This window comes from Absicoccus intestinalis (assembly GCF_033971885.1).
GTDB classification, from domain to species: Bacteria; Bacillota_I; Bacilli_A; order Erysipelotrichales; family Erysipelotrichaceae; genus Absicoccus; species Absicoccus intestinalis.
Map to the genome: position 1 here is coordinate 1 of NZ_JALBUS010000012.1, position 57671 is coordinate 57671.

Consider the following 57671-nt stretch of genomic DNA (forward strand, 5'->3'; position numbering starts at 1 on the left):
AATTTAGACTCCAATCTAGAATTTTTTAAAGTTCTTGGAGCAGCTCCAAAAACTCTAATTGAATTCACTAAAATTATCGGAGATTTATTGATGAATTGGAATCCACTGTTTTATCTGACGCTTACCAGAGAAGCTTATTTCAGATCCCCTGAAAACAAAAAAGTTGTATAATTATTCTAAAGAATCGGAGGACTTTTATGGTAGTCTTAAGAAATCTAAAAAGAAAGGATAATATTGTTGAATATGATTACTTTCCAGAAGATGCTGGTGATCGCGGCCATGTTGTTTATGACATAGATAAAAAAGAGGTAATATCTAAAAAATTAGCTAAACGGGATACTGTGTATGATGGCTATACTAGATATTTCTTTTATTCGGTTCTTTGTTTAGAACGAGCTATTGAAACAAAAGACTATGTTAATGGTGGCTTTAAAGAAGAATATATAGCCATGTGGTCCTAAGGGTGATTAACTATGTCTGAGAGCATCAAACTGATCTATAGAGTACTCAATATCTTAGAGAAATCCATGGATTATTCAGAGATTGACGTTGATAGATTAAGTCCAGAAGCACTAAGGGCAAACTTAAATCGAAGAAATGCAATTTTGGAGATGCTACTTAAAAAAGGATATATCAGTTTTCAGAGGGGCTTATTTCAGACCCTCTGAAAGCCTAGTGAAGACATGAAAAAAATGGTACTTAACGCACCCCAAAGATCTGTAATAGCTCTTCACAATCATGCATCTAGCTCGGTGCCTAGTATGGCGGATATTAAGTCCGCCAGAAAGTATAAATACGGACTTATAATATGTCATAATGGTAGAATTTTTAAATATACAGTATCTCCTGATTTTAATTCTAGAGTGTCCGATGATTGCGATTTTTTATTTGCAAATTTAGAAAAATATCTTTATGATGCAAGCGGAAAAGATATGACAATTCTTATTAATGAGAAGCTATATATGTTAAAGAAAAAAGGCATTGATTTTGAGGTGTTAAAATGATTACATTAGAAAGCATTACAAAAAAATTAGGGTTCGATCCATCAAATGAAAAAGAAGCAAGAGAGTATTTGCATAAGCATTGTCCTATGTCTACTGATGCAAATCCTAGCCCCTGGAAAAAATTAGATCTTGATGAATTTGATTGGCTGAAAAAGCATCATATGGTTGATTGGATTGGAAAATAAAGTAAGAAAATACCCAAGTTCGTAAAGTTTTCAGAGGGGCTTATTTCAGACCCCCTGAAAGCGGCAATATGATGTTGCTCCATTACTCTCAATTATATTAGCGACATTGCAAAACACATTGAACTGGAATTTGTGTGGGGCACAATATCCTATCGACCTGCCTTAGCTTGCTTATATAGCAAAACGCCTTTGATAAGCAATAACAGGAACGTTACTGTTATCGCATACGGCTCTCTCGTCATCGTCAAAAACAAAACAGCAATTATACTGAGTCCTACAGAGATGAATGTAACCGCTTTTTTGTCCTTTTCAAATTTGAAATAGACCATTAGTATTTTCACAATTCCGGTAATCGTCAAGCCGATAAACAATGCCCAAATGATTCTGATTATGAAAGCATTGCCATCTACATACCCAAAGAGATTTACCGAATAAATATGTCCATTGACCGGTTTGGGATACATCGGAAGAAATATCAGCATCAGCGAAAACAAGTCAACAAACCCCAATAACAAATCACATACACGATTGAGATTTGATTTGTTCTCTTTTTCTGCTATGAAAATCAATTGTTCTCCAGATAACAAATCATCAATTGATACAGAAAAATAGCTGGATATTAGCTTTAAGCTGGGTGCCAGGATGATGTTAGAGGTTATGGAAAAATAACAAAATATAGGGTACACGATCAGCCGGGCAGTTTTTAATTGCTCGGCTGATTTTCTGCCAAAACAACACTATCTTCTTTACTCAGAAAGTCATAGAATTTTTCCAACTCATCAATTACCAATTGGCCAATTGAATGTCCTAAGAAATTGCTCTCATTAATATTATGTACGGTTAGAGTGCTGATCAGCTTTTCATTAAAGTTATACATCCGGTTCTTTTTTAAAAACTCTTCTAAGCAAACCTCTCCAAGCCTATCCTTATCACAAAGATGATGAACAGCAAAAGCCACACTCATTTTGAATCGAAGTAATGTTATTTGCTCTATATCTGACATACTTTCCGACAACAAAGAAATATAATGAAGCGAAACAGGATATCTAATATATGGAATACACCCATATTCTACGCATGACACAATAACATCTATCGCTTGTTGTATACATCCAAATACAAGTATAAAGAAATTATACGAGTCTGATTTATTCGCATCAATCATGTATTGTGTCTGTGATGATGCTATTCTAAATCGCTCTTCCAACGGAAGTGTGGAATCATCATCTTCGGAAAACATTATCAATCTTCCAATGTCTTCACGAGCAAAGCGAACAATATCTTCGATACTGTTACACTTTACAAAATAGTCATTTAGACTATTGATTCCATTAAAAAGACTTATGAATGCTTGTTCACCAGCCTTATAGAGTGAATTATGGTCATTTGACTGGTTAAGAAGCCTCAATGGCAATATGAGAATTTCTTCACGAATATTTTCTAACAGCTTCAGATTATCTTCCGCCGTCACTCCAATTTGCTTATACAGAAATTCTGCATCTTTTCCTTCTGGCATTTTGGTTTGCATTGTTGAATATCTGATCAATGGATCATCAAGAACATGCTTTTCTCCAATTATCAAAAAGGGTAAATGCTCATTATCATCAAAATCCATATAGGTTGCGGCCGTAAATACATAACTGTTTTTACCCGGAAACCAAGACTTTAGATATAGTTGTACTTCCTCAATATGACGAAGCCAAAACAGATTGATTTCATCTAACGCTTCCGGAGCATGGTGGCTTTTTAATTTCGGCAACAAAGCTGCGAGTAGTGTCTTATATTCAGATTGGATCAATTGAATTTTATTCAATAATAGGTTTGATTTCAAAATTTACTACCTCATTTAACAACTGTTCTGGGATACCATAAAGCTCGTTCAAAAAAGATATGGTTTTGTTCATAACCATAACACAATCTGGTAAAACTGTTTTCAACCTTGTTTGATCATCAATATCCGGGACACAATGATATTTGTGCGCCGGATTGTTACATTTCAACAGGGAAGATTCACGAATGGCTCCCCACAATCCATGTTCAAAAGAAGAATCGTAGTCATAATATAGGCCATAAAGATTTTTTTCATCAACACTTTCTGCCTTGATCCTTATGTTTTGCTTATCGAAGTATTTGGTGTCCATATCAATGAATTCTTCATCTTTGAATTCATTAACTAACGCTTCGACAAATTTTTCATCAAAGTGCGATTCGTCTGAAACGCCACTTTCTCTATGCCTTGCTAAAACCAACTTATACAAGCCAATGCCGTACAGCTGGTAATCACGCCATATATTATCGTGAGACGTTTCGTTTTTAACGAGATATTTCATCATAATATAGTCTTCTATCAGGACACGTACACAACTTCTACCCGAGATAGAATTAAACAATTGATGCTCATAAATCTCTTTTAGCCGCTTATACGAATATGTAGCAATGCCAAGTAAAACACTCATTTTTTCGTCAAGCGGATTAGTTGTTATAAATAATTCTGAAAGATACGCAAAAACTTCATACAGTTTTTCCATATATGCAGTAATATTTCTTTTTTCCTCTGGAAATTCAATAGCAAATACACTGCAATCTGTCATTTCGCTTACACACCTCCAAAATTCCTTTAAATATATAGAGTCAACTTTCTCAAAAGTCAAAATCATCATCTCAAGAGAACGTACCGAGGGACGAGCCATTCGCATTATTTCATCAGTGTGTTGAGATGTTGGATAAACAGCCAACAAATCCACCTGCTCTTTTAGAAGATGCACTTTTCCCGAAAGCAAATTGAAATAGAGGGCCACAAACCTAATATCAGTTGATTCATCGGATTGATGATCCATTATGTCACGCATTGTTTGAATTAGCGATTCGCACCTATCCTCAACGCTCTGATCGGAACAGTAAAAACACTCAGCAAAAATAGGTGCCTTGCTTGCCGTAAGGAAAATAGTTAATGGTACAAGTGCTTCTTTAGCCCCGATGTCAATGATGTAATCAAAAAATCTCTTTTGAATATCTATGTTAAGTTTTAGTATCTGAGACAATCGTGCGGTATATAGATTGGGAGCCAATTTATGTAATGTAGAAATAATTCCATAAGACTTTTTCAGTCCTTCATCTCGTCCGTAATATTTCAAAATTAAGCCAATCCAAAGATACTCTGGCATACGACCATAGGTCCATGACTTCTCGTCTTCAAGTTCATGCATCAATGGCAATGTATTTATTGGAGCTATAAATTTTCCCTTTTTAAAGGTATGCTCAGATAATTTGCTATGTCTCATTGCCTTTTACCTTTCATCTTGACTGCTACCGATTTTTACATCGGTTGTCCTAAAAATTAGCGGAAGCACCTCAAAGAAAAGCGCTACCCCTTCCGGTCTGAAATCCAGCTGAATCTCCCAGAATTCAACGCCTGCCTTCGCAGCATTCCTGAAGGTTTGTGACACCTCCTCATAGTGCGTTGACCTCAGACATTCCTTCTTTTCTGTTATACGATACTGGAAAACCTGCAGAAAAACAGCCTTCTCATGATCCTTAAGTGATCCAGCAAGATCGTTAAGGTGCTTTACCATCCTGTCAGTTGATGAAAACGGCTTGGCACGAGTCAACGAAATAGATAATCATTCCCTGCGCCTGTTCACATAAACGCGGTCAGGAACATATCCATTGCCTCGTTATCTATTCCTGTACTACCGTTCCGTTCCTGACTGCATTGGCAAAGGCTAAGATGCTTTCTGATTTCATGATAGCAAGTCCTTGTCTTTCATCGCCAAGTACCACCAACTGATCTCCAGGTGAAATCTCAAATATCTTTCTTGCTTTAGCAGGAATCACAATCTGCCCTTTATCACCTACAGTTACCATTCCGAAGAGATGTTTCCCTTTTGGTGGAAGCGGCATACCCATGCTATCCTCCGATTTATAATTGGCCAGATCATCAAGCGACACTTCAAATATTTCCGCAAGTTTTTTACACTTGTCCAAATCAGGAACAGTTTCTCCGGTTTCCCACTTTGCTACAGACTGCCGGGAAACGCCAACTATATCAGCTATATCTTCCTGCGTCATGTTTTTCATTTTTCTAAGTGTTATCAGATTGTCATGAAACATCGTTTTTTCTCTCTTTCTTTATTCCGAGCACCGCCCATCTGAAGAATGGTATTCTGGAGATTACGGCATTCAAGGCATATGCCACCACAAAGCCTGCAATCAAGCTGATAATATAAATCATAGTTGTCGGAAGATTACCTGGTTTTCCAAGAAGCAGGGCTGTTGTTGATATCCCAAGGTAATGAAATACATATAACCCAAAATTGTTTTTACTCATCCATATCGTAAAAGCGTTTTGCTTATCAGCACACTTTGCTGCACCGCTAAGAATCGCCATGCTTGCCAACCATCCGAAAACTGTAAACAGGATCGATCTGTTGATAGGGGCTTCCGCATAGTTGTCACCAAAGTACATGATGCAGAAGGCTGTTCCAACACCTACACCAAGAACAAGCAGCAATACAAAATATTTTTTCAGTGTCGCAATTACCTCATCATGTGAAAACACAAAGTAGCCAAGCAAGAAAGCAGCTCCGTAATATCCAAACCGATAAACCACAACAACCGGCGTGTTAAGAATCTGCGCTACTCCCCATATTACAAGAGCCATCAAAAATATCGCTATGAGGTTAGCCTTTCCACCCAATTTCCACAGCCTGTCCTTATCTATTTTTCTGACGAGAAGAAGAACCATCGAAAATAGCCAAAGCAGCTGTATGTACCACAGAACTCCCGTTCCGCTTAACACCATAATGAAATACTTGATTACGGCAGGTACTTCGTGCATGGAATCAAAAGCGTCGCTTATTGACATGCTGACATATCCCTGGATGAACTGAAACGCAAATAGTCCTACGGTAGAGGGAATAAGCAGCTTCCTTGTCCTGTTTTTCGCAAATTCCTTTGCGGTGTGACTGTCCAGATAATATCTGGAGCATATTCCCGATACAAGGAATAACAGAAGCATAAACCATGGATAGACCGCATATAGGAAAATGTCATAATACTGCATATCAAGAGAAGTAATCTTTCCAACTCCTCCGAGAATGCCTTCGCCATTATACATGTAAATCACATGATAAATGACAACCAAAACTACAGTTACCCATCTGATATTGTCTAAGTAGTATTTTCTCATGTATTTCTCACCTTTGCAATTTATTTTAACATTATTTTAATTGCAAGGCATACCCATGTCTATCAACCAAACCGAACATATATATCTCTGAAATGTTAAAACTGGTTGCGAAATCTAAAATTTCTTCAGCACAAAGCTCACCTCCCACAACCTCCCTTAGCTTGTATCCCTGACCAGCTTCACTTGATATCCGTCAATATATTTCCGCAGATATTCTTGATGCCGTTCAACATGGCATTGAACGCATCACTCCGCTGCCGCCGCTTTCTTTCTCTTCATCAATAAACTCATAGTCTCGACCAACCCCAAATAGTAAAATCGTTGACTCGTTTTCTGAAATAGTAAAATCGTAGCCACGCCACTGCTCCTGACCAGTTCCCTCAGACATAAAAAGAGGGCTTCCATCACACCGAGCACGTTCTGCTCCCGGTGACGGAAACCCCAGTAAATCAGGCTTTTTCAGCCCTTTTTCTTCAAGAATGTGTTAGTAGACAGACGGTCTCGATGTGCCTGGAGACACCGATATGAATGTCGGGGCTCCGTCTGAAATTGTCCGTTATTTTGATTCCAACTAAAATTATCGACCAGATTACAGGCTTATTCTATCACAAAGGGAACGCCACTGCCTCCAGATACAAACCCTTTAGCACCTCAATAAATTCATTCACTCCGTCTCTCGCATCATTCTTATGTGTGCACAAAACACAGGAAAAACTTTCTCTGCAGTCGAACGGTGTCCAAGCAAACTGCCCACTATGATCAGTTTTCAGAGGGGCTTATTTCAGGACCCCTGAAAACCAAAAGTATTATCATATTTGATCGTGATATGTATCATGTTCAATTCCTTTCTTGTACTAAAAAAGCACGATATCAATCGTGCTTCCTTGCTTTGCTTTTTTTGTACTGTTCCGGGAATGTATAATAGTTATATTTGTCCATAGCATTCTTTAAGTCGTTCGGACAATCCTTTGTAGGAATATACATTTCTCCAATTTCATGAGTATAAAATTCATCGTGACCAACAAATTTCATATAATTGCGATCAATCCTCATAATTTAACACCTGCCTCATCAATAATATACTTCACAAAGTTTGAATTCGTACCGTTTTCAGAGGGGCTTATTTCAGGACCCCTGAAAACCATAATTTCTATTGCATTTTGAACTGTTGTATATTTATTATCGATTTTACATTCCATATATAAAGTTTCCATCAATATTTTTCTTTCTTCTCTCGTTAATCGTATCTGATTGGATTGAATGCGTGTGCTATTTAAATCAACAAAAGCTCGAAACGGTTCAATCATATCATCTACATGATTAAGTGCATTCAATGAACTTTCGTGATGAATTCCTTTTGATAGTAAAAAGCCATGAGCAGCCAGAGATTTTGCCACACAACCTCGAACTATAGAATAGCCATAATTCAATCGACTATTCACTGCGCTTTCACATCTTCTATTCAATCCAGGATAATAATATTGAAAATACTTATGAGCTGCCAAAGCTTCTACATTTTCTCTATCTCCATAATGAATTTGTTTTGAATAGGAAACAATCTCCTGGACACCTGTTTTCTCTAATAATCGCAAAACACTGGCTTGATTGTATATTTTGCAGGAAATAATCTGATTCCAAAGGATATTTCGTTTCCTTTTTGATAGTAGCAACTGTTTTTCCATTGTTATGGATTGTCTTGAATTGTTGATAAAAGAAAGGGTCATCGTACTTGGTAAATATTTTTGATTTAACGTTAAGAAGAGAACATGATTCTCTGCCAATATGGAAAGGTCATTGGTTGATAATCGGATATTCTGTCCCTGCGCAATTATTATGGACAGTTCATGAATCGGAACAAAGAAAATTTGATCTTCTTGTATAATTTTTAATTGGTAATTCTGGATATGTAGTTCACAAGGATTCGTTATTTCAAGTATTCGCTGGTGCATAAAAAATTATATATGTATCCTATAACCTACATATAAGTTTGCTACCTTTTTTATTTATATCATGAAACAAGAGATCTATTTATTCAATGGTAAACGCCTATTTTAACACATATTTTATTTAGTCTGACGCTATAAAAGAGACGGCATAGTCCACATTGAATCGTGTTTCTATCCATGTCTTTGATAATGGAATCATATTCTGGCTGATATCATTAACTCGATTGCATAAACAATCATCAGGTGGAATAGGTAGAGATGTTATCTTTTTCTGAGATACGCCCTCTCCTTTATGAACAGATAATATAAAATCGGAAACATTTTGACCAATACGTAGTCAGAAAGTTGCAGTTCTTTTTTCATTTATTATGACTGTTACAAAGATGTTTCTTTGAAAATAAAGTAATGTTCTGCAGTACATATCATCTTTCCATGCAACTGTTTCTGTTTATTCGTAGATGCAGACGTTTGATTTGATTCTGCGTTTTTCATCACGATGAAAATTTGTTTGAATGCTCATTTACCATTACATGCAAACGGAATCATCCCAATTTTCATCAACCATTTCTCCCTTCTTAGATTTCCTTAAGAGAAACAGGGTAAGCCCGACTAAAGTAACAAGGGACGGCAAAATGCTTAGGATAGAGGTTCTGCATTCATGTTCCCACACCATTTTGTCCTGAGTCCCGATTTATACGATGCATCCCAAATGCTAGTGCCGATAGAGTGAGCACTACCCAGATGGTCTTGGCACTCTTTTTTCAAAAGCATTCTGAAAAGCGTTCAGCACCACATCTCAAAACAAGATTTCCTCAAAAATACCAGTCAGCACATAAGTAATAATTGTGGATACAAGCTGTACAGTATAAGAAAAATACCCAGGATCAGCTCGGATTCCACTAAGTACCAACTGGGCAATCGCAATAGTTATAATGGACAAACCAATGAAAAAATCATGTACAAAACTTTTCCCATCCGGGGTTGCCAAAATTACGACAATAAGGAGGACAAGCCGAAAAGCTTCCCTAGAATTTCCTACAGATTTCCGGTAATGTTTGCGTGCTTATCAATTTTCAACATAATAAAATCGCTATGACCAAAATTCCAAATAAAAAATATTGATGGGCCTTTTCTACTTCTATATACATGAAGTTTCCTTTCTGCACAACGTGTTAGATATTTAGAAAGTACGATTATTATCGTTGCCATTGAATTTAAATAAAATCATTCCTATTGGGTGTTTCTGTAAACCTTTTAACCAAATAACGAAAAGTTTATGATCCGTTCTCCTGTACTGAGGCATGAGCACCTTCTCTTCCACTTTCAAATAAACGTATTTCAGAGGCCTTAAAAGTATTGTACCCTCTGAAAACACTCAGCATGTCCTTCATTTTTATATCCACTGAGTCTATATCTATTTGCTACTTTTCTTATAAATAGCATGAAACAAGAGTTTGTTATATTCAATGTCATAAAAAAAGTTAGAAAATCATCATACAGACTTCCTAACTTTCTTATCTTTTCCTGTTGTCACAAAAAGAATACCGCCACTGACAAATAATAAAGCGACCCATGTGGTCCATGCAAAGGCCTGAGCATATTCATGTAATAAGAAGGCAGAAATAAATACGCCTAAAACAGGAATCAAACTGTTAAAAATACTGATCGTGCTGACGGGATTTGACTGCAATAAAAGGCTCCATAATGTATAGGCAAGAGCCGATAAACATGCCAAATAAAGCAGCACAAGCCAGCCACTTATTGGGCCATGGGGAAAATGACCACCTTGTAACAATCCCATGCCTATAAGCAATAAACCACCCACTAAAAATTGTGAACCACTCAATTGCACAGGATCTTCTTTTTGGGTAAAGCGATTGATCAAACAAGAGGAAATGGCGGCACTGACCTGAGACAATAAGACCAAGATCGTTCCGAGTTCCAATCCGAAGGAGAAGTGATTCATGACCAGGATCCCAAAAAAGCCACATATGACACCAATCAATTTATTGCTTGTCATCTTTTCCGTTCGAAACACATAACACGCAAATAATAAAGAGAATAAAGCACCGGTTCCATTCACGATTGCGGCTCGTACACCACTGGTATGTGCCAATCCCAGATAGTAAAAAATATATTGAGCACCTGTCTGAAAAATGGCCAACCACAATATGGAAGGAATATGTACCCGCCATTTTTTATGGGGATGTAAAAGTCGATCCACCAATAAGACCAAGATGCCGGCTAATGCAAATCGTGATCCTGCAAAAACCAAAATAGAAGCGGTATCTTGTGGATCCATCGCAAATAAAGCATATCCCTTTTTAATGAATGGACCGGCTGATCCCCACAAAGAACAACAAAAAATGGCAATCAAAGTCACAAACCAAGACTTCTTCCAAATCGTCATTTCATGGCCTCTTTCTTTTCTTCCAATTCCATCCAACGTTCGGTTGCGGCTTCTAGCTTCTTATCCAGTTCATCTCGTTGTTTTGATAAAGGTTGCAACTTTAAATAATCCGTTCCTGCTTCTTGCATCCATTGATCCAATTCCTTGATTTTATTTTCATAGGTTTCCATCAAAGCCGGCAATTGTTCCAATTCCTTTTTCTCGGCATACGGCATCGTCTTGCGCTTTGGTATTGTTCCTCTTTTTATTGTTTCTTTTTTGATGGGTTGGAGCTTTGCTTTATAATCCGAATAACCACCCAAATACATCTTCCATGTATGATCTTTTTGATAAACAAAGACTGAATCACAAACACGATCTAAAAAATAACGATCATGACTCACCGTAATGATGGCGCCACTAAAGGCATCCAAATAATCTTCCAATACTTCCAATGTCATGATATCTAGATCATTGGTTGGTTCATCCAACAATAAAATATTAGGTGCCTGCATCAATACCCGACACAAATACAATCGTCTTCTTTCACCACCGGATAATCGTGCCAATGGCATATAGTGCATCTTCTTGTCAAAAAGAAACCGTTCCATCATCTGTGAAGCCGTTAATGATTCTTTTCCATAAGAGATCACATGGGCTACTTCTTCAATATAATCAATGGCACGCATAGAAAGATCCACTTGATCATCCCCTTGACGAAAATAACCAATACGTACGGTCTGCCCATATGAAATCGACCCTTGCGTGGGTTGTAAATCTTGATCAAGAATATTTAAAAAAGTGCTCTTTCCACATCCATTGGGACCAATGATACCAATGCGATCATTTCGCTTTAAGCGATACGAAAAATCATGAAATAACTCGTGTTGACCATATTGAAAGCCCATATGCTCCCATTCAATAGTTTCTTTACCCAAACGAGAAGAGACCGATGTCAGTTGCAAGTTTTTTTCATTGATCATAAACCGTTCTTTTCGCAAATCCTCAAAACGATGCAACCGTGCTTGTTGCTTGGTGGATCGTGCTTGTACACCTGCACGCACCCACGCCAATTCTTTTTTATACAATTGATAAGCTTTATGTGCCTGTGCTTGCTCTCGTTCTTTTCGTTGGGCTTTCGCCTCTAAAAAGGCTTCATAATTGCCCGAATATGTATAGAAACGTCCTTGATCGATTTCCACAATCTTGGTGCATACAGACTCTAAAAAATAACGATCATGCGTGACCATAAACAATGCACAACGCAAATGTTGCAGATAGTTCTCTAACCATTCCACCATATCTTCATCCAAATGATTGGTTGGTTCATCCAACAATAAGACATCACAAGGTTGCAACAAAACAATGGCCAACGCCAATCGCTTTTTTTGTCCACCCGATAAAGTTTCGATCTTTAAAGAAAAATCACTGAAACCCAATTTGGTTAAAATGGATTTCACTTCAAAATCCTCTTTGTCTTTGCGATATTGATGAATTTCATCCCAAATGGACTCTTGTTGAAAGACAGGATTTTGCGGCAAATACGCAATTTTAAGTCCCTTCTTACAAAGAATCTCGCCCCGATCTTGACCCGATTGCGTAGCTAAGATCTTTAATAATGTGCTCTTTCCTGTACCATTGGTACCAACCAACGCCACTTTATCCTGATTTTCTAAAGTTAGATCGACATCCGTAAACAAGGTGCGATCATTAATGGTCTTTTTCAGACCATGAACACTGATCCATACCATAAATACCTCCACTTAAAAAAAGTGAAGTAGAAAGATCTACTTCACCAATTCAACGATGGCCATTGGCGCTGCATCGCCACGACGAATTCTCGTTTTGACAACGCGTGTGTATCCACCATTACGATCTGCATACGCAGGTCCAATTTCGTTAAACAATTTTTGTAAAGCGGTTGTTCCATTGTCATCCACTTCGACATCGCGAACATAAGCTGCGGCTCTACGACGAGCAGCCAAATCATTTTGTTTCGCTAATGTGATCAAGTGATCCATGACAGCAGATAATTCTTTCGCTTTCATTTCTGTCGTTTCTAATTGTTCTGCTTCGATCAAAGAAGTAGCCATGTTGCGCAACAAAGCCTTACGATGATCCGCAGTACGACCCAATTTACGATTCTGCATCGTGATCCTCCTTATTCATACGATTTAAAGAACAAACCAAGCTGGTACATTTTGTCCTTTACTTCTTTTAATGACTTTTTACCTAAATTCTTGACATGCATCATTTCATCTTCTGTTTTTTGTGTCAATTCATCTACTGTCTGAATGCCAGCTCGTTTCAAACAGTTATAGGAGCGAACCGATAAATCTAAGTCCTCGATCATCATCGTATTGACTTTCGTTGTTTCTTCTTCGACTGGTTCTTGTACTAAGAAGCTCTCTTCCAATTCTAGATCAGCCACAGGAAGGATTGCATCCAAATAATCAATCACAATTCCAGCTGCTTCACTGATCGCATCCAATGGTGTGATCGATCCATCGGTCGTTACGGAAATATGAACTTTATCATACTTTTTATCAAAACCAATACGAGCTGGTTCTGATAAATAATCAGCTTTTTCAATCGGTGTAAACTTCACATCCAAAGGATGATACGTTTCTGGCAACTCATAATCGAATTGAATTTCTTGTGCGCTTTTATATCCAGTTCCCTTCGCAATTAAGATATCCATTTCCAAATGGGAACCTTTTTCTAAATTACAGATGATTTGTTCCGGATCAACAATGGATACACCTTCTGGACAAATCAAATCTGCACTTTGGACCAGCGCAGGCCCTTGTTTTGAAATATGCAACGTGACGGGACCGTCAACTTCACTTGTTAATTTGATAGATTTTAAATTCAAACCCACCATGGTCGTATCTTCCGATACACCTTCAATGGTCAAAGCATTGGCATCGGTTCCCTGCACCTGGAAACCAATCACACGACAACCAGGCAAATCCGACATCATCGCACTGCAAATCGTGTGGCCAATCGTTGTTCCAAAGCCTCTTTCTAATGGTTCAAAAATATAGGAACCAGAAGTATTTTCATCATTACAAGACTCTAGATGAAAAATGGCTCTTTCAAATTCCTGCATTCTAGTCCTCCTTTACTATCCACGAGGTCGTTTTGGTGGACGACATCCATTGTGTGGAATTGGTGTAACATCATTGATCATCTTGATCTCAAGTCCAGCAACTTGCAATGCTCGCACAGCCGCTTCTCGTCCTGGACCTGGTCCTTTGATCTCTACACTCACCGTCTTCATACCATGATCAGCTGCTGCTTTACCAGCGGCTTCACCAGCCAACTGAGCAGCATATGGTGTGCTCTTGCGGCTGCCTTTGAATCCTAAGGCTCCTGCACTGGACCATGATACCGCATTTCCTTGTTCATCTGTGATCGTTACGATCGTGTTATTGAAAGTTGAGTGGATATGTGCAACTCCACGCGCAACATTCTTTTTTGCACGACGTTTTGCTTTGGTTTTCTTCTGTGCCATACTCTACGCAACCTCCCTATTTCTTCTTGTTTGCCACTGTCTTGGCTTTTCCTTTACGCGTACGCGCATTGGTCTTTGTTCTCTGTCCTCGTACAGGCAATCCTTTTCTATGTCGGATACCACGATAACAACCAATCTCCATCAATCGTTTGATGTTCAATTGAACTTCGCGTCGAAGATCTCCTTCGACTTTAATGTTGTCGATTTCTTTACGAATCGCATTCATCTGCTCATCGCTCAGATCTTTTACACGAATATCTTCACTGACTTTTGCGTTTTCCAATACTTTCTTCGCTGTACTGTTTCCAATGCCATAAATATAGGTCAATGAAACAACGACGCGCTTATTGTTTGGAATATCTACACCTGCAATACGTGCCATTTCTTCCTCCTGTTAGTTTCCTTGTCTCTGTTTGTGCTTAGGGTTCTCACAGATTACCATGACTCTTCCCTTACGTCGAATGACTCGACATTTATCGCACATTGGTTTTACGGATGGTCTTACTTTCATATAAATAACCTCCTACTTTCTTCTAAATGTAATACGCCCACGTGTTAAATCATAGGGTGAAATTTCTACGGTTACACGATCACCTGGTAAAATGCGAATGTGGTGCATACGGATTTTACCAGAAACGTGAGCCATGATTTCGTGTCCGTTTTCCAATTTCACTTTAAAAGCCGCACTTGGTAAAGTATCTACAACGATACCATCTAATTCGATCACATCTTGTTTAGCCATGAACCTTGACTCCTCCTTTTCTGATGAAATGATAGGCATAAAAAGCCAATTACCATTATACTAAACTTTAAACACCTTGCCAAGTAAAAAAAAACAGGCCAAGCCTGTTTCAAACCCTTGGTGACCTGTAGGCGATTCGAACGCCTGACCCTTTGATTAAAAGTCAAATGCTCTACCAGCTGAGCTAACAGGTCAAAAAAAAAGTGGTGCCGACTAAAGGAATTGAACCCTCAACCTACTGATTACAAGTCAGTTGCTCTACCAATTGAGCTAAGTCGGCAAAAAAAATGGAGCAGGTGATGAGAATCGAACTCACGTAGTCAGCTTGGAAGGCTGAAGTTCTACCATTGAACTACACCTGCATAAAAAAATGGTGACCCGTAGGCGATTCGAACGCCTGACCCTTTGATTAAAAGTCAAATGCTCTACCAGCTGAGCTAACGGGTCACGATGGTGCCGACTAAAGGAATTGAACCCTCAACCTACTGATTACAAGTCAGTTGCTCTACCAATTGAGCTAAGTCGGCAAATATCAAATGGTGGAGGTTAACGGGCTCGAACCGCTGACCCTCTGCTTGTAAGGCAGATGCTCTCCCAACTGAGCTAAACCTCCAAATGGAGCAGGTGATGAGAATCGAACTCACGTAGTCAGCTTGGAAGGCTGAAGTTCTACCATTGAACTACACCTGCATAAAAAAGTGGCTGGGGTAGCTGGATTCGAACCAACGAGTGCAGGAGTCAAAGTCCTGTGCCTTACCGCTTGGCTATACCCCAATAAATGGTGGAGGAGGACAGATTCGAACTGTCGAACCCGAAGGAACTGAGTTACAGTCAGCCGCGTTTAGCCACTTCGCTACCCCTCCAAAACTATTTAAATGGTGGAGGTTAACGGGCTCGAACCGCTGACCCTCTGCTTGTAAGGCAGATGCTCTCCCAACTGAGCTAAACCTCCGTCATTGCTTGGCGCTTTTATATATTACCAAGAGACGTACTCTTTGTCAAATCATTTTCTGTACTTTTTTTAATAATTCTTGATATCGTTTTTTCAAAGCACAAGTACAAGCCGAACGCATTGCCTTTTCGTTTACCCGATGATTGATGTGTACCACATTTTGATCTTGCATGACCACGATCGTACCTTGAATGCATTCTCTTGGTTTTCCATAAATACTTTTGATACGAATGGCACCAAAACGACGACACAGACTCAGGTCCACATCCGAATGCATTTGAAAATAAGGAATGGAATACAACACCGTATCGGATGGTGAAACAATATAAGCGGGCACCCCCATTTCTTCCAACAAAGGCTGCCATTCCATACAAAGACGCAATGCACGCACACTTTTCGGCTTATCCAATGCATCCAATACAAATATCATATACGTTCCTTGTGTATGTCTCAGTAATTCTTTCATTTGTAAATGTATTGTAGCATTCTTTTTTCAATAGTAAAATAGATGTATGGAATACATTGGATTAGATATTGGTACCCACACCATACGTTACATCAAAGAAAATACTATTTTATTTGATCAAGCGTCCCTATTGGCTTTTGATACCAATAAAAAAACAATTGCGATTGGCACCGAAGCTAGTCAACTGCGCGGTACACGACATGTCCGTAACTATCGCCGTCTATCTGAACTTTATAGCTATTTGGATGAAATCTTTAATCGCTATGAAAGTTTTCGTTTGTTTCACAAAACAACTGTCTTCTTTACCACTCCTTCTACCTTTGATAAAAAACAATGTGAAAAAATACGTCATCATATTCTCGAACAAGGTGCGACACAAGTTATCTATGATAAAGAACTTTGGTGTGCAGCCATTGGCGCCAAACTGCAAATTAACACATCCATCTCCGCATGTATGTTATATATGGGACATGCCTCTTGTGATATTGCCTGTTTTTCAAATGGCATCATTCAAAAAGAAAGTCATTCACCATATGGTGGTGCCCAAATTCTACAAACTTTCTATCGATGGATCCAAAAAAAATACAATCTTCAAGTCAGTCAACCCTTTATCGAACAGATATTGTTCCAATTTGGTCAAAGTCGTGAACCCATCCTGATCCACGGCACCGATATACGAACCCAACAAAATCGCAGCATTTCCATTTCTCAAGATCAAATTGGTCAAATTTTATCACGCATCGTGTACACATGGAGCCAATGGATCTATACCTTCTTGACCACTTTATCCAATCAACAACAAGGTGACCTGGCAAAACGAGGCATTGTCTGTTGCGGTGGTCTCATGGAAATTCCTCAAATCGATACCATTTTACGTCAACAACTTCATATTCCCTTTTTTATCAGTCCCAATCCGCAATATACCATTGCTTATGGCATCATGACCATCTTAGACCGTTTAAAAGAAGAAGATGAACAAAAAAAATAGAAGCTATCGATTTTCGATAACTTCTACTTTTACTACATTATCTGGTTCAAGATCATATGTAACTTTCGCAAATTCCTCTAAGTGATTTTCCAACATATCATGGACCATTGAATAAACAGCTTCTTTATCTTCATCACTCTTGCATTTATACTCAATCGTTGTATCAATTCGCTTTGGAAGATTTGCATGTTTCAATTCTTTTAAAATATGTGACATTGCCCTAACCTCTGTTCTCAGTCTATGATAAAAGTCCCTTTTTGTCAAACCTCATAATATGCCAATAAATCCGCTGGCTTCAATGCCGCTTTTTCCTTGGCATTAAAATCCTTACGAATCCTACCATCATGAAAAACCAATAAACGATTGCCATTTTCCAATGCATCTTTCATATTGTGCGTGATCATTAAAGCCGTAATATGCTCTTCCTTGATCAAAGCATTCGTTATCTCCAAAATTTTCTTAGCACTATTGGGATCCAATGCCGCAGTATGTTCATCCAGCAACAAGACTTCCGGTGGATTTAAGACCGCCATCATTAAAGCAACCGCCTGGCGCTGTCCGCCCGACAACAAACCAATGGGCGTTTTCATGCGATCTTCCAAACCCATATGTAAGGTTTTTAATTTCTCTGCAAAGAAAGCACGATCCTGTTTATTGACAGCAATCGAAAACAAACCACGATTGGAACGAGAATAAGCCAATGCCAAATTTTCTTCCACACTCAAATGACTCGCCGTCCCCATGGAAGGATCCTGAAATAATCGACCAATATTTCGAGCACGCACATGCTCTTTTTCATGGGTGATATCTTTACCACCCAAAATGATCTTACCCTCACTAACGGATAATTTTCCAGCAATGACATTAAAGAAAGTAGATTTACCTGCTCCATTGCTTCCTAAGATCGTAATAAAATCACCATCATTGACATCTACGCTGACATGCGACAACGCTTTCTTTTCTAATGAAGTTCCTTGATTAAACGTAACCGATACATCTTGTAGACTAAGCATTTTCTGGCCCCTTTCTTTTACGTAAATATGGAATCGAAATGGTAATGGCAACTAAGATAGCAGAAATCAAGTTCATGTCGCCAGATGGAACACCAAACTGCAAAGCCAACGTATATAAGAACCGATAAATACAAGCCCCTAAAATTGCTGCAAACAAACCAAAACCAATGGTATGTTTTTGTAAGATGGCTTCACCAACAATGATACCAGCTAAACCAATGACCATCATTCCGGTACCACCAGTCACATCCGCAAAATGATTGTATTGCGCAAACAAAGCACCCGATAAAGCAACCAATCCATTGGATAACGCAAAACCAATGATCTTCATCGTATCCGCATTGATCGAACTGGAACGAACCATCGCTTCATTGTTTCCCGTAGCGCGAATGGCCAGTCCCAAATTGGTCTTAAAAAACCAATACAGCAAGAAACCAATCAAGGCAACGATTGGGATCAATGCCAACAAAGGCTGATCGATCTTATCGAAAATAGTTGCATTGGCCGGATCTAAAGAAATCAAAGGCATATTGGGTAGATTGCCCATGATACGCAAATTGATGGAATACAACCCAGTCATTGTAATGATACCCGCTAATAAAGGCTGAATATGCATCTTGGTCTGCAACAAGGCCGTAATGATCCCACAAACGCATCCTGCCAAAAAAGCCGCAAATAAACCAATCATCGGTGCTCCTGCCATCGTCATGATGGCTACTGTCGCTGCACCCGTTGAAAAAGACCCATCCACGGTCAGATCGGGAATATCTAAGATACGAAACGATATATATACACCCAAAGATAATACCGATAAAACCAATCCCAATTCAATTGCTTTTAATATAACTGCACTTGACATATTTTCTCCCCTCTATCCTACGATTTGTAGCTTCTTATTCTGCGCAACGGAATCCGGCAAAGTGATACCCAATTGTTTTAACGTCTTTTTATTCACATAAATAAATAAATCCTTTTTATAGACTTTTACCGGAATATCACCCGCTTTTTTGCCCTTAAGGATCGCATCGACCATATCGGCGGTTTCTTTTCCCAATTGGGCATAGTCAATCCCGACCGTGGCCAATCCTCCATCTTTTACCATTGAATCGGCACCAACATAATAAGGAATTCCTGCATCCGTAGCCGTCTTGGAAAGAGAAGGCATGGCACTAGCCACCGTATTGTCATTGGGTGATAAAAGCACATCCACCTTTTGACACAAAACCGAAGCCGATGTCTCTAATTCGGTGATGTCTTTTCCGGTTCCTTCAATCAAGGTCAATCCATGACTGGCACAATACGACTTTGCCTTTTTTAAGTTTGCCACACTATTGGTTTCTGAAGCATTGTACAAAAAACCAACCGTTTTCATATTTGGCGTTAGCGTCTTGGCTAATTCCAAGATTTGATCGATCTGTACCTCATCACTTGTCCCTGTGATATTTCCACCTGGATGTTTTAGATTGGAAACCAATTGAGCCCCAATCGGATCGGAAACAGCAGAAAATACCACCGGGATATTTTTCGATACACGCGCGGCCATTTGTGCGGTTGGTGTCGCAATGGCCACGATCACATCACTTTGTTTATCTTCAAATTGATTCACGATCGAATTCAAATTGGCCACTTGACCCGAAGCATCGGCATAATTCAATTCAATGTTCTTGCCATCGACATAGCCCAATCGCTTCATTTCTTTTTTGAAATTATCACGAATCAAATTGAGTGATGGATGCGAAACCAATTGAGCAACCGATACGACCGGTTTATCATGTGCCATGGATTGACAACCACTCAAAGATAAGCTCAATGCCAATATGGCAGCTAATATTTTCTTCATACACACCCTTCTCTCTAATAAAAAAGCCTGTATGTAAAAACATACAGGACAAAATACAAATTCTGCGGTACCACCTGAATTGATATCATTCGATATCCACTCATCCATTTAACGCATGGCACGTCTTGGCTACTCTATTCACCTCGCCCTCGGAAGTCCATTTGCGAAATTGTTACCATCTGGCTTGCACCATCCCAGACTCGCTTCGGCACATCTTTTCGTTTGATCTCTTCTTCAACGGTTTGTTTTATCATACCGGATGGTTAAGCGAAAATCAACCCAACATCATCCGATCATTCGCAAATTCATCGCCATGTGCTTCGGCAAATTTTTTCAACAAATCATTCACTGATAATTTTTGTTTCTCTGCACCACGCACATCATAGATGATCTTACCTTCATGCATCATGATCAAACGATTGCCAATCGCAATCGCATCCTTCATATTATGCGTGATCATCAATGTCGTTAAATGTTGGGATTCGACAATTTCGACCGTTAGATCCAATACCTTCTTTGCGGTACGAGGATCCAAAGCCGCCGTATGCTCATCCAGCAACAACAATTTTGGCTCAATCAAAGTGGCCATCAATAAAGTCAAAGCTTGTCTTTGGCCACCCGACAACAAGCCCACTTTACTGGTCAGACGATCTTCCAGACCGAGACCCAGTCGTTTCAATTCTTCTTTAAACTGACTTTCTTCCTCTTTGGTCACGCCCCATTTTAAAGAACGTGATTTACCACGACGATTGGCCATCGCCAAGTTTTCCAGAATGCTCATATTCGAAGCTGTTCCCATCATTGGATCTTGGAAGACACGACCAATCAAAGACGCTCGTTTGTATTCTGGTGCCAAAGAAATATCTTTTCCGGCCACATAGATATGACCACAATCAATCGGATATACTCCCGCAACCATGTTCAACATCGTGGATTTTCCGGCACCATTGCCACCAATGACCGTCGCAAAATCACCAGGTTCTAAATGTAAGTTGAGATCATTCAATGCTTTTTTTTCATTGATGGTTCCCATATTGAACGTTTTAGAGACATGTTCGATCCTAAGCATGATCACCCATCTCCTTTCCGGTCAATTTTTTATACATGGCCAATTGTTTTCGATGATCTAAGATCACCGGAACAGTCAAAGCAATACCAACTAAGATGGCTGTAAATAATTTCAGATCATCCGTTGATAAACCCAGCTGTAAAACGATGGCCACAATGATACGATAAATGATCGAACCAACCACGATTGACAACAAAGCCACAAAGAAATTTCCTTTACCACGAAAGATCACTTCACCAATGACGATCGAAGCCAATCCAATCACAATGGCACCAATACCCTGCTTGACATCCGCATATCCTTGCGATTGCGTGACCAAAGCACCAGACAAGGCAACCAACCCATTGGAAAGCATCAAACCAAGTAGCTTCGTTGTATTGGTATTGACACCAAGGGCACGAACCATATGTTCATTATTTCCTGTCGCACGAATGGCCGACCCCATTTCCGTTCCAAAAAACCAATACAACAATAAAGAAACAACCAAAACAAAAATGACACCAATGATCAAGACTGACCAAGAAGATAAAATATGGGTCCAATTGTGGAAAATCTTAAACATGGTCGGACTTGCCAATAACGGCAAGTTCGAACGAGACATGATTCGCAAGTTAATGGAATATAGTCCAATTTGCGTCAAGATACCAGCCAAGATAGCCGGAATTTGACATTTTGTATGAAGTAGACCCGTAATACCACCAGCAATCAAGCCAGAAATAAATGCGCATAAAACAGCAATCAATGGATCTACACCATGTAGGATGGCAACCGCACAAACAGCACCACCTGTCGCAAAGGAACCATCCACACTTAAATCGGCAATATCCAACAAACGAAAGGTGATATATACACCCAATGCCATGACACCCCAAAGCACACCTTGACTAATGGCACCTTGTATAGCTAGTAGTATATTCATGCATTATTCTCCTATATCTGTCGCATCTTTATACTCATCGGGAATGGTGATTCCCAATTGATTCGCAACTTTACGATTGATGTACAATTGTAGATCATCCTTCGATTGATATTGGATCTTCATTGTCGCAGGATCTGCACCATTTAAGATCTTCACAGCCATCTTACCGGCTTGTTCCCCTAATTTTTCATAATCAATCGAATACGTTGCCAATCCACCACCTTCACACATATTGGATTCACCAACAATGCAAGGTAAATTATTTTCATTTGTCACCGAAGTCACACTCGAAATACTTTCTGCCAACATATTATCGGTAGGAATATATACCGCATCAACCTTACCAACCATCGATTCAGCTACTTGCTGGATCTGATTTGTTTCACTGACCGTGAAATCTTGCGATTCCATTCCTGCCTTTTCAATCGCTTTACGCGCTAATTTTGCCTGCACGATCGAGTTATCTTCACTCGAACAATACATGATTCCAACCTTTTTGGCATTGGGAACCAATTTCTGCAACAGTTCAATTTGTTCTTCAACCGGATTCAAATCACTCGTACCCGTTACATTTTCACCTGGTTTTTTATTGGATTGGACCAACCCAGCCGCTTTTGGATCGGTAACCGCCGAGATCACGATTGGAATATCATCGGTTTTTCCTTTTGCCGCCTGTGCTGCCGGTGTCGCAATCGCATAAATCAAATCATCCCCATCATTCACAAACTTATTGGCAATGGTCTCGCAATTCGATTGGTCATTTTGCGCATTCTTGAAATCAATCTGACTCTTTTTATACCCAGCCTTTTTCAATTGTTTGACAAAACCATCATACGCTTTATCCAAAGCTGGATGCTCAGTGTACTGAATCACACCAATCTTCACGTCACTCTTGTCTTTCGTTGCGGTTCCACTGCTACAAGCAGTCATGGAAAGGCCCAATGCAATCGCAAGGGCAATTTTGCTTATTTTTTTCATTTCCCTTCTCCTTCTTACATTTTCTTACATTTTAACACATACGCTTACATAAAAAAAGCAGATATCCATTTTGAATATCTACCCTGCAAAATAAACGATATAACCCTGCACAAAAATGATGAGGATCAATAAAGGAATAATGACACTACAATACCATCGAACTGATTTTGGAAATCGAATACCCTGTCCACTATTGGCTTCCTGCAAGAAATGCTTCCATCCCCAACCTTTTTTGGCAGTACAAAACAATACATAGATCATTGATCCCAAAGGCAATAAATTATTCGAAACAATAAAATCCTCAAGATCTTGGATGGTTGTACCCGCACCCAAAGGTTGAATAAAAGACCATACATTGAAACCCAATGCACAAGGCAAAGATAAGAACAATACCCCAAAACAACTCACCAATAAATTTTGCGTACGATTCCATCCCGTTAATTCTTTGGTCATGGTCAGGATGTTTTGAAAAACCGCAATAATGGTCGTGAAAGCCGCAAAACTCATAAATAAAAAGAACAAAGCACCCCAAATATTGCCACCCGCCATATTCGCAAAAATATTGGGCAAAGAAACAAAAATCAAACCAGGTCCTTGTCCTGGATCGATATGATACGCAAAACAAGCCGGGATCACGATCAATCCTGCTACAATGGCAACAAACGTATCCAAGGCAACCACCTGCATCGCTTCCGAAGTCAAACGTCGATCTTTATCAATAAAAGAACCAAAGATTGCGATGGCCCCGATGCCTAAAGATAACGTAAAGAAGGCTTGTCCCATAGCCGCAAAAATCACATTTCCAATGCCATATTGTGTCATTTTATGAAAATCAGGCACGAGATAATATCTCAAACCAGCACTAGCACCTGGCAAAGTCACTGAACGAATCGCTAAAATGACCATCAAACCCAATAAACAAATCATCATGGTCTTAGAAACTTTTTCTAAACCGTCTACTAATCCTTTGGATACCACAAAAAAGCCCAGTACGACAACAAAGATCATATACCCAACATTGATACTTGGACTGGCCAACATATGGTTAAACGTCGCCGTGATTTGTTCTGCACTCGCATTTTGAAAAGAACCAATGATCATTTTATAGAAATAATACACCATCCAACCACAGACAGTCGTGTAAAACATCATTAATAAATAATTTCCAATCAAACACCAATATTTCATCCAGTGCCAATGCGTTCCTTTTGGCTCAAGGACATCAAACGATTGCGCCGCACTTTTTTGACTGGCCCGACCTACACTGTATTCCATGACCATGACAGGCAAACCTAAGATCAATAAAAAAAACAAATAAATCAATACAAAAGCAGCACCCCCATATTTTCCCGTAATATATGGGAAACGCCAAACATTTCCTAATCCAATAGCACAACCAGCACTGATCAAGATAAATCCCAATCGGCTGGAAAAACGATCTCGCATATTCAACTCTCCTTACATAACGGTACAATAGTATCAATAATCTGTATTTATTTCAATGATTCATCGTTTATGGTACAATCAAAAGGTATGTAGAAAGGAGTCCTTATGACACTGATATTACCTGAAAATTACGATCCTGTCTTGGATATACGCCATACCCAAGAAGCCATCAAATACATTCGTGACACATTTCAAAGAGAATTCGGCAACGAACTCCATCTTTCCCGCGTTTCCGCACCACTTTTTGTCACCAAAAGCTCGGGCTTGAACGACAATCTAAATGGCGTAGAAACCCCTGTACATTTTGATATGAAAGCTCTTCCGAATGAAGACATTGAAGTTGTGCATTCACTTGCCAAATGGAAACGATTTGCACTTAAAAAATACGGTTTCCAAATGCATACCGGCCTTTACACCAATATGAATGCGATTCGCAAAGATGAAGACCTCGATAATTTACACTCTGCCTATGTGGATCAATGGGATTGGGAAAAGATCATCACCAAAGAAGAACGTAACGAAGAAACGCTTCGCCAAGTCGTTCGTCATATTTTTAAAGTGATCAAACACATGGAACACGAAGTTTGGTACAAATATCCAGAAGCGGTCAATCATCTACCCGACGATATTCACTTCATCACAACGCAAGAACTATTGGATCTCTATCCTAATCTGGATGCACGCCAGCGAGAAAATGCGATTGCTAAAAAATACGGTTGTGTCTTCATCATGAAAATTGGCGATACCCTTTCCAATGGCGAAAAACATGACGGACGTGCTCCCGATTATGATGATTGGCAACTCAATGGCGACATCATGTTCTGGTTTGAACCCCTCCAATGCGCATTGGAAATCAGTTCTATGGGCATTCGTGTTGATGAAAATTCTTTGGTTGAACAATTAAAGAAAGAAAATTGTACGGAACGCATGGAATTACCTTATCATCAAGCCATCCTCAATCGAGAGCTGCCCTATACCATTGGTGGTGGCATTGGTCAATCTCGTTTGTGTATGTTGCTGCTGAAAAAAGCTCACATTGGTGAAGTCCAAGCCAGCATATGGCCAGAAGATATGATCCAAGCTTGCAAAGCCCACCATATACAGATCCTATAAAAAAAGATCCCCTTAGGCGGGATCTTTTTTAATGCGTGCATTGGAATACGAATACTTGATTTCCATCGATGCGAAAGCAGAAACCGGAACTTCTTGATCGTTTAAATAATAGGCTCCCTTTTCAATTCGAGCATCAGCCCCATACGGTTTGCCTTCATAGACGATGGCCCCACAAAAAGCCAATGCATCCACGATTTCGGTTTCATCAAATGTGTCCGTTACCACATTGACCGAAACTATGGTTTTTGATAACTGTTTTTGACAATACGAATAAAACTTTTGCACTTCTTCAAACATAAAACCTCCAAAAAAAGGAGCTTCAAAAGCTCCTTATTCATCCATGGATGATGATTCTTCAGCTGGGGTATTTTCCGCCACCAACTTATCAAATTGTGTATCTGCTTCTTTTTGATGCATACGCTCTAAACGTTGATCACGTAATTCTTTCGCTTTAGCAGCTACCAAATCATTTTGTGGACGATGTCCATGACAACCGGTTCCTGCTGGAATCAGCTTACCAATCATGACATTTTCTTTCATACCACGTAAATGATCCGTCTTTCCTTTGATCGTTGCATCCGTTAATACTTTGGTCGTTTCTTGGAACGAAGCTGCCGACAAGAACGAATCCGTTTCGACTGACGATTTCGAAATACCCAATAAAATTGGTTTGAATTTCGCCGGTTGTTTTCCTTCCAACAAATATTTGCGGTTGATCCGTGTAATCTCATTTAATGATTTTTGCACACCAATATTGAGATCCGTATCTCCTTTATCCGTTACGATGACATTGCGCATCATCTGCATGATCATGACTTCCAAGTGTTTATCCGAAATCTCGATACCTTGCGATTGATAAACCTTCTTTACTTCTTTCAAGATATAATCCTGCACTTCACGAACCCCGGCAACACGCAATAATTCTTTTGGATCCAATGGACCTTCGGTCAAAGCTTCACCAGCCTCGATATGGTTTCCAACACGGACCCATTCACGCAATTCCTGATTGGCATTGATCTTATGGGAAACACTTTCTTTTTCCGAAGTGATGATGACTTCTTGACGCTTCGTACCTTCAATATTTTCAATCGAAGTGATTTCACCAGAAATCTGGGCAATGACCGCAACACCTTTTGGTTTACGTGCTTCAAACAATTCTTCGACACGAGGCAAACCTTGGGTAATATCACCCGTACCCGCACCGGCTACACCACCAGTATGGAAAGTACGCATGGTCAACTGGGTACCTGGTTCACCAATGGATTGGGCCGCCATGACACCAACGGCTTCACCCACTTCAACATCTTTACCCGTTGCCATATTTTTACCATAGCACTTACGACATACACCTGTACTTGATTTACAAGTAAATACGGAACGAATATACATACCGGTAATACCGGCTTCGACAATCTTCTTGGCCATGTCATCGGAAATATATTCATCACTTGCCAAGATCAATTCACCCGTATTTGGATCAACGACATCTTGTTTGGAATAACGACCTGCAATTCGATCTTGGAAACTTTCAATGACAGTATTGGTCTTACGATCAACAAGATCTTCGACCCAAGATCCCTTATCGGTTCCACAATCGTCTTCTTGGATAATGACACCTTGGGCAACATCCACCAAACGACGCGTCAAATAACCCGATTCAGCCGTCTTCAAAGCGGTATCGGTCAAACCTTTACGTACACCATGGGTCGAGGTAAAGAACTCACTTACGTTCAATCCTTCACGGAAACACGAATAGATAGGGACCTCGATGATGCTTGGTACAAATTCACCATGGGTTGATTTGGCATGTCCAGGACGCGCCATCAAACCACGCATACCGGCTAACTGTGTAAAGTTCGAACGGTTACCACGAGCACCGGAATCCGCCATCATAAAGATTGGATTCTTACGGTCCATGTTGGCAACCAAGCTATCCGCGATCTCATCTTTGATCGTATCCCACAAACCACTTAAGTGAGATTCCCACTCTTGCATGGTCAACATACCTTTACGTTGTAGACGTTTTAATTGTTCGGCCTTTTGACGACCTTCTTCCACTTTTTCTTCTTTATTTGGAGCCACTTCGATATCACTTAAAGCAACCGTGATACCTGCAACTGTTGAATATTTAAATCCCAAAGCTTTGATTTGATCCAATACTTCCGCAGTTTGATCCACACTGTAACGACGGAATACTTCCGCAATGACTTTTCCTAAGTCCTTTTTCTTGACCGAGAAATCTTTGCCATTTTCATCACGAATTGGTAAATTCGCAACATATTCTGGAATATCCATACCTGGTTTCACAAAATAGCGTTCCGGCGTCTTTTCAAAGTTTGCTTTTGAAACTTCTTCGATGAATGGGAAATCACCGGGGAACATACTATTGAAAATGATCTTTCCTGGGGTCGTGACCAAATAATCATCGGCATGAACAGGATCAAAACTCGATTTACCCACACCACGAACTGGTAAGGCAATACGAGAATGCAAATGAACCAAATGCGATTTATACGCCATCATAACTTCATCCACATCACTGTATACATGTCCTTCGGCTTCGGCAAATGTTTTCCACAAGGCAGCTTCTTTTGGACAATCCGCATCCATATAACGCTGACTTTCCTGCAAGAACTCTTCTTTGGTTTCTTCCATGGTCAAATAATAGTTACCCATGACCATATCCTGACCTGGCGTAACGATTGGTTTTCCATCTTTTGGACCCAAAATATTATGGGAACCCAACATCATGACCAAAGCCTCGGCACGTGCTTCTTCACTCAATGGAACGTGGATGGCCATCTGGTCACCATCAAAGTCGGCATTAAAGGCCGTACATACCAATGGATGCAGACGCATAGCACGTCCTTCCACTAATTTTGGTAAGAAAGCTTGAATACCCAAACGGTGCAATGTAGGCGCACGATTCATCAATACAGGATATCCATCAATGACTTTTTCAACCACATCCCAAATACGTGTATCTTGTCTTTCAATTAATTTTTCAGCATTTTTAGGATTGGCAGCCAATCCCTCATTGACGATCTCATTAATGATGAATGGCTTAAACAAATTCACTGCCATTTCACGTGGAATACCACATTGATACATTTTCAGATCCGGTCCGACCGCAATAACGGAACGACCAGAGAAATCGACACGCTTTCCTAACAAGTTTTGACGGAAACGACCTTGTTTACCTTTCAATGAATGCGATAAGGATTTCAAAGGACGACCACCCGCACCGGTAATTGGCTTGGAACGACGACCATTATCGATCAAAGCATCTACGGCTTCTTGCAACATACGTTTTTCATTTTGAACAATAATGTTTGGCGTACCCAATTCCAATAATTTATGCAAACGATTATTACGCGTAATGACACGGCGATATAAATCATTTAAATCACTGGTCGCAAAACGTCCACCATCCAATTGCAACATGGGTCTTAGATCAGGCGGAATGACCGGAATATTGGTCAGGATCATCCATTCTGGCTTATTGTCACTATGACGGAATGCATCCACCGTATCCAAGCGTTTGATCAATTTTTTACGTTTTTCACCTGACGCTTTTTCCAATTGTTCTTGAATATCTTGGAACTCTTTTTCCAGATCGACATTTTGTAACAATTTTAAAACAGCTTCAGCACCAGTCTTGGCTTCAAATTTATCGGAACCATAGATTGCCGCAAACTCACGATATTCACGTTCGGATAATACTTGTTTATACGTCAATTCCGTATCTTTTGGATCGGTGACAATATAACTAACAAAATAGACAACTTCTTCCAATTGTTTTGGTGTTACATCCAGCAACAAGGCCATGCGGCTTGGAATACCACGTAGGTACCAAATATGAGCAACCGGCGCAGCCAAATGGATATGTCCCATACGTTCACGACGAACACTGGATTTTGTGATCTCTACACCACAACGATCACAGACAACTCCTTTAAAACGAACTTTCTTATATTTACCGCAAGCGCATTCCCAGTCCTTGGTTGGACCGAAAATGCGTTCACAGAATAAGCCATCGCGCTCTGCTTTTTGACTTCGATAGTTGATTGTTTCAGGCTTCGTTACTTCACCATGTGACCATTCTAGGATCTTTTCAGGACTCGCCAAGCGAACCTGAATGGATGAAAATTGATTTATGCTCATTCATCTGCCTCCTGATCTTCTTCTTTTGTCTCTGTCTCTTCCATGTCATTGACAAGTTCATCTTTTTCTTCTTCAACAACTGGTTCTACTTTCTTAGGTGCTGGGACATCATCGTCATCATCTTCTGTCGTGATGTCGACTTCTTGTCCATTTTCATCTAAACAACGAATATCAATAGCTAAACCTTGCATTTCATGCATCAATACACGGAATGATTCTGGTACACCTGGTTCAGGGATATCTTTACCTTTGATGATGGCTTCATACGTCTTGATACGACCTTGGATATCATCCGACTTAATGGTCAAGATCTCTTGTAGGGTATGCGCAGCTCCATATGCTTCCAAAGCCCAAACTTCCATTTCTCCAAATCGTTGACCACCATTTTGTGCTTTACCACCCAAAGGCTGTTGCGTAACCAAAGAATATGGCCCCGTTGCACGGGCATGTAACTTATCATCGACCATGTGGGCCAACTTGATCATGTACATGACACCGACACTGATTCGTTCATCAAATGGTTCACCCGTCAAGCCATCATATAAGACTTGTTTTCCATCTTTGGTCATGGATGCTTCTTTCATAACATCCAATAACTCTTCATTGGATACACCATCGAATACTGGTGTCGAGAATTTGATGCCACCTAATTTACGTGCTGCATAACCCAGATGGATCTCTAAGATCTGTCCGATATTCATACGAGAAGGCACACCAAATGGGTTCAAGATGACATCAATTGGTTGTCCATCACCCGTAAATGGCATATCTTCAATTGGCAAGATTCGAGAGATGACACCTTTGTTTCCATGGCGTCCAGACATCTTGTCACCTTCTGAAATCTTACGTTTTTGTACAATATATACTTTCACTCGCGTATTCACTCCAGGAGGTAATTCCGATCCATCTCCCCGTTTAAATACACGGATGGAATGAACGATACCCGCTCCTCCATGAGGCACTTTCAATGAATTATCACGAACTTCACGTGATTTTTCACCAAAGATTGCCAACAACAATTTTTCTTCTGGCGATACTTCACTTTGGCCTTTTGGCGTTACCTTACCGACTAAGATATCGCCTTCTTTCACTTCCGCACCAATCATGATGATGCCATTTTCATCCAATTTCGCTACGGCTTTTTCACCAACATTTGGAATATCACGCGTAATTTCTTCTGGACCTAATTTTGTATCACGACAATCAATATCATATTCTTCAATATGTACAGACGTATATACATCATCGCGAACCATACGTTCACTCATGATGATGGCATCCTCATAGTTATATCCATACCAAGTGGAATAAGCAATGACCACATTTTGACCCAATGCCAATTCACCATTCTGCATACTTGGACCATCAGCTAAAATATCGCCTTTTTCGACTTCTTCCCCCACTTCAACAATCGGATGTTGGTTGATACAAGTGGACGCATTGCTTCGAGCAAATTTACGAAGTTGATACGTATGATCTAAGCCATCTTTATTTGTCACGACAATACGTAAACTATCGACATATTTTACGACACCATCTTCTTTGGCGACGATACCCACACCGGAATCTTTCGCAATCTTATATTCCATACCTGTTCCTACATATGGACTATGTGGATTCAATAGTGGTACGGCTTGACGTTGCATGTTGGCACCCATCAAGGCACGCGATGCATCATCGTTTTCCAAGAATGGGACACAGGCGGTGGCAACGGAGACAATCTGTTTTGGACTGACATCGGCCAATTCCACATCTTCACGATTGGCAATGATCGTATCGCCCGCTTTACGAGCAACGACTTTTTCATTGATCAAACGACCATCACGAACCTCGTTGGCTTGGGCAATGATATAATCCGCTTCTTCATCGGCACTGAGATAAACCGCATCTTCCGATACCGTTCCATCTTTATTGACCTTTCGATATGGTGTTTGAATGAAACCATATTCATTGATCTTCGCATAGGTTGTTAAGTTGTTGATCAAACCAATGTTTGGTCCTTCTGGCGTTTCGATAGGACAAATACGACCATAGTGCGAGGAGTGCACGTCACGGACTTCAAAACCAGCACGATCACGCGTCAATCCACCAGGTCCTAAAGCCGAAATACGACGTTTATTGGTCAATTCGGCCAATGGATTTTGTTGGTCCATAAATTGCGACAACTGGCTTGAAGAGAAGAACTCTTTAATAGCGGCTGTCAAAGGTCGAATATTCGTTAATTTACGAGGAGTTAAAGATTCCAATTCCTGAATGGACATACGATCATGGACGACACGTTCCATACGACTTAATCCAATACGGAATTGGTTCTGGATCAATTCACCAACCGAACGAATACGACGGTTTCCTAACATATCGATATCATCGGTCGATCCAATCCCATCCATGACATTTAAGTTATAGCCAAAGAACGCATACATATCTGGAATAGTAATTGTGTGCATATTCGCAAATGGATCATTTCCAATGATCTTGATTTCATGATCATCTTCATCTAAGACATAGACTTCTTGTACACAAGCACCAACGATCCAAAGTGTCAATTCTTCATTGGCTACACGGGAAGCAATCATCGCTTTGGTATCGGCATCCAAACGTGCCGCATCTTCTTTACCAGTCGAGATATCACGACCATTGATATCATAACGATCAATGACCAATTCCATATCGTCATCGACAACATCCAAAGATTGGGCATTGGTCAAACGACCTAAATGATATAAATATTGTCCATAGTCTAATACAGCTTCACAATTTTCGGCTGTAAGTTGTACCGGCTGTGCAATCAAACCGGCATAAATAGGCACTTCTTCTACGGCGCCTTTTAACGCATCGACATCGACTTGAGTCAAAACGGTTCCTTGTTCAAAGAAGATATCACCAGCCGTAATATCATCGGCTAAGATACGACCAACCAATCCTGTATTATAGCTGGTTGGGATGGAAACAATATCCGCTTCATGGAATTCCGTACGGAATGGGAAAGCTTTACAATAGGTACCTTTGGCTAATTCTTCACGCAAAGCATTCCGTTCATCACGATGGATCATCTTGCCTTTTTCCATAAAGACATTGCCATTCACATCGATGATATCATGCGCTAAACGATTGCCTTCGATACGTGCAATCGCATTGAGCTTTTTACGCAATTTGTAACGACCCGCCTTGGTCAGATCATAACGTCGATGATCAAAGAATTTAGCGCGCATCAAAGAAACGGATGCAGATACAACAGCGACCTCATCACTTCTTTGGTTGCCATAGAAACTCAATAAAGCACCTTGGGTCGTGGCTGTATTATCAGCGGAACGACTGTCTTTGGTATAATCATGAAGCAAAGTATTTTCAACTTCTTCATATTTCCCAAAAAAGGCTGTATACAATAAGATATACAAGCTCATATAATCGCGTTTTTCGGTATCAACAGCTAAATAATCCGCCAATTCTGCTTCTACTTTTGCTAGCTTTTCTTCTGCTTGTTCCAATGTCGATTCTAAAGAAGCTAATTTTGCTTCAGCATTCGCATCTTTCGATTTTCCATCACGAATACGTTTTGCCAATGCATCATGTTCTTTCGCAATCGCATTCTTTTCACTTTCATATTCATCACGTTTCGCAATTAAAGATTCTTTGGGTTTGGATGGGAATCGACGACCCATGGCCGCTAAGAAAGTTTCCAATTGCGTCGTATCATTGGGATCATCGATATCGCCTAAGTTAAAAGACATACCAATGGCTTTGAACAAAATAGAGAATAAGATCTTACGACGACGATCGATCGATACATTGATCAAACGACCATTCGTTGATTTCTTTTGTTCTGTCATAAATTCCAACCAAGTACCACGACTTGGAATCAATTCACAGGCATAATTTTGTTTACCACTTTTTTCATCTTCATTTTGCGAAAAATAAGCGCCTGGAGAACGAACGATTTGTGATACGATAACACGTTCTGCACCATTGATGATGAATGTACCTGTTTCGGTCATCAATGGAAAATCGCCTAAATATACTTCTTCGGTCTTCGTTACGATTTCACCCGTTGTGGAATCGGTAATTTCCAGTTCCATGTCGGCATACAAAGGTGCGGCATAGTTGCACTCTCTATACATGGACTCCTCTTTGTCATATTTTGGTTTATCAAAATGATAACGCAAAAAATTCAATTTAATATTCTTACCATAGTTTTCGATTGGATAAATTTCTTCAAAAACTTCTTTAATCCCCTCTTTTGTGAACCATTCAAAAGAGTCTGTCTGGATTTCGACAAGGTTTGGTAATTCTAACTTACCACTTACTTTGGAATAATCGCGGCGCTGCGCTTTTTTGCCACATGCCACAACACGATACGCTTTGCTAGTCTCCATGCATGCCTTCCTTTCATTGACAATATCCAAAAGGGCATAGTACCCCTAAGGAATCTTATGCAATTTATTATATTACCCGAAATGCAAGAAAAATGCAACTCCAATTAAAAAAGTTCATGCTTTTTGACAAGCACGAACCATATCATCCAATTGTTCCAAGCTCGCATGCGGATCTTCGACCAAAGCGATCGCATGACGCATCAAATGTTGATAGTTGGCATCCGTTTGAAATTTTTTCGTATCAATATGTTCAACCAACTCATACAATTCCGTTCGTAAGCTATCGATCTCATAGGCAAGATCAACCTCATCCATCAAATCCCGCAAGGACCAATGGATGTTTTCTGGCGTATTTTGAGCCACTCGACCGATATAAATGCCCTCTTCTTGTAACGATCGGGCCAATAAAGACGCATCTTCTTCATATATATAGAGAAATGGCGGTCGCTTCCCTTTGGATGTGGTTGGATGATGCATCAATTCCTCCATGGTCTTTGAACATTCTTGATCTCCCACCACATGATATTCCATGCCTGTCTTTTGTATCACATCGATTATTTTTGGATCTGCTGTACCTAAATAAATCAATACCATTTTTGACACACTCCTTTTTAGACTATACAATACTACTATTCACAGGAGAAATAAAATGAAAAAAATATTCACATGCTTGCTTGTCTGTGTACTTTCTTTGAGTCTTGTTGGATGTTCTTCATCAAAGAACAATGATGATATTTTGCGTTTCTTCGATGCGTTCCATCATACCTTGGATGCCAAATCTGCCCATGTGAGTGGATCACTTGATATGAAAAACAACAAGAACACTTCAAAAATCAAAGTCGATGCTGCCTTGATCCAAGAAAACAAAATTCAATTGGCTTTACGGCTTGGTTTGGAATCCAATGAAAACACCGCCAATGATTTCATCGATTTTTATATCAAAGATGGCAAGACCTATTTAAAAAATCAAGGAACAACTTCACAAAGTGTTGCTTCCAAGATTGGGATCGAAGATGGCAAGCGCTTATCTTCCATCGATCCATTTTTAAATTATTCCGATGAAGAATTAGAAAGTTTCTTTACGGCCAGTTCAAGAAAAGGCAACACCTATTCATTTACGATCGATCCGGATCAATTATCCCAGCTCTTTGATAATCTTGGTTCGGCCAATGTATCCGAAGCCAATCTGGAAGCTACTTTATCCAAAAAGCACATCACCCATTTAAAACTCTATGCCAAAGGAACAATGTCCGTTTCTTCCAAGAAAACCAATACGTTTGAATTTACTTTGAATGTACAAATCAAAGATTTCAACCAAGTCAAAGAAGTAACGTATCCAAATGATCTCGATTCCTATTAAAAAACTGCTCGGCCCATGACCGAACAGTTTTTTATTGATTACTAATTTGTTCCAATACCTCATAACCAGCGTCTTCCAATGCTTTACATAAAAGCGTTGGATCTGAAGCATCACAACGAATCACGATATTGGCAACATCCCCACTATGAGAATATACACCAATATTGGAAATGTTTACATGTTGAGCTACAAAGATCTTTGATAGATTGCCAATCGCACCGATCTCATCTTTGACACCAACGGTGATACGCGAACCTTTCTTTCCCCAACCCAACATGTTCAAGAAACAAGTAAACACATCATTTTGTGTCAATATACCCGTTACTTTATGATCTTTATCCACAACCGGTAAACAACCAATATCATGTTTCAACATCCGATCGGTGGCATCTTCCATCAAATCATCTTCATTCGCAAAGATCACATCTTTGATCATGACGGAACGAACCGTTGTCTTGGACAATAAATAATTCAATTCATAAATGCTTAAGCTGGTTGCCTGTGTACCCGAATTTGAGATCATTCCTTCGGTGATCAAACCAATCAATTGACCATTTTTCACAACGGGTACACGGTGGATATGTTTCGTATTCATCAAGTCGATGATTTCCGAAATCGTTGCATCACTTTCCGTACAAATGACATCGCTTGTCATGAAATCTTTTACTTTAAACATCTTATCCTCCTAAATATGCTTTTTGAACATTTGGACTATTCAATAATTCTTTTCCAGTTCCTTCCAAGACAATATTTCCTGTTTCCAATACATAGGCCTTATCCGCAATGGATAATGCCATTTTGGCATTTTGTTCGATCAATAAGATGGTCGTCCCATTGCGATTGATTTCTTCAATAATGGAAAAGATCTCTTTAACTAAAATAGGCGCTAATCCCATGCTCGGTTCATCCAATAATAATAGTTTTGGTTTTGCCATCAAGGCCCGTGCCATCGCGAGCATTTGTTGTTCACCACCCGATAGTGTGGCCGCATCCTGGCTCGTACGTTCATTTAAGATAGGAAACAATTCGTAACAACGCTTCAGATCCTTTTGGATTCCGTCTTTATCTTTACGCAAGAAAGCTCCCATCATCAAATTTTCATAAACCGTCATACCCGTGAAGATACGACGTCCTTCGGGTACTTGCACCAATCCTTTTTCAACAATATTTTTCGGCTTTGTTTTAGTGATGTCTTCTCCTAAAAATTGGATCGTACCACTGCTCTTTTTCACAATACCACTGATGGCATGCAACATCGTCGTTTTTCCCGCTCCGTTGGCACCAATCAAAGAGACGATCTTTCCTTGTTCGACTTGCATGGTCACACCTTTCAAGGCTTCGATAACGCCATAGTGTACGTGAAGATCCTGAACTTCAAGCATGGACATACTACATTTCCTCCCCTAAATAGGCTTTGATCACAAATGGATCTTTTTGGATTTCTTCCGGTGTACCCGAAGCAATCAATTTCCCATAATTTAACACATAGATCCGTTCACAAATGGACATGACCAAGGACATATCGTGTTCGATCAAAATAACAGTCAATTTGTATTTATCCCGTACGTGATGAATCAGTTGCGTAAGTTCCGTCGTTTCTTGTGGGTTCATACCAGCTGCTGGCTCATCCAAATATAAGATTCGTGGTTGGATGGCAAGAGCCCGTGCAATTTCCAATCGCCGCTGTTCACCATAAGGTAAATTAGTAGCCATTTCATTTCGTTTGCCATACAAACCAACTTCCTTCAATAAATCACAGGCTTTTTCTTCTACCCATTTTTCTTCGGAATAATAAATAGGCAATCGTAAAATGGCAGCAATCGTTCCATAACGAATATTCTTATGCATTGCCACTTTTACATTTTCCAACACCGTCATCGTTTTGAACAAACGAATGTTCTGGAACGTACGAGCCACACCTAGACCCGTGATCTTATAAGGTTTTAAACCACCAATTTGAATTTGTTGGTTATCTTTGGTCAATTCGATCAAACCCGAGCTTGGTTCATAGACACCGGTCAACAAATTGAACAAAGTGGTTTTTCCTGCCCCATTAGGCCCAATCAAACCAATCAGTTCCCCTTCTTTAATTTCCATATTGACATTGGAGACTGCACAAAGTCCACCAAAGTTCTTTGTCAGGTTCTTGACCTCAAGGATCGTTTCTGCCATTAGTCATTCCCCTTTCGTTCTAATAATTTCTTAAATGAAAATTCGCGATTTCCTAAGATACCTTGTGGACGGAAAATCATGATACAAATCAAAGCGACACCATAGATGATCATGCGAAGTTCAGCAAAGTTTTGTAGGAACATATTCAAAAGACCAATCGCAATGGCGGCAATGACACTGGATGTCATAGATCCCAAACCACCAAAGACGACCATAACCAAAATGTCGATGGATTTATTAAAGTTAAATTGCGTTGGTTTGATGATGTAGTAGTTACAAGCAAAAAGTGCACCAGCCAGACTAGCTAACAAAGCACCAATCACAAAGGCTAAAACTTTATATTTTGTCGTATTGATTCCCATCGCTTCCGAAGCAATTTCGTCTTCGCGAATGGAAAGACAGGCACGTCCAGGTGCACTGCGTGTAAAGTTACAAACAACCAATAGCGTAATGACAACACCTAAATAGAGTAAAGGCCAAGTTGTCAGCTTGGGAATACCGCTTAAGCCCGCTGCACCATTGGTGATCTTCATATTTTGGGCCATGATTCGTACGATTTCGGCAAACCCTAAAGTGGCAATGGCTAAATAGTCACCGCGCAAACGGAGTGTTGGCACCGATACGATGATGGCAAGAACAGCAGAAAGCACAAAACCAACCAGGATTCCAATGATCAAGCCGCCTGTGGTGGGCATCATCTTGGTGATGATACCAGCACTATATGCACCAACACACATAAAACCGGCATGTCCCAAGGAGAACTGACCACAAATACCAATGATCAAATTCAAGGAAACAGCTAACATGATATTGATACAAATATCGTAGAGCGTAACTTGATAGTATAAATTAATGATTCCTGTATTCATCAACAACAAGATGATAAAATAGACCACAACCATTAAAACAGTCCACGCAAAATTAACTTTCGTGAATAGATTGCGCACGATCTACACCTTCTCCCTATCGTTCTTGCCCAACAAACCTTCTGGTTTAATGATCAAGATCAAGATCAAAATGATATATACGATGGCATCTTTCCATAAACTGGATCCATAAGCAACAACCATCGTTTCCGCAATACCAACAAAGAAACCACCAAGCATAGCACCAGGAATACTGCCAATTCCACCAAAGACAGCGGCAATAAAGGCTTTAAGACCTGGCGTAAATCCCATCAATGGATTCATGGTATTGTAGTAAACACCAACCAAGATACCAGCAACACCAGCTAAGGCGGAACCTAATAAGAAAGTAAAAGAAATCGTCGCATCCACATTGATACCCATCAATTTAGCCGCATCTTCATCCACACTGACAGCACGCATAGCACGTCCCATCTTGGTCTTGGAAATAATAAATTGTAGAAGCAACATCAATACGATCGTGATGATAAAAATAAAGATCTGCTCCGAAGTGATGCGAATGCTACCCAAATGGAACGATGTATCCGGCAATAATTGTGGGAATTTGATCGGTTCGGCCCCTACGACATATTGGGTCGTATATTCGATAAAATAAGATACACCAATGGCAGTGATCAATGCCGCAATACGTGTGGCATGACGCAAAGGTCGATAAGCAATCCGTTCAACGACCATACCTAGGACGCCACAAAAAACCATCGCCGCAATCAAGGCAATAAAGAATGTCCCGATACTTGGTCCAGATGTGTAACCAAGCATGAGCGTTACCATATAAGCACAATAAGCACCAAGCATATAAATATCACCATGCGCAAAGTTGATCAACTTGATGATACCATAAACCATGGTATAGCCTAAGGCTATCAAGGCATAAATACTACCGAGTGATAAACCATTGAGCAATTGTTGAATAAACTGGTTCATAATTTCTCCTCCTTTTTAAAAGGGGAGCTTTGATCTCCCCTTTACATATCTTACTTATCTGGTGTAACTGGAACGGCTTCGGTTTGTTTACCATTGACTTGGTTAACGACCATGACTGCTTTCACTGGTGAGTGTTTCTTATCGAAAGTAAATGTACCTGTAACACCTGAGAACTTGATATTTTTAATTTGTTTCTGCAATTTTTCACCACCGGCACCGGATTTATCCAATGCTTGTAAGACCAAATTCGTTGAATCATAAGCTAATGCCGAGAACATATTAGGATCTGTACCATATTCTTTATGATAAGCATCGATAAATTCCTTTAATTGATCAGAAGCATTGACCGTCGTATAGGCCGTTGTATAATACACATCATTCAAATTTTGTGCACCTGCTTGTTTAGCAAGAACTTCCGATTCAAATCCATCTGCACCTAAGATCGTCGCATTGACACCTGCTTCTTTGGCTTGCTTGATGATCAAACCACATTCGGTATAATAACCCGCTAAATACATGACATCAAAATCTTGTTTTTGTACTTTCGTGATGATCGAAGCAAAATCTGTATCACCAGCATTGTACGATTCAGTAGCTACAACTTCACCACCATAGCTTTTGAACTTTTTCGTAAATGTATCCGCTAGACCTTTTCCATAGTCACTGACTTCGTTGATGACAACGGCACGTTTCTTGCCTAAATTCTGACTCGCAAATTTGGCCATCGCACTGGCTTGATACGAATCTTCGAAACATACACGGAATGCATAGTCATAGACTTTTCCGTCATTTTCCATAGCACCTTGTTGTGTTGCGGATGGCGAAATAACAGGTACTTTATTATCGGTTGCGGTTTGATACGTCGCAATCGAAGCACTCGAAGTAGCTGGACCAATCAGAGCGGCTACACCATCTTCTGTGATTAGCTTCTGGGCTGCTTTGGTACTTTCAGCCGCATCACCTTTATCGTCTTGCGATTCATACTTGATCTTATATTTATGACCTTTTTTGGCATTGTATTGCTTGATGGCCAATTTAGCACCGTTGTATTCGGCTTTACCATAGCTGGCAACACTACCTGTCAACTCAAAGTTCAAACCAAGTTTGACCGTATCCCCTTTCTTATACGTTTGTGCTTGCGCACCACTGCCACTTGAACAACCAGCTAACAAGCTTGTTGCCATAGCAGCACTTGCTAAAAGCTTAATAAATTTGCCTTTCATCTTAGAGCCTCCCTCTCTCATAAAAATATACCAAAATGATACAATCAATTTTCTGTGGTTTCAAGCGTAAGACAATATTTTTCATTTATTTTCTGAAAATATTGTCTTATTTTTATCCATTTGGTCTATTAACACTTCCTCTTAAGTAAAAAAAACATCCTCCCCTAGGAGGATGCCTGCTTTTATAAACCCCAAAGGACAATTGCCCAATGAGAAAAAAGATCAATGCTATTGCTTACCATTCGCATCAATGGTCCATCCAGAATGCCCGAAGAAATCAATAAGATGAAAACGATCATCATGACATTGGATCCTTGCGTAAAGCGGATATATTTATCCAATGGTAAAAACGCAAATAAGATCTTCGATCCATCCAATGGCGGAATGGGCAATAAATTAAAGACACCAAAACCAATGGATAATACCGCAATGGATGAAAGAAGCGATAACACAAACGTACTTTCCACATTGGCTTTGACACATCCATAATAAAGGATGATCGATACCAAGGCCAATAAAAAATTGGCAATGGGCCCTGCAAAAGCCGTCCATATCATTCCCGTTTTGGGATCTTTATAATAACGAGGATCTACGGGTACGGGTTTGGCCCAACCAAAACGAAACACCAACAAACACAACAACCCCGCCCAATCGACATGGGCCAATGGATTTAAGGTCAATCGCCCTTCTTCCTTCGCGGTTGGATCACCAAACCAATAAGAAACCAAACCATGTGCACTTTCATGAATGCCCATGGCTAGAATGACCGCGATCACACGAATACATATGGATTGTATCGACAACATATCACCTACACATTAAAGCGGAAATGTACAACATCCCCATCTTGCATCACATAGTCTTTTCCTTCCAAACGTAAACGACCGGCTTCACGAATGGCAGCTTCTGTTTCTAATTGGTCAATATCATCGAAAGAATACACTTCTGCTCGAATAAAACCACGCTGAAAATCGGTATGGATGATGCCTGCACATTCCGGTGCTTTCATCCCTTTTTTAAAGGTCCAAGCACGACATTCATCTTCACCAGCTGTTAAAAAGGTTTGCAGATCCAATACCGCATACGCTTTTTGGATCAAAGCATCCAAACCACTATGGGGTAAACCCAAATCGTTTAAGAATTCATCTTTTTCTTCAGCCGATAAACTCGATAGATCTTCTTCGATCTTGGCACACAAAGGCACGATTTGTGCATTGTCCTTTTGTGCATAGGCTTTTAAAGCTTGATAATAGGGATTGGTTTCGGGATCTACAATGCCTTCTTCATCCATATTGGCTACATAGATCACCGGTTTAGTACTCAATAAATTGTATGTTTTTAAGAAGGCAGCTTGTTCATCATCCACTTCGACACTACGAGCCGGTTGTCCTTGTTCCAAGACCGCTTTTAATCGATTGAGAAGATCCATTTCTTCCAGAGCATCTTTGGTCTTGGTCGTGATTGCTTTTCGTTCTACCTTAGAAATTCGATTTTCCACGGTTTGTAGATCTGCCATGACCAGTTCTAAGTTGATGATTTCCACATCCCGCACGGGATCGATCGAATTTTCGACATGGGTGATGTTCGCATCATCAAAACAACGCACGACATGACAAATCGCATCGGTCAAACGGATGTTGGATAAAAATTGATTTCCCAATCCTTCCCCTTTGCTGGCTCCTTTAACTAGACCCGCAATATCGGTAAATTCAAAAGTTGTATAGATGGTTTTTTTTGGATGAAACAATTCCACCAAACGATCAATGCGATGATCCGGTACCTCAACCACACCGACATTGGGCTCAATGGTTGCGAATGGATAATTGGCCGCTTCCACTTGTGAATTGGTGATTGCATTAAATAGAGTCGACTTACCTACATTGGGTAGGCCCACAATTCCTGCAGTTAATGACATAATTATTGATTTCCTTTCGATACAACGCGTTTTAAACGCTTTTCAAATTTTGAACGTGGCATTAAAACACTGGCGCCACAACCTAGACATTTCACTCGAATATCAGCACCCATCCGAATGATTTTCCATTGTTTGGATTTATGACAAGGATGCTCCTTTTTCATTTCGATGATATCGCCTAGATCATAATTTTTTTCTTCCATGATCCTTATCCTCTTTCATGATTCCGATAGGCTTCCAAGGTATTCGCTAACAACATGCATACGGTCATTGGTCCTACCCCTTTTGGTACCGGAGAGATTGCCGAAACTTTATCTTTGACAGCATCAAAATCAACATCACCACAAAGTTTGCCGTTTTCCATCCGATTGATGCCTACATCGATCACGACTGCTCCTGCTTTGACCCAGGAAGCTTTCACCATTTTCGGACGTCCCATCGCAACCACAAGCACATCCGCTTGGGAACAGATGGATTCGATATCTGGCGTTTTCGAATGGGCGATCGTAACGGTCGCATTTTGATTTTGCAGCAACAACGCAACAGGCTTTCCCACTAGATTGGATCGACCACAAACAACAGCTCGTTTTCCGGCCAGATCTTCTAGGCCAACGGATTTCAACATATACATGATGCCTTTGGGCGTACAAGGAACAAATCCAGGCCGACCTGTTAATAGATTTCCCGCATTGAGAGGATGGAGCCCATCGACATCTTTGGATGGATCAATAGCCATGATCACCGAATCTGCATCTAAATGCTTAGGCAAAGGCAATTGGACCAAAATGCCATCCACCTTGTCATCGGCATTTAATGCTCTGACTGTGGCCAATAATTCGGCTTGTGAAATATCGCCATCCAATGTAATCGTTCGATTTTCCATGCCCACACTGATGCAAGCATTCGCTTTGGAACGAACATACGACTGACTAGCTGGATTGTCCCCCACCAAAACAACCGCTAACACCGGCAAGCGTCGGCCATTGGCTTTGATGTGATCCACTTCGGATCGAATCGAGTCCTTCACTTCTTTGGCTAATTCATTTCCCCAAATTGTTTTCATTTACATATCTCCTCACTGTCTAAAACAATGGTCACTGGCCCATCGTTACACAAATCAATTTTCATATCCGCACCAAATATCCCCGTTTGAACATCAATGCCTTTGGCTTGTAAAGAGGCATTGAAAGAATCATACAGCGGAATCGCGATATCTGGTTTGGCTGCTTTCACAAAACTAGGTCGATTGCCTTTTTTACAATCAGCATATAAAGTAAATTGCGAAATGGATAAGATCGCGCCGTTGATGGCTTGGATCGACAAGTTCATTTTACCATTTTCATCACCAAATACACGTAGATTGATGATTTTATGAATCATTTTATCCACAATGGCTTGGGTATCATTCGGTGCAAATCCAACCAAGACAAGAAAGCCTTCTTGTATGCTTCCGGTAACTTGTTCATCCACCGTACAAGTAGCATGTGATACTCTTTGAACTACGACGCGCATTCTTCCTCCAATAGGCAGATGCTCATGGCGACCATGCCTTCTTCTTTCCCAACAAATCCCATTTTTTCGCCACGCGTGGCCTTGATGGAAATTTGATCCATCGAACAATGTAAACAATCAGATATATTTTGCCGCATCTGTTGAATATATGGTGCCATTTTCGGCTTTTCCGCCAAAATGGTCGCATCTACATTGCCAATATGGTATTTCTTTTCTTTCATCATCTCATAGATCTTGGCTAGGATCTTCATACTATCCATATCTTTATATCGAGGATCCGTATCGGGAAAATGCTTGCCGAGATCGCCCAATGCCAAAGCACCGAGAATACTTTCCCCAATCGCATGAACCAAGACATCGGCATCAGAATGTCCCAATAAGCCCTTCTCACAAGGAATGGGAACCCCACCTAAGATCAATGGTCGACCAGCCACAAGTTGATGAATATCAATGGATTGACCAATTCGCATAATAAATTTTCCTCTCTATTTGCGTCCACCCCTATTTTGTGTGTTCGCTTTTCTATTTTTTCATAATTTCTATGATACCACAATCCAAACACAAAAAAAGCCTGGGTGTTACCAGGCCTTATCAATTATTGATTAATGGCAATATAATATTGGGTTCCAGCTGGAACATCAATGTTGGAAGCTGCCACATTGGCTGTATAGCCCCAACCACCATTGACAACTGTATCATTACCAACATAAACGGCAATGTGATCCGGAACGACTACGCCCTCTGAGCCGGCACGGCCATCATTCGCATAATAAACCAAGTTACCTGGTTGCAACAAAGAACGATCGGTAAATACCGTTCCTAAGCTTTGGTATTGATCCGGCCAATATACACCATAAACTTCACTACCAGCTGCTGCATTCAATGCATCCGTTGCCGTATTGGTACACCATTCGTGTTCACCAATCTCAGCTAAAGCAGCCTGCGCAACGCGTTCATTGAAAGAACTATTTTGCGTTGTCTGGGTATTGTCAGCAGGTGTAGTAGGTGTTGTCGTTTGCGTATTATCTGCAGGTGCTGCAGGTTGTACCGGTGTGGTTGTTTGCGTATTATCCGCCGGTGTTGTCGGCGTTGTTGTTTGCGTATTATCTGCAGGTGCTGCAGGTTGTACCGGTGTGGTTGTTTGGGTATTATCAACAGGTGCTGTGGTTTGGGTAGTATCAACTGGCGTTGTTGGTTGCTCTACGATCGTTGTGGTTTGATCGCTGACTGGAGTCGTAATCGTACTTTGCGTATCTTCATTAACTACAGGTGTAGATACAACATCACTGGTAGAAGCTGCTTTCTCCAATAGATTTGTCGAATCTGCTTTGTTTGTTTCATCAACAACAGCAGCAACAACCGTTGTATCTGCAACATCCGTTTTAGCCACCGATTCCGTTGCTTGTGTAGTATCATCTAAACGGCTTGATTCTGTGTCTACAGCTTCTACAGTCGATGCTTTTACACTGTCAGCAACTGTAGCAACAGTATCATTCGAAAGAGCAGTCGCACTTGCATTATATGCTTTTTCGGTGTCGGCTTTTCCATCTTTATCTAAATAAATGGCTTTTTTATTGGAAGTTACCCAACTGTTTTTTGCAATCGTACGATCTTTTTTTACATATTTGTCACCATGCCATCCAGGTTGTGATTCCATTGCATAAATTGTTCCAACAACGGGTAGTGCAGAGGCAACACATAAGATCGCGGCAACCTTCTTTCCATTATTTTCTACAAAGTTCATATTATGACCCCCCTATCGGTTTTTTAATTGTACAGTACCAATTTAACATAGATAGACAATGTTTGCAAGTTGACCAAGAGCACTTCCTAGTTCCATTTTTAAATCAAATTGTTGATAAAGCCAATAAAAAAGCGGGCCCGACAATTCGCCAAGTCCGCTACTTTCAACTATTTTGTTTTTTCAATAATTTCAATGAAACTATCTTCTTTCAAAGAAGCCCCACCAATTAATGCACCATCAATATCTGGTTGCGCCATATATTCCACAACATTATTTGGTTTTACACTTCCACCATATTGAATACGTACTTCATCGGCTGCTTGATCACCAAACAATTCACGAACCGTATCACGAACGGTCTTGCAGCAATTTTCAGCAATTTCAACCGAAGCACTCTTACCTGTACCAATTGCCCAAATTGGTTCATACGCAATGACCATTTTCGCAACGGCTTCTGGTGCTAAACCAGCCAAAGAACCTTTTAATTCCTCTTTGATAACTTGAGCCGATTGACCTGCATCATATTGTTCTTCCGTTTCACCAATACATAAAATAGGGGTAATACCGGCTTTGATCAAACGATGTGCTTTTTTGTTGACGGTTTCATCCGTATCACCAAACATTTGACGACGTTCCGAGTGACCAATAATGCACCATTTGATACCTAATTCTTCCAACATTGGAACAGATACTTCACCAGTGAAAGCACCAGAATCTTCAAAGTGGCAGTTTTCAGCAGCAACGATCAAATTTTTTGCGTTGTCTAAAGCTGTACGTAAATCAGTGAATGGAGCACCGATTCCATATGTAGCTGTATCGGTTGCGGCAACCGCATCGACTTTTTCAAAGAATGCTTTGGTTTCCGCATTATTTTTATTCATTTTCCAGTTTCCAACAATAATTGGTTTTCTTGCCATGATTGATTCGTCTCCTTTAATAATTAGTCTTTATCGCTAATGATTGCGATACCTGGTAATGTCTTACCTTCCATATATTCAAGTGAAGCACCCCCACCAGTGGATACATGAGAGAATTTGTCTGCATATCCTAATTGTTTTGCGGCTGCAGCAGAATCTCCACCACCGATGACAGTAATTGCATCTGGTAATTCCGAAATGGCTTTACAGATTTCTTCTGTACCTTTCGCAAATTTCTTCATTTCGAATACACCCATAGGTCCATTCCAAACTACGGTTTTGGCACCAGCCAATGTTTCTTTGAACAATTCAACCGATTTTGGACCAATATCCAATCCTTGCCATCCATCTGGAATTTGACCAGCATCGGCATATTGTGTATTTGCATCTTCTGAGAAAGCATCGGCGATCACATTATCAACTGGCAATACCAATTTGTCACCTGCTTTTTCAAGATATTCTTTCGCTAAATCGATCTTATCTTCTTCAACTAAAGAATCACCAATCTTACCACCTTGCGCAGCAGAGAATGTGTAAGCCATTCCACCACCAATGATGACTTTATCGGCTTTCTTCAATAAGTTATCGATGACATCGATCTTGCTGGAAACTTTTGATCCACCAATGATTGCAATGAATGGATGAACAGGATTGTCTACAGCCTTACCTAACATGGTTACTTCTTTTTCTACCAAGAAACCAATCGCATTTTCTTTTAAGTTTGTTGGGATACCAACCGTAGATGCATGCGCTCTATGCACAGATCCAAAAGCATCTTCCACAAATACATCGCCTAAGCTTGCCCAATATTTTCCTAATTCAGGATCGTTCTTCGATTCACCTGGTTCATAACGTGTATTTTGAACAACTAAGATTTCGCCATCTTTCAAAGCAGCTACAGCATTTTCCAATGTAGCCCCTCTCGTTTCTGGGCAGAAACTTACTTTTGTATCTGGCAATAATTCTTGTAAACGAACAGCAGCACATTCCAAATTGTTCTTTGCTTTGTCTTCTTCTGTTTTTACTTTACCTAAATGTGAGAATAATACGACTTTCGCATTGTTTTCAACTAAATACTTGATCGTTGGCAGAGCCATTTGAATACGGTTATCATCCGTGATCACTCCATCTTGTCTTGGTACGTTGAAGTCAACACGTACAAGGACCTTTTTTCCATTTACATCAAGGTCTTTTACAGTTCTTTTTGCCATTTAAACTCCTCCTACTGTATAAATATGCGTATTTATTATAACACTTGATTTTGGGTTTTCCTAGACGTTCGTGTAAAACTTCACAAAAAGAAAACGAGGAGCCATCTTTAACGCTCCTCGATCCATGCATGTACACACCAAATGATATCGATCACACAACCAACGATGCATACGATATCCAATTGCCAAGCTAAACTTGGCTGTTTATGCATCAACCAAGCATAACCAATGATCTCAAATAAGATCAAACATGCAAAAACAATATTGACACAAATCAATCCCCTATATAATTTCATGGTATCCCCTAAACCATAATCCCCTTTCTTACAGCGAAAATAACACAAAACGTATCCTTATTTACTTATGATATTGACGATGATGATTGATCATGAACGCCCGATAGACCTGTTCTAAAACAAGGATCCTTGTCATTAAATGCGTAAACGTTAGATCGGATAATTTCCAACGAAAATCCGCCCGGTCGATCAAAGCTTGCGAAGGACCTAATGATCCCGCAATCACAAAGACCAGATGTGCCCCTTGATCTTGCCACCCTTGCATTTTATGAGCAAAATCAATACTATCCAACATCTTCCCCTTCAGATCCAAAAGAATCACCCAATCCGAAGGTTTGATCTTGTCTAAGACACGCAAACCTTCCTTCTCTTTGATCAATTCCACTTCTTTATCCCGATCGGTATGCACATTCGGTTCATCTTTTACTTCTACGATCTCCATGGTATCAAACGAGGATAAACGCTTTATATATTCTTTCTGTAATTGTTGCAGACTACGATCTTTATTCTTGCCAATGGCAATCAGACGCATTAAATTTGCGCCTCTGCCGGGAATTGACGAGTCAAAGCCACAACATCTTCACGTACACGCTTTGCATAGTCTTCATCATCGTGATCCAAAACATCGACGATCCAATGAATGACTTTTTCAAATTCCGCTTCTTTGAAACCACGAGACGTCATGGCAGCCGCACCAATACGTAAACCAGAAGTCACAAATGGTTTTTCCGTTTCAAATGGAATGGTATTTTTATTCACGGTAATACCAGCCAGATCCAATAGATATTCACCCCGTTTACCAGTCATACCTTTCGAACCTTTTAGATCCACCAACAACAAATGATTGTCACTACCACCAGAAACCAAACGATAACCCGCATCCTGGAAGCCTTTGACCATGACTTGTACATTCTTCAACGTTTGTTCCATATAAGTCTTAAAACCTGGCTGCATCGCTTCATATAAACATACACCCTTAGCCGCAATGACATGTTCCAATGGTCCTCCTTGTAGACCTGGGAAAATGGATGAATTTAATTTCTTACCAAATTCTTCTTTGCAGAAAACCATACCACCACGAGGGCCACGCAAAGTTTTATGGGTCGTTGTTGTTACAAAATCCGCATATGGAATCGGGCTTGGATGCAGTCCACACGCAACCAATCCGGCAATATGAGCCATATCCACCATCAAATAGGCACCACATTTATGGGCGATTTCACCAAAACGCTCAAAATCAATGATTCGTGGATACGCAGACGCACCCGCTACGATCAATTTTGGTTTGATGACCATGGCCATGTGCTCCAATTCATCATAATCAATTCGTTCTGTTTCTTTATTCACATTGTATTCAATGAAATGATAAAGTTTCCCTGAAAAATTGACACTGGAACCATGCGTTAAATGACCACCCGATGTTAGATTCATTCCCATCACAATATCACCGGGTTGTAGGATCGTATTGTATACAGCCATATTGGCTTGTGCCCCTGAATGCGGCTGTACATTCACAAATTCGGCACCAAATAATTTCATGGCACGATCTTTCGTTAATTGTTCAGCTTTGTCCACATTGACACAACCACCATAATAACGATGACCTGGCAACCCTTCCGCATATTTATTGGTCAATACCGAACCCTGCGCTTGCCGAACTTCTCTGGATACGAAATTTTCACTCGCAATCAATTCTACATTGTCCAATTGTCGTTGTTCTTCTTGGGCAATGATATCAAACATTTCATTATCTCTCATTGAAATGACCTCCGTTTTATGAATATTATAACTGATTCCCCTACTTCTGTCTTTACCTTTCCATGAAAGAAATCGTTTTTTTCAGTTGTTAAAAAAATTTAAATTTCATTTAAAGTAAATGGGTGTAATATATCCTACATATGAATCAACAAATGAAAAAAATTCTTATCGTCCTGCTCTGTCTTGTATTGGTCATTGGCATTGGTTTGATCCGCTATCTCGATTATCAAAACAATGCGATCGTTGTATGCATTGATGCCGGACATGGAGGTTATGATACCGGCGCCATTGCGGCAGATGGCACCTATGAAAAAGCACTCACCCTTGCCTATGCCAAACAAATTGGCAAATACATCGAAGCGTCGGATGAAAATATTCGCGTTGTCTATACCCGAACCTCCGATACGGTTTCGTGGCCATCAAACGTATCCAAAGACTTGAAAGCGCGTGTAAAGATTGCCAAAGAACAAGAAGCCGACTATTATATATCCATCCATTTTAATTCGGCCGATGCCTCAGCCTATGGCTATACGGCCTATGTCAAAAGCAGTGACAAAGCATCCAAAGCCATCTATAAGACAATGGCAGAGAATCTATCGCAATCCGGTTGGGAATATGATCGTGGCATCGAAACCACCACCAATTATCCATTGTATGTCGTGGATCAGTTATCCATTCCATCCATGTTGATCGAGGTGGGATTTATCACCAATGAAAACGAACTGGAAGACCTAGAACAAGCCACCTATCGCAAAACCATTTGTAAAGACATTGCGAATGCCTATATTTCCTATATACAAAAACAATCAGATGACTAAAATAACGTCATCTGATTTTCTTCATCCAATCCTTCGGTCACACCCATGCTATCCATGGTCTTTAATAATGAATTCGATAATTGGGTTCGATTGATAAGATCCTCTTTGGATAAGAACGGACGCTCCTTTCGTGCTTTAACAATGGAACGACCCACATTGGCTCCCAAACCATCCAAAGCCGTAAAAGGTGGAATGATGCTCTTTTCATCTTCTGGATCTTGAATAAAGTCTGTCGCGTCACTGCGAGTGATGCTCATATTGGAAAACCGATATCCTCGACAAAACATTTCCAATGCCAATTCCAAGGTCGAATAGATATCTCGATCTTTTTTTGTCACTTCTTTGGGCGCTTCTTTTTCTTTTTTCTTGATTTCCGTCATTTTCTGACGAATGGCCTGTTCCCCACTGATCATAGTCGCAATATCATAGGCATCACAACGAATACTAAAGAACATACAATAATACGCAATCGGACGATGTACCTTGAACCACGCAATGCGCACCGCCATCATGACATAGGCCACCGCATGGGCTTTTGGGAACATGTACTTGATCTTCAAACAAGACTCAATGAACCAATCCGGCACGTTACATGCCTTCATCTCCTTGATCCATTCTTCTTTCAAGCCTTTGCCCTTACGCACAAACTCCATGATCTGGAAGGCCAATTTTGGCTTCATGCCATACCCCATCAATTCGACCATGATATCATCACGACAACCAATGACCTCACTTAATTTGCACGTTCCGGCATCAATCAAAGCTTCGGCATTGCCAAGCCATACATCGGTACCATGACTCAAACCGGAAATAGTGACCAACTCCGAAAAGGTCGTTGGTCGAGTCTTTTCCAAGATTCCTCGTACAAAGGGTGTACCAAATTCAGGAATCCCCGCCGCACCGGTGATTTGATCATATCGCGTCGTATCAATATGCAACGAATCAACGGAACTAAAAATAGCCATGGTCGCCTGATCATTCATCGGTAATGTCGTGACATCGATGCCAGTTATGTTTTCTAACATTTTCATCGCCGTTGGATCCACATGACCTAAAATATCAAATTTCAAGATATTATCATGGATCTGATGGAAATCAAAATGCGTAGTCAACCAAGTCGCATGCGGATCATTGGCCGGATATTGAACTGGCGTAAAATCATGAATATCCATATCTTCAGGCACCACGATGATACCGGCTGGATGCTGCCCTGTCGTTCGTTTGACACCTTCACAACTCTTGGCCAGATCGACTCGTTTGACATCCGAAAACGGTTCGATCTCCATCTCTTCTTCGTATCCTTTGACATATCCATACGCGGTCTTTTCGGCTACCGTACCGACAGTTCCAGCTCGAAAGGCATGATCGGCACCAAATACTTCCTTACAATAATTATGTGCAACCGGCTGATAATCACCACTAAAATTCAAATCAATATCCGGAACTTTATCGCCTTCGAAACCTAAGAAAGTCTCAAAGGGGATATCTTGGCCATCCCCTTTCATGGGATGATGACAAACTGGACATTCTTTATCGGGCAGATCAAATCCGGAACTGACCGTACCTTCTTCTAAGAATTCATAATGATGACAATGTGGACAATAATAATGCGGGATCAATGGATTGACTTCCGTAATTCCCGACATTGTTGCCGCAAACGAAGACCCGACCGATCCTCGCGAACCAACAATATATCCATCATCATTACTTTTTTTGACCAATAAATGAGAAATATAGTAAACCACATAATAGCCATGGCCAATGATACTATCCAATTCACGTGTCAATCGTTTGTCTACAATTTCCGGCAATTGTTCTCCATACATCGCATGAGCGGTTTGAAAACAAATCTTGCGTAATTTCTCATCCGATCCTTCAATTTCTGGTGGATACAATTTATCATGAATGGGAAAGATCTCATCACAACTTTCCTTTAATCGTTTCGGATTGACGATCACATATTGATACGCTTTTTCTTCACCCAGCCAACTCATTTCCTTTAACATTTCATCGGTTGTACGCAAATGTTGATTCGGGGCCGAAGACATCTTCCGAGCTTGTGTATTATAAACATACAATGGATGTCGTTGCCCACCAATGGCTTTCGCATTGATATAGATATCGCGAATCCGTTTGTCATGCGGCTCAACATAATGGGCATCGCTCGAAGCAAGGATTGGAATATCCATCGCCTCTGCTTTATCCATGATAAAATGCAAGACTTTTTTCAGATCATCCACCGAATGAAGGGCATGTCGATCCAATAAATTCCGGTAACAATCCAAGGGCTGGATCTCCACATAATCATAAAAAGCCAAGGCCTTTTCTAATTCCGCTTCACTGCGTGTATGGGCCAAATCAAAAATTTCACCATTCTGGCAACTCGTACCAAAGAGCAAATTGCCCTTTTCATGATATTTTTGAAGTTCGTGTTTCACAATACGCGGATGCGCTAAACTCGTATTGGAATTTTTATTATAAGCTAAATACTTTGTATGGGACATGGTCACCAATTCAAATAATTCTTTTAGGCCTGCTTTATTTTTCGCAAAGACCGTAATATGACTGGGATGTTTTTTAAACCATTTATCTTCGCTTGGTATGTGTTCCAATGTATCCAATGTCGCATCGGGTCCCCATTCATTCCACATACAACAAAAACAACGACTCAAGACTTCCGCATCATAATCGGCACGATGGGCCCCTTCCCCATCATAGGCAACACCATAATGACGACAAACCGCACCTAAACGATAACCTTTCATATCCATCATCAATTGTGCCAATGGCAACGTATCGATCATCGGATTGGTCATTTCTGGTTTGCCACAAGCACGACAAGCCGCATTCATAAATCCCAAATCAAAAGAACCATTATGTGCAACTAAAACGGCATCTCCGATCCAATCCAATAATTCATCCAATACTTGATCGATGGGTTTCGCATTTTCCACGTCTCTTTGCGTGATATGCGTTAAATTTGAAATATCGGCTGGAATAGCCATTTGGGGATTGATAAATAATTGTTTTCGATCCACCACTTCACGATTGACCATCTTTACCGCACCAAATTCAATGATCTTATCCAATCGCTGTGATAAACCAGTTGTTTCTAAGTCAAAAGAGACAATGGTCGTTTGTTCCAAGGATCGATGATCATTATTGGTCACCACTTGAAAATGGGTATCGACCATATTCATTTCACAGCCATACAACATCTGAAACGAACGATTGGGATCTTGTTTCATCAAAGCTTCTACTTTATGCTGGGCAAAAGGAAAAGCTTGCACGACATCGTGATCACATACGCCAATAGCTTCCATGCCCCAGTCATAGGCGGTTTGAATATAATCTTCAATGGCAGCAACACCATCCATTTCACTAAAGTTGGAATGGACATGCCATTCGATTCGTTTTTCTTTGGCTGTATCTTCTCTTTTTTTAGCGGGGATGGCTTCCAATTTTGAAATCATAAAACTATCACATTGGGAATAATTGTCATAGACAACTTCGCCCGTCAAGCGTACGGTCTGCCCATTTTTGACGGCATTGATCTCATCGATCGAACAGCGTTTTCCTTCAAAACGTTTGGCAACGATCGCATCTTGATAATCACTGATATACAGTTCTTGTAACGTTCGTTTGGATTTCAATACCCGATTTTCAACCGAAAAGATATGCCCTTCTATCGCTACATTGTGCATACCGACACGCAAATCACCAATCGATGAAGCAATCACATCTTTGATGTATTTATTTTTAGGCGTCGAAACAACCGGTTTTTCTATTTTTGGCAAAGCCATCTCTTTGGTTTCGATTTCTTCTTCCTCTTCGCTCAATCGACAGACAAATTCCATCACAATGCCAAATGTGGCCAACTCGTTTTCTAAGGATGGCAAGCCTCGTTTGAGCTGGGCCAAACGACTTTCATCATGGGTCGCAAAACAAACGACATCCTTTTCCATAAAAGGATGCAAATACCAAAAAGCTTGGTATTCATGATGACTGGCAACAATGCGTTCCACATAAAGATCGAGATCACTCATGGCACATACCGGATCTTTGGCTTGAATGTGGAGCGTAATATCGGTATGTAAGGCTACTTTCAATTCATGACACGTTTGTCGATACACCTCAAAAGGCAAGACTTGTTCCACTTGGATCGATAGTTCCAAACAATTCTGGATGGCATGATAGATTGGCGGTTGAAAGCTTTGGGCTTTTTCAAAATAGGACAAACAATCTGGGGACAAATATTTTTCTAACAGTTCATACATATCGGACATGATCTGCCTCTACTTCGCCATTTTTTCAAAGGCATCTTTGGCTGCTTTTTGTTCGGCTTTTTTCTTGGTTCCGGATGTTCCTTTTCCTAATAAAATATCATCCAAGTAGACTCCCATGGTAAATGTTGGCGCATTGCTTGGACCCGTTTCCTCTAATAAACGATATTGAATGGTCTTGCGACTATCGGCTTGGATCACTTCTTGAAGATGCGTCTTATAATCGGTCACATCTTCACTTTTGGGTTGGGAAAATTCTGGTTTCATCACTTTTGTCAGAATTTCATCACAAACCGCATAGCCTTGATCCAAATAGATAGCCCCAATACAAGCTTCAAATTGATCAGCCATGATCGAACGACGGCGGCGACCTCCCGTTTTGATCTCACCAACACCTAAGCGTAAGAATTCATACCATCCCAATTGATCATTTAATTTAGCCAAAGTCGCTTCACAAACCGTTTGCGCTCGTAATGTGGTCATTTGGCCTTCATGCAGTTTTGGCTGCATATGGATCAATTGATCCGAGCTCCATATCTGCAAAACGGCATCTCCCATGAATTCCAATCGTTCATTATTATCAATGGGATCGTTGGCATGTTCATTCGCATAGCTCGAATGCGTACATGCTTCCAAATATAATTCTTCATTCTTGGTTTCATAGCCTTGGCTATGCATCCATTCACTCAATGTCTTCATGGGTTCCTCCTTCTAGATCCCTTCGTACACAATCGGGTACAAAGGCTGAAATATCTAAATGATATCGTAACAATTCACGTACATTGGAACTGGAACAAAACATATGTTCCGGTTTTGTGAAAAGGCAAATGGTTTCCAAATGATCATCGATGGATCGATTCATGGTTGCCATGTTTAGTTCATATTCAAAATCTTGGCTGTTGCGCATGCCTCGAATCAAATATTTCGCATGCACCGATTGAGCCGCATCAACGGTCAATCCTTTTTGAATGCGACAAGAAACGTTGGGATATGCCATACAAGCTTGTTTTAGCCAAGCTAGACGTCTTTCCGCACTAAAGACTTGATGTTTTTCTGAATTTGGTGCCACAAAGACATACAAATGATCAAAGAGCGTACTGGCTCGTTCAATCAGATCCATATGACCCTTGGTGACCGGATCAAAGGCACCACAAAAAATGGCTGTTGGCATGCTCATTTCTCCTTTCGATAATAGGTAATTTTCGTATTGCGATACGATTTTGTTTTCCAAATCACAAAATCAACAATTTGATGGGGAAAGTCATCTTTTTCATCACTTTCCACCACAATGATCGATGTATCTTTTAGTAATTGATGTTGACGCAATTGTTCAATCAACAATGCATTTTTTTGTTTGGCATAGGGTGGATCGATATAGATCAAATCAAACGGCTGACTCAATCGATCCAATACGGAAAAGATATCTCCACGAATGATCTGACACTGTGCTTCCACTTGCAACAAGGCAACATTTTTTTTGATGGTCTGAATGGCTTTGATGTTTTTATCCACACAAACTGCTTCATCCATTCCGCGTGATAAAGCTTCTAAAGCCATATTGCCTGTTCCACTGTAACAATCTAAAAAACGCCCACCATCAAATTGATTGCCTAAGCTTGAAAAAATGGCGCCTTTTACTTTATCAGCCGTAGGACGGGTGCCTTGGCCAGGTACACTTTCCAAACGGCGCGAACCATATTTCCCACTAACGATCCTCATCGATGCATCTCCTTGACACGAATATAGCCAATACAGCTTTGACAAATTCCCAACGCCATACAAACCGACATCAAACTGGATCCACCACTGGAAATAAATAATAAAGGAACACCGGTAAATGGCATCAATGCCGTCACACCTCCAACGTTTAAGAAAAAGTGCATAAAAATATAGGTGGCTGTTCCCCCCAGAATGACCTTATAAGCGAGATCATTGGTTCGAAACGCATAATACAACAAGCGACCTAATAATAAGATATACATAAGAATGATCAGACCCAATCCGATGATACCGGTTTCTTCCAAGACAACGGCCAAGATATAATCGTTATCAGCTTGGGTCAAATAGCCGTATTTCCGACTGGATTCGCCCAATCCTTTCCCAATCACATTGGAAGAGCCAATCGCATAAAGAGAGTTGGCGGGCTGATACCCTTCTCCATAGATATCATTGTAGGGATTCTTCGCATTTTCAATTCGTGTAGCCACATGCGAAAAAGGGGTCTTGGCAATGATATTGGTTCCGAGGTCCGTGACAAAAAAGAGGCCTACTCCCAATACGACCAACACCAACAAAGCGGCAATGATGCGATTCTGTGTTT

The 57671-nt window shown here is 40.3% G+C and carries 59 protein-coding genes, 10 tRNA genes and 1 other annotated feature (1 of these 70 running past the window's edge); of the genes, 7 read left to right on the forward strand and 62 right to left on the reverse strand.

What is annotated here, in order from left to right; genetic code table 11:
* Positions 1–197: 197 nt before the first annotated feature.
* The 3 genes from MOZ64_RS07940 (at position 198) to MOZ64_RS07950 (ending at position 1189) form a co-directional block, all read left to right on the forward strand.
* Positions 198–461, forward strand: coding sequence for a hypothetical protein (locus MOZ64_RS07940; RefSeq protein ID WP_320326042.1), 264 nt, complete (start codon positions 198–200; stop codon positions 459–461).
* 222 nt (positions 462–683) lie between these two features.
* On the forward strand, positions 684–1004 hold the full coding sequence (locus MOZ64_RS07945; protein WP_320326043.1) for a hypothetical protein: 321 nt from the start codon (positions 684–686) through the stop codon (positions 1002–1004).
* Entirely contained in the window at positions 1001–1189 is a 189-nt protein-coding gene (locus tag MOZ64_RS07950) for a hypothetical protein (protein WP_320326044.1), read from the forward strand. Before MOZ64_RS07945 ends, MOZ64_RS07950 begins: the two co-directional genes overlap by 4 nt.
* 149 nt (positions 1190–1338) lie before the next feature.
* On the opposite strand, the gene MOZ64_RS07955 is transcribed toward MOZ64_RS07950, so the two are convergent.
* The 27 genes from MOZ64_RS07955 to MOZ64_RS08080 all read right to left on the reverse strand — a co-directional run bounded on the left by MOZ64_RS07955 (position 1339) and on the right by MOZ64_RS08080 (position 16353).
* Entirely contained in the window at positions 1339–1758 is a 420-nt protein-coding gene (locus tag MOZ64_RS07955; RefSeq protein WP_320326045.1) for a hypothetical protein, read from the reverse strand.
* A gap of 134 nt (positions 1759–1892) precedes the next feature.
* The gene (locus tag MOZ64_RS07960) at positions 1893–3020 is read right to left on the reverse strand and encodes a hypothetical protein (RefSeq protein WP_320326046.1); all 1128 of its coding nucleotides are present in this window, start codon (positions 3018–3020) and stop codon (positions 1893–1895) included.
* Entirely contained in the window at positions 2995–4470 is a 1476-nt protein-coding gene (locus MOZ64_RS07965; protein ID WP_320326047.1) for a DUF5677 domain-containing protein, read from the reverse strand. Before MOZ64_RS07965 ends, MOZ64_RS07960 begins: the two co-directional genes overlap by 26 nt.
* A gap of 6 nt (positions 4471–4476) precedes the next feature.
* Positions 4477–4797, reverse strand: a complete 321-nt coding sequence (locus MOZ64_RS11625; RefSeq protein ID WP_370659470.1) for a DNA/RNA nuclease SfsA — start codon at positions 4795–4797, stop codon at positions 4477–4479.
* A gap of 70 nt (positions 4798–4867) precedes the next feature.
* Complete coding sequence (locus MOZ64_RS07970) at positions 4868–5299, reverse strand: helix-turn-helix domain-containing protein (RefSeq protein WP_108774996.1); 432 nt, start codon at positions 5297–5299, stop codon at positions 4868–4870.
* Positions 5289–6377, reverse strand: a complete 1089-nt coding sequence (locus MOZ64_RS07975; protein WP_320326048.1) for an acyltransferase family protein — start codon at positions 6375–6377, stop codon at positions 5289–5291. Before MOZ64_RS07975 ends, MOZ64_RS07970 begins: the two co-directional genes overlap by 11 nt.
* Positions 6378–6603: 226 nt before the next feature.
* Positions 6604–6765, reverse strand: coding sequence for a hypothetical protein (locus MOZ64_RS07980; protein ID WP_167836292.1), 162 nt, complete (start codon positions 6763–6765; stop codon positions 6604–6606).
* Between the two features lie 661 nt (positions 6766–7426).
* Positions 7427–8326 (reverse strand): type II CRISPR-associated endonuclease Cas1, encoded by a 900-nt coding sequence (gene cas1 / locus MOZ64_RS07985; RefSeq protein WP_320326049.1) that lies wholly within the window; start codon positions 8324–8326, stop codon positions 7427–7429.
* A gap of 1489 nt (positions 8327–9815) precedes the next feature.
* Positions 9816–10733 carry a DMT family transporter gene (locus MOZ64_RS07990; RefSeq protein WP_320326050.1) on the reverse strand — a complete coding sequence of 306 codons (918 nt, stop codon included), beginning with the start codon at positions 10731–10733 and terminating at the stop codon, positions 9816–9818.
* On the reverse strand, positions 10730–12463 hold the full coding sequence (locus MOZ64_RS07995; protein ID WP_320326051.1) for an ABC-F family ATP-binding cassette domain-containing protein: 1734 nt from the start codon (positions 12461–12463) through the stop codon (positions 10730–10732). Before MOZ64_RS07995 ends, MOZ64_RS07990 begins: the two co-directional genes overlap by 4 nt.
* Before the next feature lie 36 nt (positions 12464–12499).
* Entirely contained in the window at positions 12500–12862 is a 363-nt protein-coding gene (rplQ, locus tag MOZ64_RS08000; protein WP_320326052.1) for a 50S ribosomal protein L17, read from the reverse strand.
* Positions 12863–12873: 11 nt separating this feature from the next.
* A complete protein-coding gene (locus MOZ64_RS08005) occupies positions 12874–13824 on the reverse strand; it encodes a DNA-directed RNA polymerase subunit alpha (RefSeq protein WP_320326053.1) in 951 nt (316 codons plus the stop codon).
* A 15-nt stretch (positions 13825–13839) separates the two neighbouring features.
* Positions 13840–14229: a 30S ribosomal protein S11 gene (rpsK, locus tag MOZ64_RS08010; protein ID WP_128519440.1), complete on the reverse strand. Its 390-nt coding sequence runs from the start codon at positions 14227–14229 to the stop codon at positions 13840–13842.
* A gap of 16 nt (positions 14230–14245) precedes the next feature.
* Positions 14246–14611, reverse strand: a complete 366-nt coding sequence (gene rpsM / locus MOZ64_RS08015; RefSeq protein ID WP_320326054.1) for a 30S ribosomal protein S13 — start codon at positions 14609–14611, stop codon at positions 14246–14248.
* A gap of 12 nt (positions 14612–14623) precedes the next feature.
* Positions 14624–14740 carry a 50S ribosomal protein L36 gene (rpmJ, locus tag MOZ64_RS08020; protein WP_081637596.1) on the reverse strand — a complete coding sequence of 39 codons (117 nt, stop codon included), beginning with the start codon at positions 14738–14740 and terminating at the stop codon, positions 14624–14626.
* A gap of 12 nt (positions 14741–14752) precedes the next feature.
* Positions 14753–14971: a translation initiation factor IF-1 gene (infA, locus tag MOZ64_RS08025; RefSeq protein ID WP_128519438.1), complete on the reverse strand. Its 219-nt coding sequence runs from the start codon at positions 14969–14971 to the stop codon at positions 14753–14755.
* Positions 14972–15089: 118 nt separating this feature from the next.
* A tRNA-Lys gene (locus tag MOZ64_RS08030) sits at positions 15090–15165 on the reverse strand.
* 10 nt (positions 15166–15175) lie between these two features.
* Positions 15176–15251: transfer RNA gene (locus MOZ64_RS08035), tRNA-Thr, on the reverse strand.
* An 8-nt stretch (positions 15252–15259) separates the two neighbouring features.
* Positions 15260–15333 (reverse strand) — tRNA-Gly (locus MOZ64_RS08040).
* Positions 15334–15342: 9 nt separating this feature from the next.
* Positions 15343–15418: transfer RNA gene (locus MOZ64_RS08045), tRNA-Lys, on the reverse strand.
* Between the two features lie 4 nt (positions 15419–15422).
* Positions 15423–15498, reverse strand: a tRNA-Thr gene (locus MOZ64_RS08050).
* 10 nt (positions 15499–15508) lie between these two features.
* Positions 15509–15584 (reverse strand) — tRNA-Val (locus MOZ64_RS08055).
* A 3-nt stretch (positions 15585–15587) separates the two neighbouring features.
* A tRNA-Gly gene (locus MOZ64_RS08060) sits at positions 15588–15661 on the reverse strand.
* A gap of 9 nt (positions 15662–15670) precedes the next feature.
* Positions 15671–15745, reverse strand: a tRNA-Gln gene (locus MOZ64_RS08065).
* A 5-nt stretch (positions 15746–15750) separates the two neighbouring features.
* Positions 15751–15834: transfer RNA gene (locus MOZ64_RS08070), tRNA-Tyr, on the reverse strand.
* Between the two features lie 13 nt (positions 15835–15847).
* Positions 15848–15923, reverse strand: a tRNA-Val gene (locus MOZ64_RS08075).
* A 46-nt stretch (positions 15924–15969) separates the two neighbouring features.
* Positions 15970–16353 (reverse strand): hypothetical protein, encoded by a 384-nt coding sequence (locus tag MOZ64_RS08080; protein WP_320326055.1) that lies wholly within the window; start codon positions 16351–16353, stop codon positions 15970–15972.
* A gap of 82 nt (positions 16354–16435) precedes the next feature.
* On the opposite strand from MOZ64_RS08080, the gene MOZ64_RS08085 reads away from it, so the two are divergent.
* Entirely contained in the window at positions 16436–17377 is a 942-nt protein-coding gene (locus MOZ64_RS08085) for a rod shape-determining protein (RefSeq protein ID WP_320326056.1), read from the forward strand.
* Positions 17378–17380: 3 nt separating this feature from the next.
* On the opposite strand, the gene MOZ64_RS08090 is transcribed toward MOZ64_RS08085, so the two are convergent.
* The 8 genes from MOZ64_RS08090 to MOZ64_RS08125 all read right to left on the reverse strand — a co-directional run bounded on the left by MOZ64_RS08090 (position 17381) and on the right by MOZ64_RS08125 (position 24642).
* Positions 17381–17593, reverse strand: coding sequence for a hypothetical protein (locus MOZ64_RS08090; protein ID WP_277633755.1), 213 nt, complete (start codon positions 17591–17593; stop codon positions 17381–17383).
* A gap of 44 nt (positions 17594–17637) precedes the next feature.
* On the reverse strand, positions 17638–18390 hold the full coding sequence (locus MOZ64_RS08095; protein ID WP_320326057.1) for an ABC transporter ATP-binding protein: 753 nt from the start codon (positions 18388–18390) through the stop codon (positions 17638–17640).
* Entirely contained in the window at positions 18383–19249 is an 867-nt protein-coding gene (locus MOZ64_RS08100; RefSeq protein ID WP_320326058.1) for an ABC transporter permease, read from the reverse strand. The genes MOZ64_RS08095 and MOZ64_RS08100 overlap by 8 nt, the downstream gene beginning before the upstream one ends.
* 12 nt (positions 19250–19261) lie before the next feature.
* On the reverse strand, positions 19262–20230 hold the full coding sequence (locus tag MOZ64_RS08105) for an ABC transporter substrate binding protein (protein WP_320326059.1): 969 nt from the start codon (positions 20228–20230) through the stop codon (positions 19262–19264).
* A 41-nt stretch (positions 20231–20271) separates the two neighbouring features.
* Positions 20272–20477: a binding site (T-box leader), on the reverse strand.
* A gap of 27 nt (positions 20478–20504) precedes the next feature.
* On the reverse strand, positions 20505–21299 hold the full coding sequence (locus MOZ64_RS08110) for an ABC transporter ATP-binding protein (protein WP_320326060.1): 795 nt from the start codon (positions 21297–21299) through the stop codon (positions 20505–20507).
* On the reverse strand, positions 21292–22218 hold the full coding sequence (locus MOZ64_RS08115) for an ABC transporter permease (protein WP_320326061.1): 927 nt from the start codon (positions 22216–22218) through the stop codon (positions 21292–21294). Before MOZ64_RS08115 ends, MOZ64_RS08110 begins: the two co-directional genes overlap by 8 nt.
* Before the next feature lie 3 nt (positions 22219–22221).
* On the reverse strand, positions 22222–23196 hold the full coding sequence (locus MOZ64_RS08120; protein ID WP_320326062.1) for an ABC transporter substrate binding protein: 975 nt from the start codon (positions 23194–23196) through the stop codon (positions 22222–22224).
* A gap of 78 nt (positions 23197–23274) precedes the next feature.
* Positions 23275–24642: a sodium-dependent transporter gene (locus MOZ64_RS08125; RefSeq protein WP_441293713.1), complete on the reverse strand. Its 1368-nt coding sequence runs from the start codon at positions 24640–24642 to the stop codon at positions 23275–23277.
* A 105-nt stretch (positions 24643–24747) separates the two neighbouring features.
* Here MOZ64_RS08125 and asnA point away from each other — a divergent pair, with 105 nt between their 5' ends.
* Complete coding sequence (gene asnA / locus MOZ64_RS08130) at positions 24748–25755, forward strand: aspartate--ammonia ligase (protein ID WP_320326064.1); 1008 nt, start codon at positions 24748–24750, stop codon at positions 25753–25755.
* A 12-nt stretch (positions 25756–25767) separates the two neighbouring features.
* Here the strand turns inward: asnA and MOZ64_RS08135 are convergent, their stop codons facing one another.
* From MOZ64_RS08135 to MOZ64_RS08150, 4 genes are all read right to left on the reverse strand, one after another.
* Positions 25768–26052: a hypothetical protein gene (locus MOZ64_RS08135; protein WP_320326065.1), complete on the reverse strand. Its 285-nt coding sequence runs from the start codon at positions 26050–26052 to the stop codon at positions 25768–25770.
* A 33-nt stretch (positions 26053–26085) separates the two neighbouring features.
* Entirely contained in the window at positions 26086–29919 is a 3834-nt protein-coding gene (gene rpoC / locus MOZ64_RS08140; RefSeq protein WP_320326066.1) for a DNA-directed RNA polymerase subunit beta', read from the reverse strand.
* Positions 29916–34292 (reverse strand): DNA-directed RNA polymerase subunit beta, encoded by a 4377-nt coding sequence (rpoB, locus tag MOZ64_RS08145; RefSeq protein ID WP_320326067.1) that lies wholly within the window; start codon positions 34290–34292, stop codon positions 29916–29918. Before rpoB ends, rpoC begins: the two co-directional genes overlap by 4 nt.
* Before the next feature lie 114 nt (positions 34293–34406).
* The gene (locus MOZ64_RS08150) at positions 34407–34886 is read right to left on the reverse strand and encodes a hypothetical protein (RefSeq protein WP_320326068.1); all 480 of its coding nucleotides are present in this window, start codon (positions 34884–34886) and stop codon (positions 34407–34409) included.
* Between the two features lie 55 nt (positions 34887–34941).
* Between MOZ64_RS08150 and MOZ64_RS08155 the strand changes: the two genes are divergently transcribed.
* Positions 34942–35652 (forward strand): hypothetical protein, encoded by a 711-nt coding sequence (locus MOZ64_RS08155; RefSeq protein ID WP_320326069.1) that lies wholly within the window; start codon positions 34942–34944, stop codon positions 35650–35652.
* Between the two features lie 31 nt (positions 35653–35683).
* Here the strand turns inward: MOZ64_RS08155 and MOZ64_RS08160 are convergent, their stop codons facing one another.
* From MOZ64_RS08160 to glyA, 18 genes are all read right to left on the reverse strand, one after another.
* A complete protein-coding gene (locus MOZ64_RS08160; protein ID WP_320326070.1) occupies positions 35684–36328 on the reverse strand; it encodes a CBS and ACT domain-containing protein in 645 nt (214 codons plus the stop codon).
* Position 36329: 1 nt separating this feature from the next.
* Positions 36330–37034: an ABC transporter ATP-binding protein gene (locus MOZ64_RS08165; protein ID WP_320326095.1), complete on the reverse strand. Its 705-nt coding sequence runs from the start codon at positions 37032–37034 to the stop codon at positions 36330–36332.
* A 7-nt stretch (positions 37035–37041) separates the two neighbouring features.
* Positions 37042–37824 (reverse strand): ABC transporter ATP-binding protein, encoded by a 783-nt coding sequence (locus tag MOZ64_RS08170; RefSeq protein WP_320326071.1) that lies wholly within the window; start codon positions 37822–37824, stop codon positions 37042–37044.
* Complete coding sequence (locus MOZ64_RS08175) at positions 37824–38771, reverse strand: branched-chain amino acid ABC transporter permease (protein WP_320326072.1); 948 nt, start codon at positions 38769–38771, stop codon at positions 37824–37826. The genes MOZ64_RS08170 and MOZ64_RS08175 overlap by 1 nt, the downstream gene beginning before the upstream one ends.
* Positions 38772–38774: 3 nt before the next feature.
* Positions 38775–39674 carry a branched-chain amino acid ABC transporter permease gene (locus MOZ64_RS08180; protein WP_320326073.1) on the reverse strand — a complete coding sequence of 300 codons (900 nt, stop codon included), beginning with the start codon at positions 39672–39674 and terminating at the stop codon, positions 38775–38777.
* A 50-nt stretch (positions 39675–39724) separates the two neighbouring features.
* Positions 39725–40897, reverse strand: a complete 1173-nt coding sequence (locus tag MOZ64_RS08185; RefSeq protein WP_320326074.1) for an ABC transporter substrate-binding protein — start codon at positions 40895–40897, stop codon at positions 39725–39727.
* Positions 40898–41079: 182 nt separating this feature from the next.
* Positions 41080–41703: a site-2 protease family protein gene (locus MOZ64_RS08190; protein ID WP_320326075.1), complete on the reverse strand. Its 624-nt coding sequence runs from the start codon at positions 41701–41703 to the stop codon at positions 41080–41082.
* Positions 41704–41708: 5 nt separating this feature from the next.
* Positions 41709–42812 (reverse strand): redox-regulated ATPase YchF, encoded by a 1104-nt coding sequence (gene ychF, locus MOZ64_RS08195; RefSeq protein ID WP_320326076.1) that lies wholly within the window; start codon positions 42810–42812, stop codon positions 41709–41711.
* A 2-nt stretch (positions 42813–42814) separates the two neighbouring features.
* A complete protein-coding gene (locus MOZ64_RS08200) occupies positions 42815–43015 on the reverse strand; it encodes a DUF951 domain-containing protein (RefSeq protein ID WP_128519413.1) in 201 nt (66 codons plus the stop codon).
* Between the two features lie 5 nt (positions 43016–43020).
* The gene (gene folD / locus MOZ64_RS08205) at positions 43021–43875 is read right to left on the reverse strand and encodes a bifunctional methylenetetrahydrofolate dehydrogenase/methenyltetrahydrofolate cyclohydrolase FolD (protein WP_320326077.1); all 855 of its coding nucleotides are present in this window, start codon (positions 43873–43875) and stop codon (positions 43021–43023) included.
* Positions 43872–44324: a D-aminoacyl-tRNA deacylase gene (gene dtd, locus MOZ64_RS08210; RefSeq protein WP_320326078.1), complete on the reverse strand. Its 453-nt coding sequence runs from the start codon at positions 44322–44324 to the stop codon at positions 43872–43874. The genes folD and dtd overlap by 4 nt, the downstream gene beginning before the upstream one ends.
* A complete protein-coding gene (gene ispF / locus MOZ64_RS08215; protein ID WP_441293714.1) occupies positions 44312–44794 on the reverse strand; it encodes a 2-C-methyl-D-erythritol 2,4-cyclodiphosphate synthase in 483 nt (160 codons plus the stop codon). The genes dtd and ispF overlap by 13 nt, the downstream gene beginning before the upstream one ends.
* A gap of 125 nt (positions 44795–44919) precedes the next feature.
* A complete protein-coding gene (locus MOZ64_RS08220) occupies positions 44920–46068 on the reverse strand; it encodes a hypothetical protein (protein ID WP_320326079.1) in 1149 nt (382 codons plus the stop codon).
* Positions 46069–46235: 167 nt separating this feature from the next.
* On the reverse strand, positions 46236–46985 hold the full coding sequence (gene tpiA / locus MOZ64_RS08225; protein ID WP_320326080.1) for a triose-phosphate isomerase: 750 nt from the start codon (positions 46983–46985) through the stop codon (positions 46236–46238).
* Positions 46986–47008: 23 nt separating this feature from the next.
* Positions 47009–48196: a phosphoglycerate kinase gene (locus tag MOZ64_RS08230; protein WP_320326081.1), complete on the reverse strand. Its 1188-nt coding sequence runs from the start codon at positions 48194–48196 to the stop codon at positions 47009–47011.
* Between the two features lie 107 nt (positions 48197–48303).
* On the reverse strand, positions 48304–48492 hold the full coding sequence (locus MOZ64_RS08235) for a hypothetical protein (protein ID WP_320326082.1): 189 nt from the start codon (positions 48490–48492) through the stop codon (positions 48304–48306).
* 61 nt (positions 48493–48553) lie between these two features.
* Positions 48554–49024: a 23S rRNA (pseudouridine(1915)-N(3))-methyltransferase RlmH gene (locus tag MOZ64_RS08240; protein WP_320326083.1), complete on the reverse strand. Its 471-nt coding sequence runs from the start codon at positions 49022–49024 to the stop codon at positions 48554–48556.
* The gene (gene glyA / locus MOZ64_RS08245) at positions 49024–50250 is read right to left on the reverse strand and encodes a serine hydroxymethyltransferase (RefSeq protein WP_320326084.1); all 1227 of its coding nucleotides are present in this window, start codon (positions 50248–50250) and stop codon (positions 49024–49026) included. The genes MOZ64_RS08240 and glyA overlap by 1 nt, the downstream gene beginning before the upstream one ends.
* Before the next feature lie 152 nt (positions 50251–50402).
* Between glyA and MOZ64_RS08250 the strand changes: the two genes are divergently transcribed.
* Positions 50403–51068 (forward strand): N-acetylmuramoyl-L-alanine amidase, encoded by a 666-nt coding sequence (locus tag MOZ64_RS08250; RefSeq protein ID WP_320326085.1) that lies wholly within the window; start codon positions 50403–50405, stop codon positions 51066–51068.
* Here MOZ64_RS08250 and MOZ64_RS08255 read toward each other — a convergent pair.
* The 5 genes in view from MOZ64_RS08255 to MOZ64_RS08275 are tightly spaced (at most 9 nt apart) and all read right to left on the reverse strand, a layout consistent with a single transcriptional unit that may run on beyond the window.
* On the reverse strand, positions 51065–55354 hold the full coding sequence (locus MOZ64_RS08255) for a PolC-type DNA polymerase III (RefSeq protein WP_320326086.1): 4290 nt from the start codon (positions 55352–55354) through the stop codon (positions 51065–51067). The two genes, MOZ64_RS08250 and MOZ64_RS08255, sit on opposite strands and share 4 nt — an antisense overlap.
* Positions 55355–55363: 9 nt before the next feature.
* Positions 55364–56050, reverse strand: coding sequence for a ribonuclease III (gene rnc / locus MOZ64_RS08260; RefSeq protein WP_320326087.1), 687 nt, complete (start codon positions 56048–56050; stop codon positions 55364–55366).
* A complete protein-coding gene (gene coaD / locus MOZ64_RS08265) occupies positions 56034–56522 on the reverse strand; it encodes a pantetheine-phosphate adenylyltransferase (protein ID WP_320326088.1) in 489 nt (162 codons plus the stop codon). The genes rnc and coaD overlap by 17 nt, the downstream gene beginning before the upstream one ends.
* Positions 56523–56524: 2 nt before the next feature.
* Positions 56525–57070, reverse strand: coding sequence for a 16S rRNA (guanine(966)-N(2))-methyltransferase RsmD (gene rsmD / locus MOZ64_RS08270; protein WP_320326089.1), 546 nt, complete (start codon positions 57068–57070; stop codon positions 56525–56527).
* A protein-coding gene (locus tag MOZ64_RS08275) for an FtsW/RodA/SpoVE family cell cycle protein (RefSeq protein WP_320326090.1) crosses the window boundary here: on the reverse strand, positions 57067–57671 show its 3' portion. Its footprint extends 568 nt past the window's final position; only the last 605 of its 1173 coding nucleotides appear in the window; the start codon falls outside the window, past its right edge; it ends in the stop codon at positions 57067–57069. The genes rsmD and MOZ64_RS08275 overlap by 4 nt, the downstream gene beginning before the upstream one ends.

Coding starts and splice junctions, on each gene's coding strand:
- infA (WP_128519438.1), bottom strand. CDS start 14,971: ATGGCTAAACAAGATGTGATCGAATTAGATGGTATCGTTGTAGATACT.
- MOZ64_RS08170 (WP_320326071.1), bottom strand. CDS start 37,824: ATGGCAGAAACGATCCTTGAGGTCAAGAACCTGACAAAGAACTTTGGT.
- tpiA (WP_320326080.1), bottom strand. CDS start 46,985: ATGGCAAGAAAACCAATTATTGTTGGAAACTGGAAAATGAATAAAAAT.
- MOZ64_RS08110 (WP_320326060.1), bottom strand. CDS start 21,299: ATGCTTAGGATCGAACATGTCTCTAAAACGTTCAATATGGGAACCATC.
- MOZ64_RS08230 (WP_320326081.1), bottom strand. CDS start 48,196: ATGGCAAAAAGAACTGTAAAAGACCTTGATGTAAATGGAAAAAAGGTC.
- cas1 (WP_320326049.1), bottom strand. CDS start 8,326: ATGCACCAGCGAATACTTGAAATAACGAATCCTTGTGAACTACATATC.
- MOZ64_RS07970 (WP_108774996.1), bottom strand. CDS start 5,299: ATGTTTCATGACAATCTGATAACACTTAGAAAAATGAAAAACATGACG.
- rpsK (WP_128519440.1), bottom strand. CDS start 14,229: ATGGCACAGAAGAAAACCAAAGCAAAACGTCGTGCAAAAAAGAATGTT.
- dtd (WP_320326078.1), bottom strand. CDS start 44,324: ATGCGCGTCGTAGTTCAAAGAGTATCACATGCTACTTGTACGGTGGAT.
- MOZ64_RS07945 (WP_320326043.1), top strand. CDS start 684: ATGAAAAAAATGGTACTTAACGCACCCCAAAGATCTGTAATAGCTCTT.
- MOZ64_RS08240 (WP_320326083.1), bottom strand. CDS start 49,024: ATGCGTCTGATTGCCATTGGCAAGAATAAAGATCGTAGTCTGCAACAA.
- MOZ64_RS08155 (WP_320326069.1), top strand. CDS start 34,942: ATGAAAAAAATATTCACATGCTTGCTTGTCTGTGTACTTTCTTTGAGT.
- MOZ64_RS08095 (WP_320326057.1), bottom strand. CDS start 18,390: ATGCTTAGTCTACAAGATGTATCGGTTACGTTTAATCAAGGAACTTCA.
- MOZ64_RS08105 (WP_320326059.1), bottom strand. CDS start 20,230: ATGAAGAAAATATTAGCTGCCATATTGGCATTGAGCTTATCTTTGAGT.
- rnc (WP_320326087.1), bottom strand. CDS start 56,050: ATGAAGACATTGAGTGAATGGATGCATAGCCAAGGCTATGAAACCAAG.
- glyA (WP_320326084.1), bottom strand. CDS start 50,250: ATGAGAGATAATGAAATGTTTGATATCATTGCCCAAGAAGAACAACGA.
- MOZ64_RS08005 (WP_320326053.1), bottom strand. CDS start 13,824: ATGCAGGAATTTGAAAGAGCCATTTTTCATCTAGAGTCTTGTAATGAT.
- MOZ64_RS08180 (WP_320326073.1), bottom strand. CDS start 39,674: ATGAACCAGTTTATTCAACAATTGCTCAATGGTTTATCACTCGGTAGT.
- MOZ64_RS08080 (WP_320326055.1), bottom strand. CDS start 16,353: ATGATATTTGTATTGGATGCATTGGATAAGCCGAAAAGTGTGCGTGCA.
- MOZ64_RS08165 (WP_320326095.1), bottom strand. CDS start 37,034: ATGCTTGAAGTTCAGGATCTTCACGTACACTATGGCGTTATCGAAGCC.
- MOZ64_RS08115 (WP_320326061.1), bottom strand. CDS start 22,218: ATGAATATACTACTAGCTATACAAGGTGCCATTAGTCAAGGTGTGCTT.
- MOZ64_RS08125 (WP_441293713.1), bottom strand. CDS start 24,642: ATGCGAGATCGTTTTTCCAGCCGATTGGGATTTATCTTGATCAGTGCT.
- MOZ64_RS08220 (WP_320326079.1), bottom strand. CDS start 46,068: ATGAACTTTGTAGAAAATAATGGAAAGAAGGTTGCCGCGATCTTATGT.
- rpsM (WP_320326054.1), bottom strand. CDS start 14,611: ATGGCACGTATTGCAGGTGTAGATATTCCAAACAATAAGCGCGTCGTT.
- rsmD (WP_320326089.1), bottom strand. CDS start 57,070: ATGAGGATCGTTAGTGGGAAATATGGTTCGCGCCGTTTGGAAAGTGTA.
- MOZ64_RS07940 (WP_320326042.1), top strand. CDS start 198: ATGGTAGTCTTAAGAAATCTAAAAAGAAAGGATAATATTGTTGAATAT.
- MOZ64_RS07965 (WP_320326047.1), bottom strand. CDS start 4,470: ATGAGACATAGCAAATTATCTGAGCATACCTTTAAAAAGGGAAAATTT.
- MOZ64_RS08090 (WP_277633755.1), bottom strand. CDS start 17,593: ATGTCACATATTTTAAAAGAATTGAAACATGCAAATCTTCCAAAGCGA.
- coaD (WP_320326088.1), bottom strand. CDS start 56,522: ATGCCAACAGCCATTTTTTGTGGTGCCTTTGATCCGGTCACCAAGGGT.
- MOZ64_RS08250 (WP_320326085.1), top strand. CDS start 50,403: ATGAAAAAAATTCTTATCGTCCTGCTCTGTCTTGTATTGGTCATTGGC.
- MOZ64_RS07980 (WP_167836292.1), bottom strand. CDS start 6,765: ATGTCTGAGGGAACTGGTCAGGAGCAGTGGCGTGGCTACGATTTTACT.
- folD (WP_320326077.1), bottom strand. CDS start 43,875: ATGAAAACAATTTGGGGAAATGAATTAGCCAAAGAAGTGAAGGACTCG.
- MOZ64_RS08200 (WP_128519413.1), bottom strand. CDS start 43,015: ATGGAAGAAAAAAATTATGATCTAGGCGATATCATCGAAATGAAAAAG.
- rpoC (WP_320326066.1), bottom strand. CDS start 29,919: ATGAGCATAAATCAATTTTCATCCATTCAGGTTCGCTTGGCGAGTCCT.
- ispF (WP_441293714.1), bottom strand. CDS start 44,794: ATGCGAATTGGTCAATCCATTGATATTCATCAACTTGTGGCTGGTCGA.
- MOZ64_RS08235 (WP_320326082.1), bottom strand. CDS start 48,492: ATGAAATTATATAGGGGATTGATTTGTGTCAATATTGTTTTTGCATGT.
- MOZ64_RS07995 (WP_320326051.1), bottom strand. CDS start 12,463: ATGGTATGGATCAGTGTTCATGGTCTGAAAAAGACCATTAATGATCGC.
- rplQ (WP_320326052.1), bottom strand. CDS start 12,862: ATGCAGAATCGTAAATTGGGTCGTACTGCGGATCATCGTAAGGCTTTG.
- MOZ64_RS07950 (WP_320326044.1), top strand. CDS start 1,001: ATGATTACATTAGAAAGCATTACAAAAAAATTAGGGTTCGATCCATCA.
- MOZ64_RS08085 (WP_320326056.1), top strand. CDS start 16,436: ATGGAATACATTGGATTAGATATTGGTACCCACACCATACGTTACATC.
- MOZ64_RS08190 (WP_320326075.1), bottom strand. CDS start 41,703: ATGTTGTCGATACAATCCATATGTATTCGTGTGATCGCGGTCATTCTA.
- ychF (WP_320326076.1), bottom strand. CDS start 42,812: ATGTCATTAACTGCAGGAATTGTGGGCCTACCCAATGTAGGTAAGTCG.
- MOZ64_RS08150 (WP_320326068.1), bottom strand. CDS start 34,886: ATGGTATTGATTTATTTAGGTACAGCAGATCCAAAAATAATCGATGTG.
- MOZ64_RS08255 (WP_320326086.1), bottom strand. CDS start 55,354: ATGTCCGATATGTATGAACTGTTAGAAAAATATTTGTCCCCAGATTGT.
- MOZ64_RS08120 (WP_320326062.1), bottom strand. CDS start 23,196: ATGAAAAAAATAAGCAAAATTGCCCTTGCGATTGCATTGGGCCTTTCC.
- MOZ64_RS07990 (WP_320326050.1), bottom strand. CDS start 10,733: ATGACGATTTGGAAGAAGTCTTGGTTTGTGACTTTGATTGCCATTTTT.
- asnA (WP_320326064.1), top strand. CDS start 24,748: ATGACACTGATATTACCTGAAAATTACGATCCTGTCTTGGATATACGC.
- MOZ64_RS07975 (WP_320326048.1), bottom strand. CDS start 6,377: ATGAGAAAATACTACTTAGACAATATCAGATGGGTAACTGTAGTTTTG.
- MOZ64_RS08135 (WP_320326065.1), bottom strand. CDS start 26,052: ATGTTTGAAGAAGTGCAAAAGTTTTATTCGTATTGTCAAAAACAGTTA.
- MOZ64_RS08160 (WP_320326070.1), bottom strand. CDS start 36,328: ATGTTTAAAGTAAAAGATTTCATGACAAGCGATGTCATTTGTACGGAA.
- MOZ64_RS08100 (WP_320326058.1), bottom strand. CDS start 19,249: ATGTCAAGTGCAGTTATATTAAAAGCAATTGAATTGGGATTGGTTTTA.
- rpmJ (WP_081637596.1), bottom strand. CDS start 14,740: ATGAAAGTAAGACCATCCGTAAAACCAATGTGCGATAAATGTCGAGTC.
- rpoB (WP_320326067.1), bottom strand. CDS start 34,292: ATGGAGACTAGCAAAGCGTATCGTGTTGTGGCATGTGGCAAAAAAGCG.
- MOZ64_RS08185 (WP_320326074.1), bottom strand. CDS start 40,897: ATGAAAGGCAAATTTATTAAGCTTTTAGCAAGTGCTGCTATGGCAACA.